57 protein-coding genes (2 of these 57 cut by a window edge) are annotated in these 55,845 nt (G+C 68.3%); 30 read left to right on the forward strand and 27 right to left on the reverse strand.

Translation table 11 applies throughout. From position 1 onward, the window contains the following. From ACQPYH_RS31710 to ACQPYH_RS31735, 6 genes are all read right to left on the reverse strand, one after another. Positions 1-726: the 5' portion of an extracellular solute-binding protein gene (locus ACQPYH_RS31710; protein WP_432878801.1), read on the reverse strand. The gene continues 588 nt to the left of window position 1, outside the view; the window shows 726 of its 1,314 coding nt (coding positions 1-726); it begins with the start codon at positions 724-726; the stop codon falls past the left edge of the window. A 9-nt stretch (positions 727-735) separates the two neighbouring features. After that, entirely contained in the window at positions 736-1,728 is a 993-nt protein-coding gene (locus ACQPYH_RS31715; RefSeq protein ID WP_432878804.1) for a GNAT family N-acetyltransferase, read from the reverse strand. Then, positions 1,725-2,831, reverse strand: a complete 1,107-nt coding sequence (locus ACQPYH_RS31720; RefSeq protein WP_432878807.1) for an exo-beta-N-acetylmuramidase NamZ family protein — start codon at positions 2,829-2,831, stop codon at positions 1,725-1,727. The genes ACQPYH_RS31715 and ACQPYH_RS31720 overlap by 4 nt, the downstream gene beginning before the upstream one ends. Positions 2,832-2,937: 106 nt before the next feature. After that, positions 2,938-3,705 (reverse strand): alpha/beta fold hydrolase, encoded by a 768-nt coding sequence (locus ACQPYH_RS31725; RefSeq protein ID WP_432878810.1) that lies wholly within the window; start codon positions 3,703-3,705, stop codon positions 2,938-2,940. A gap of 12 nt (positions 3,706-3,717) precedes the next feature. After that, positions 3,718-4,011 carry a hypothetical protein gene (locus tag ACQPYH_RS31730; protein WP_432878812.1) on the reverse strand — a complete coding sequence of 98 codons (294 nt, stop codon included), beginning with the start codon at positions 4,009-4,011 and terminating at the stop codon, positions 3,718-3,720. Between the two features lie 49 nt (positions 4,012-4,060). Further along, positions 4,061-5,080 (reverse strand): fatty acid desaturase family protein, encoded by a 1,020-nt coding sequence (locus tag ACQPYH_RS31735; protein WP_432878814.1) that lies wholly within the window; start codon positions 5,078-5,080, stop codon positions 4,061-4,063. A 131-nt stretch (positions 5,081-5,211) separates the two neighbouring features. Between ACQPYH_RS31735 and ACQPYH_RS31740 the strand changes: the two genes are divergently transcribed. After that, positions 5,212-6,510: a sensor histidine kinase gene (locus ACQPYH_RS31740; protein ID WP_432878817.1), complete on the forward strand. Its 1,299-nt coding sequence runs from the start codon at positions 5,212-5,214 to the stop codon at positions 6,508-6,510. Further along, positions 6,462-7,109, forward strand: a complete 648-nt coding sequence (locus ACQPYH_RS31745) for a response regulator (protein ID WP_432878818.1) — start codon at positions 6,462-6,464, stop codon at positions 7,107-7,109. The genes ACQPYH_RS31740 and ACQPYH_RS31745 overlap by 49 nt, the downstream gene beginning before the upstream one ends. Before the next feature lie 4 nt (positions 7,110-7,113). Here the strand turns inward: ACQPYH_RS31745 and ACQPYH_RS31750 are convergent, their stop codons facing one another. From ACQPYH_RS31750 to ACQPYH_RS31765, 4 genes are read right to left on the reverse strand one after another with little or no spacing between them, the layout of a single operon-like run. Further along, complete coding sequence (locus ACQPYH_RS31750) at positions 7,114-7,845, reverse strand: amino acid ABC transporter ATP-binding protein (RefSeq protein ID WP_432878821.1); 732 nt, start codon at positions 7,843-7,845, stop codon at positions 7,114-7,116. Next, on the reverse strand, positions 7,842-8,693 hold the full coding sequence (locus ACQPYH_RS31755; protein ID WP_432878823.1) for an amino acid ABC transporter permease: 852 nt from the start codon (positions 8,691-8,693) through the stop codon (positions 7,842-7,844). The genes ACQPYH_RS31750 and ACQPYH_RS31755 overlap by 4 nt, the downstream gene beginning before the upstream one ends. Continuing rightward, positions 8,690-9,547, reverse strand: coding sequence for an ABC transporter substrate-binding protein (locus tag ACQPYH_RS31760; protein ID WP_432878825.1), 858 nt, complete (start codon positions 9,545-9,547; stop codon positions 8,690-8,692). The genes ACQPYH_RS31755 and ACQPYH_RS31760 overlap by 4 nt, the downstream gene beginning before the upstream one ends. Positions 9,548-9,557: 10 nt before the next feature. Then, entirely contained in the window at positions 9,558-10,355 is a 798-nt protein-coding gene (locus ACQPYH_RS31765) for a helix-turn-helix domain-containing protein (protein WP_432878828.1), read from the reverse strand. A 50-nt stretch (positions 10,356-10,405) separates the two neighbouring features. Here ACQPYH_RS31765 and ACQPYH_RS31770 point away from each other — a divergent pair, with 50 nt between their 5' ends. Next, positions 10,406-11,188, forward strand: coding sequence for a phytanoyl-CoA dioxygenase family protein (locus tag ACQPYH_RS31770; protein WP_432878831.1), 783 nt, complete (start codon positions 10,406-10,408; stop codon positions 11,186-11,188). A 5-nt stretch (positions 11,189-11,193) separates the two neighbouring features. Here ACQPYH_RS31770 and ACQPYH_RS31775 read toward each other — a convergent pair whose 3' ends face one another. The 4 genes from ACQPYH_RS31775 to ACQPYH_RS31790 form a co-directional block, all read right to left on the reverse strand. Further along, positions 11,194-12,972 (reverse strand): 3-hydroxyacyl-CoA dehydrogenase family protein, encoded by a 1,779-nt coding sequence (locus ACQPYH_RS31775; protein WP_432878834.1) that lies wholly within the window; start codon positions 12,970-12,972, stop codon positions 11,194-11,196. Positions 12,973-13,036: 64 nt separating this feature from the next. Then, on the reverse strand, positions 13,037-13,519 hold the full coding sequence (locus tag ACQPYH_RS31780) for an NUDIX hydrolase (RefSeq protein WP_432878836.1): 483 nt from the start codon (positions 13,517-13,519) through the stop codon (positions 13,037-13,039). Beyond that, complete coding sequence (locus ACQPYH_RS31785) at positions 13,489-14,370, reverse strand: class I SAM-dependent methyltransferase (RefSeq protein WP_432878839.1); 882 nt, start codon at positions 14,368-14,370, stop codon at positions 13,489-13,491. Before ACQPYH_RS31785 ends, ACQPYH_RS31780 begins: the two co-directional genes overlap by 31 nt. Further along, complete coding sequence (locus ACQPYH_RS31790; protein WP_432878841.1) at positions 14,367-14,678, reverse strand: hypothetical protein; 312 nt, start codon at positions 14,676-14,678, stop codon at positions 14,367-14,369. The genes ACQPYH_RS31785 and ACQPYH_RS31790 overlap by 4 nt, the downstream gene beginning before the upstream one ends. Before the next feature lie 61 nt (positions 14,679-14,739). On the opposite strand from ACQPYH_RS31790, the gene nucS reads away from it, so the two are divergent. The 3 genes from nucS to glmS all read left to right on the forward strand — a co-directional run bounded on the left by nucS (position 14,740) and on the right by glmS (position 17,615). Continuing rightward, entirely contained in the window at positions 14,740-15,399 is a 660-nt protein-coding gene (nucS, locus tag ACQPYH_RS31795) for an endonuclease NucS (RefSeq protein WP_130448766.1), read from the forward strand. Between the two features lie 78 nt (positions 15,400-15,477). Then, a complete protein-coding gene (locus ACQPYH_RS31800; RefSeq protein ID WP_242000878.1) occupies positions 15,478-15,762 on the forward strand; it encodes a hypothetical protein in 285 nt (94 codons plus the stop codon). A 32-nt stretch (positions 15,763-15,794) separates the two neighbouring features. Next, complete coding sequence (glmS, locus tag ACQPYH_RS31805) at positions 15,795-17,615, forward strand: glutamine--fructose-6-phosphate transaminase (isomerizing) (protein WP_432878844.1); 1,821 nt, start codon at positions 15,795-15,797, stop codon at positions 17,613-17,615. A 109-nt stretch (positions 17,616-17,724) separates the two neighbouring features. Here the strand turns inward: glmS and glsA are convergent, their stop codons facing one another. Next, positions 17,725-19,158 carry a glutaminase A gene (gene glsA / locus ACQPYH_RS31810; protein WP_432878846.1) on the reverse strand — a complete coding sequence of 478 codons (1,434 nt, stop codon included), beginning with the start codon at positions 19,156-19,158 and terminating at the stop codon, positions 17,725-17,727. A 157-nt stretch (positions 19,159-19,315) separates the two neighbouring features. Here glsA and ACQPYH_RS31815 point away from each other — a divergent pair, with 157 nt between their 5' ends. Together ACQPYH_RS31815 and ACQPYH_RS31820 are read left to right on the forward strand one after the other, a co-directional pair. Next, positions 19,316-20,434, forward strand: coding sequence for an L-talarate/galactarate dehydratase (locus ACQPYH_RS31815; protein WP_432878849.1), 1,119 nt, complete (start codon positions 19,316-19,318; stop codon positions 20,432-20,434). Then, positions 20,431-21,114: a FadR/GntR family transcriptional regulator gene (locus ACQPYH_RS31820; protein ID WP_432878852.1), complete on the forward strand. Its 684-nt coding sequence runs from the start codon at positions 20,431-20,433 to the stop codon at positions 21,112-21,114. The genes ACQPYH_RS31815 and ACQPYH_RS31820 overlap by 4 nt, the downstream gene beginning before the upstream one ends. Before the next feature lie 707 nt (positions 21,115-21,821). Here the strand turns inward: ACQPYH_RS31820 and ACQPYH_RS31825 are convergent. After that, complete coding sequence (locus ACQPYH_RS31825; protein ID WP_432878854.1) at positions 21,822-23,171, reverse strand: glucarate dehydratase family protein; 1,350 nt, start codon at positions 23,169-23,171, stop codon at positions 21,822-21,824. Positions 23,172-23,243: 72 nt separating this feature from the next. Between ACQPYH_RS31825 and ACQPYH_RS31830 the strand changes: the two genes are divergently transcribed. The 7 genes from ACQPYH_RS31830 to mmuM all read left to right on the forward strand — a co-directional run bounded on the left by ACQPYH_RS31830 (position 23,244) and on the right by mmuM (position 30,483). Further along, positions 23,244-24,134, forward strand: a complete 891-nt coding sequence (locus tag ACQPYH_RS31830; RefSeq protein WP_432878857.1) for a LysR substrate-binding domain-containing protein — start codon at positions 23,244-23,246, stop codon at positions 24,132-24,134. Between the two features lie 52 nt (positions 24,135-24,186). Then, positions 24,187-25,113, forward strand: coding sequence for a 5-dehydro-4-deoxyglucarate dehydratase (gene kdgD / locus ACQPYH_RS31835; protein ID WP_432878860.1), 927 nt, complete (start codon positions 24,187-24,189; stop codon positions 25,111-25,113). Next, entirely contained in the window at positions 25,110-26,429 is a 1,320-nt protein-coding gene (locus ACQPYH_RS31840) for an enolase C-terminal domain-like protein (RefSeq protein WP_432878863.1), read from the forward strand. Before kdgD ends, ACQPYH_RS31840 begins: the two co-directional genes overlap by 4 nt. 10 nt (positions 26,430-26,439) lie before the next feature. Next, positions 26,440-27,264 carry a M55 family metallopeptidase gene (locus tag ACQPYH_RS31845; RefSeq protein ID WP_432878866.1) on the forward strand — a complete coding sequence of 275 codons (825 nt, stop codon included), beginning with the start codon at positions 26,440-26,442 and terminating at the stop codon, positions 27,262-27,264. Between the two features lie 70 nt (positions 27,265-27,334). Continuing rightward, entirely contained in the window at positions 27,335-28,429 is a 1,095-nt protein-coding gene (locus tag ACQPYH_RS31850) for an esterase-like activity of phytase family protein (protein ID WP_432878869.1), read from the forward strand. 259 nt (positions 28,430-28,688) lie between these two features. Beyond that, on the forward strand, positions 28,689-29,615 hold the full coding sequence (locus ACQPYH_RS31855; RefSeq protein ID WP_432878872.1) for an FAD-dependent oxidoreductase: 927 nt from the start codon (positions 28,689-28,691) through the stop codon (positions 29,613-29,615). Further along, the gene (gene mmuM / locus ACQPYH_RS31860; protein WP_432878874.1) at positions 29,599-30,483 is read left to right on the forward strand and encodes a homocysteine S-methyltransferase; all 885 of its coding nucleotides are present in this window, start codon (positions 29,599-29,601) and stop codon (positions 30,481-30,483) included. The genes ACQPYH_RS31855 and mmuM overlap by 17 nt, the downstream gene beginning before the upstream one ends. On the opposite strand, the gene ACQPYH_RS31865 is transcribed toward mmuM, so the two are convergent. Both ACQPYH_RS31865 and ACQPYH_RS31870 read right to left on the reverse strand, forming a co-directional pair. Next, positions 30,451-31,848 carry a PLP-dependent aminotransferase family protein gene (locus ACQPYH_RS31865; protein WP_432878876.1) on the reverse strand — a complete coding sequence of 466 codons (1,398 nt, stop codon included), beginning with the start codon at positions 31,846-31,848 and terminating at the stop codon, positions 30,451-30,453. The genes mmuM and ACQPYH_RS31865 overlap by 33 nt on opposite strands. Positions 31,849-31,877: 29 nt before the next feature. After that, positions 31,878-32,846, reverse strand: coding sequence for an NAD(P)-dependent alcohol dehydrogenase (locus ACQPYH_RS31870; protein WP_432878879.1), 969 nt, complete (start codon positions 32,844-32,846; stop codon positions 31,878-31,880). A 75-nt stretch (positions 32,847-32,921) separates the two neighbouring features. On the opposite strand from ACQPYH_RS31870, the gene ACQPYH_RS31875 reads away from it, so the two are divergent. The 3 genes from ACQPYH_RS31875 (at position 32,922) to ACQPYH_RS31885 (ending at position 34,855) form a co-directional block, all read left to right on the forward strand. Then, on the forward strand, positions 32,922-33,596 hold the full coding sequence (locus tag ACQPYH_RS31875; RefSeq protein ID WP_432878882.1) for a TetR/AcrR family transcriptional regulator C-terminal domain-containing protein: 675 nt from the start codon (positions 32,922-32,924) through the stop codon (positions 33,594-33,596). 67 nt (positions 33,597-33,663) lie between these two features. Next, a complete protein-coding gene (locus ACQPYH_RS31880; RefSeq protein ID WP_432878885.1) occupies positions 33,664-34,128 on the forward strand; it encodes a carboxymuconolactone decarboxylase family protein in 465 nt (154 codons plus the stop codon). 13 nt (positions 34,129-34,141) lie between these two features. Further along, positions 34,142-34,855 carry an isocitrate lyase/PEP mutase family protein gene (locus tag ACQPYH_RS31885; RefSeq protein WP_432878887.1) on the forward strand — a complete coding sequence of 238 codons (714 nt, stop codon included), beginning with the start codon at positions 34,142-34,144 and terminating at the stop codon, positions 34,853-34,855. On the opposite strand, the gene ACQPYH_RS31890 is transcribed toward ACQPYH_RS31885, so the two are convergent. Next, positions 34,852-35,838: a sigma-70 family RNA polymerase sigma factor gene (locus tag ACQPYH_RS31890; RefSeq protein WP_432878889.1), complete on the reverse strand. Its 987-nt coding sequence runs from the start codon at positions 35,836-35,838 to the stop codon at positions 34,852-34,854. The two genes, ACQPYH_RS31885 and ACQPYH_RS31890, sit on opposite strands and share 4 nt — an antisense overlap. Before the next feature lie 159 nt (positions 35,839-35,997). Between ACQPYH_RS31890 and ACQPYH_RS31895 the strand changes: the two genes are divergently transcribed. Then, positions 35,998-36,723 (forward strand): SDR family NAD(P)-dependent oxidoreductase, encoded by a 726-nt coding sequence (locus tag ACQPYH_RS31895; RefSeq protein ID WP_432878892.1) that lies wholly within the window; start codon positions 35,998-36,000, stop codon positions 36,721-36,723. 82 nt (positions 36,724-36,805) lie between these two features. Here ACQPYH_RS31895 and ACQPYH_RS31900 read toward each other — a convergent pair whose 3' ends face one another. After that, complete coding sequence (locus ACQPYH_RS31900) at positions 36,806-38,698, reverse strand: hypothetical protein (RefSeq protein WP_432878895.1); 1,893 nt, start codon at positions 38,696-38,698, stop codon at positions 36,806-36,808. A gap of 84 nt (positions 38,699-38,782) precedes the next feature. Between ACQPYH_RS31900 and ACQPYH_RS31905 the strand changes: the two genes are divergently transcribed. The 5 genes from ACQPYH_RS31905 (at position 38,783) to ACQPYH_RS31925 (ending at position 42,919) form a co-directional block, all read left to right on the forward strand. Then, positions 38,783-39,271, forward strand: a complete 489-nt coding sequence (locus ACQPYH_RS31905; protein ID WP_432878897.1) for a pyridoxamine 5'-phosphate oxidase family protein — start codon at positions 38,783-38,785, stop codon at positions 39,269-39,271. A 95-nt stretch (positions 39,272-39,366) separates the two neighbouring features. After that, positions 39,367-40,005 carry a GntR family transcriptional regulator gene (locus tag ACQPYH_RS31910; protein WP_130448716.1) on the forward strand — a complete coding sequence of 213 codons (639 nt, stop codon included), beginning with the start codon at positions 39,367-39,369 and terminating at the stop codon, positions 40,003-40,005. 62 nt (positions 40,006-40,067) lie between these two features. After that, complete coding sequence (locus ACQPYH_RS31915; protein ID WP_432878913.1) at positions 40,068-41,264, forward strand: amidohydrolase; 1,197 nt, start codon at positions 40,068-40,070, stop codon at positions 41,262-41,264. After that, on the forward strand, positions 41,261-42,547 hold the full coding sequence (locus tag ACQPYH_RS31920) for an MFS transporter (protein WP_432878917.1): 1,287 nt from the start codon (positions 41,261-41,263) through the stop codon (positions 42,545-42,547). Before ACQPYH_RS31915 ends, ACQPYH_RS31920 begins: the two co-directional genes overlap by 4 nt. Positions 42,548-42,568: 21 nt before the next feature. Further along, a complete protein-coding gene (locus tag ACQPYH_RS31925; protein ID WP_432878919.1) occupies positions 42,569-42,919 on the forward strand; it encodes a DUF488 domain-containing protein in 351 nt (116 codons plus the stop codon). 10 nt (positions 42,920-42,929) lie between these two features. On the opposite strand, the gene ACQPYH_RS31930 is transcribed toward ACQPYH_RS31925, so the two are convergent. The 5 genes from ACQPYH_RS31930 to ACQPYH_RS31950 form a co-directional block, all read right to left on the reverse strand. Further along, positions 42,930-43,733 carry a family 1 encapsulin nanocompartment shell protein gene (locus ACQPYH_RS31930; protein WP_432878922.1) on the reverse strand — a complete coding sequence of 268 codons (804 nt, stop codon included), beginning with the start codon at positions 43,731-43,733 and terminating at the stop codon, positions 42,930-42,932. Further along, positions 43,730-44,749, reverse strand: coding sequence for a Dyp-type peroxidase (locus tag ACQPYH_RS31935; protein WP_432878923.1), 1,020 nt, complete (start codon positions 44,747-44,749; stop codon positions 43,730-43,732). Before ACQPYH_RS31935 ends, ACQPYH_RS31930 begins: the two co-directional genes overlap by 4 nt. Then, complete coding sequence (locus tag ACQPYH_RS31940) at positions 44,737-45,510, reverse strand: aldo/keto reductase (protein ID WP_432878924.1); 774 nt, start codon at positions 45,508-45,510, stop codon at positions 44,737-44,739. Before ACQPYH_RS31940 ends, ACQPYH_RS31935 begins: the two co-directional genes overlap by 13 nt. A 68-nt stretch (positions 45,511-45,578) precedes the next feature. Then, positions 45,579-47,555, reverse strand: coding sequence for a protein meaA (locus ACQPYH_RS31945; protein ID WP_432878925.1), 1,977 nt, complete (start codon positions 47,553-47,555; stop codon positions 45,579-45,581). 239 nt (positions 47,556-47,794) lie between these two features. Further along, positions 47,795-48,127, reverse strand: a complete 333-nt coding sequence (locus ACQPYH_RS31950) for an STAS domain-containing protein (RefSeq protein WP_130448702.1) — start codon at positions 48,125-48,127, stop codon at positions 47,795-47,797. 135 nt (positions 48,128-48,262) lie between these two features. On the opposite strand from ACQPYH_RS31950, the gene ACQPYH_RS31955 reads away from it, so the two are divergent. The 4 genes from ACQPYH_RS31955 (at position 48,263) to sppA (ending at position 52,145) form a co-directional block, all read left to right on the forward strand. Continuing rightward, positions 48,263-48,595 (forward strand): hypothetical protein, encoded by a 333-nt coding sequence (locus ACQPYH_RS31955; RefSeq protein ID WP_130449444.1) that lies wholly within the window; start codon positions 48,263-48,265, stop codon positions 48,593-48,595. 128 nt (positions 48,596-48,723) lie between these two features. Beyond that, positions 48,724-49,344, forward strand: a complete 621-nt coding sequence (locus ACQPYH_RS31960) for an RNA polymerase sigma factor (RefSeq protein WP_432878929.1) — start codon at positions 48,724-48,726, stop codon at positions 49,342-49,344. Next, entirely contained in the window at positions 49,341-50,462 is a 1,122-nt protein-coding gene (locus tag ACQPYH_RS31965; RefSeq protein ID WP_432878932.1) for a CU044_5270 family protein, read from the forward strand. Before ACQPYH_RS31960 ends, ACQPYH_RS31965 begins: the two co-directional genes overlap by 4 nt. A gap of 30 nt (positions 50,463-50,492) precedes the next feature. After that, on the forward strand, positions 50,493-52,145 hold the full coding sequence (gene sppA / locus ACQPYH_RS31970) for a signal peptide peptidase SppA (protein WP_432878934.1): 1,653 nt from the start codon (positions 50,493-50,495) through the stop codon (positions 52,143-52,145). On the opposite strand, the gene ACQPYH_RS31975 is transcribed toward sppA, so the two are convergent. Continuing rightward, the gene (locus ACQPYH_RS31975; protein WP_432878937.1) at positions 52,142-52,720 is read right to left on the reverse strand and encodes a cob(I)yrinic acid a,c-diamide adenosyltransferase; all 579 of its coding nucleotides are present in this window, start codon (positions 52,718-52,720) and stop codon (positions 52,142-52,144) included. The genes sppA and ACQPYH_RS31975 overlap by 4 nt on opposite strands. Before the next feature lie 49 nt (positions 52,721-52,769). On the opposite strand from ACQPYH_RS31975, the gene murA reads away from it, so the two are divergent. Continuing rightward, a complete protein-coding gene (gene murA, locus ACQPYH_RS31980; RefSeq protein ID WP_432878939.1) occupies positions 52,770-54,056 on the forward strand; it encodes a UDP-N-acetylglucosamine 1-carboxyvinyltransferase in 1,287 nt (428 codons plus the stop codon). A gap of 71 nt (positions 54,057-54,127) precedes the next feature. Continuing rightward, entirely contained in the window at positions 54,128-55,300 is a 1,173-nt protein-coding gene (gene fabV, locus ACQPYH_RS31985; protein WP_432878942.1) for an enoyl-[acyl-carrier-protein] reductase FabV, read from the forward strand. Here fabV and ACQPYH_RS31990 read toward each other — a convergent pair. After that, positions 55,287-55,845 carry the end of a DEAD/DEAH box helicase gene (locus tag ACQPYH_RS31990; RefSeq protein WP_432878945.1) on the reverse strand. The gene runs 1,943 nt beyond the window's last position, so the window shows 559 of its 2,502 coding nt (coding positions 1,944-2,502); its start codon lies beyond the right edge, outside the window; it ends in the stop codon at positions 55,287-55,289. The genes fabV and ACQPYH_RS31990 overlap by 14 nt on opposite strands.

Genomic DNA, 55,845 nt, shown 5'->3' on the forward strand with positions numbered 1-55,845 from the left:
CGCCGCCTTGCCCTGGTCGTTGTCGAACTGCGGTGTGCCGTCCGCGCCGAGGAACTTGCCGCCGGCCGAGTCGAGCAGCGACAGGAACGGGTGCACCGACTTGTTGTCGCCGTCCTGGATCAGACTCAGGCCCTCGACCTGGATGTTGCCCTTGGCATCCCGCTTCACGGTCTTCTTCGCGTCGTCGGCGAGCTCGGCCCAGGTCGTCGGCGGCTTGGTGATGCCGGCCGCGGCGAGGATCTTCTTGTTGTAGAAGAGCACGTAGGTGTTCAGCTCGGTCGGATAGCCGAGCAGCGTGTCGCCGGTGGTCACGGCGCCGAGCGCGGCCGGGCTGTATTCCGCCTTGATCTTGGTCGCGATGTCGTCCGGCACCTTCGCCACGACGTTCGCCTTCATCAGCTGACCGCCCCACAAGCCGTAGGCGCTGACGATGTCCGCGCCGCGGCCGCCGGTCTGCCGGACCGTCATCGTGGTGAGCAGATCGTCGAACTTGACCACCTGCGCCTTGACCTGGATCTTCGGGTTGTCCTTGTTCCACTGGGCGATCATCTTATCGAGCCCGTCCTTCGACGGGCCGTCGCTGTAGTGGCTGAGCAGCGTCAGCTCGACCTTGCCGCCGCCACCGCCCGAGTCGCCGCTGCCGCCACAGGCGGCGGCCGAGGCCAGCAGCCCGGCAACGACCGCGAGTCGCAGTCCCTTCGAACTGAGCCTACTGAAAATGGGCATGTGTGTTCCTTAAGCGTCGGACCGGGCAAGAGGCGCCCGGAGGATGGTGAACGTGCGGGTGATGTCGAACCCCGTCTTCAGGTACAGCTGCCCGGCCGCGGACTTCTCGCCGGTCCACAGGAACCAGGCCGAGTGGGCGCCGGCGGCAACCATCCGTTCGAGCGTCAGGTGCAGCAGCACCTTCCCTAGCCCGGTGCCGCGCGAGGCCGGCAGTACGCCGAACGGCCCGAAGCGGTCGATCACCCCTTCGTACGTGCCGTGCATCGCCCAGCCGAGGATCGCCCGGCTCGACGGTGTTGGACCAGGACGGCGAGCCACGACGATGCGATCCAGTGGCAGACCGGACACGACGCCCTCGCGGATCGCGCGGGCCCAGTCCGGGTTGAACTCCGCGCCGGCGATCGTGATCAGCGCGGTCAGCTCGTCGTCGGTTGGTATACCAAAGCTGTAGCCCTCGGCCGTCAGCGCATCGATCCGCTTGCGGACCTCGTCCGGAATGGCATACCCGATCAATCCGCGATCCATCGCGACGGCGTCGTACTGCCGCTCGAAGCCGAGGTCGGCCAGCAACCGAGCGGCGGACGGGTAGCGAGCGCTGTCGAGGCCGGGGAGGAAGTAGTTCGGCGTGTACGACGAGAAGAAGACCTCGGACCGCCCGTGCGACCGCAGCCAATCCATGGCCGCCGACAACAACGAGCGGCCGATCCCGCGACCCCGGTACTCCGGATGCACGAAGAAGAACGGGATCCACCCGGCCGCCGGCTCGAGATCGTCCGCGTCGACCGCGATCAACCGCCGGACCGCGTACGCCGCGCCGACGATCTGATCATTGATCACGGCCACCTGCAGACCGGCCGCGTCGAAGTTGCGGTCGAGCAGGAACAGGTCACGGAACCGCGGGTAGCTGATCGGATCGGCCGGCGCCGCAGCCGTCCACGCTGAAGCCAACGCCGGTCCGTCGCCGACCTGGAACGAGCGGATCGTCACGTCCGGGATCGTCATCGAGCAGCCCCTTCGTAGAGCAGTACGCCGGGCCGCACCCAACCCGCCGGTGTGGTTGCTGCAGGCAAGAGATCGACCGGGTCGTCGCCGGCCTCGAGCGCCTTCCGCAGCGAGTCCGAACCCCACAGCCGGTCGAGTGACGGCAGCATCCCGAAGTCGTCCGGATACAGCTCGTTCAGCACCCGAAGCATCACCAGCGCGGTCCGCACCGGCTCGAACGCGTCCCGATCGACAACATGAAGCTGTACGCCGGACACCGCCTGACCGGCGTACTTGCTGAACACCGGCTCGAACCAGGTCCGCCGGAAGATCACGCCGGGCAACCCACACGCGGACAACGCCGGCACGAGCCGATCGTCGACGTACGGCGCCCCGATCGTCTCGAACGGTCGCGTCGTACCGCGGCCTTCGCTGAGGTTCGTCCCCTCGAACAAGCCCGTCCCGGGGTATACCAAAGCTGTGTCCGGCGTCGGCATGTTCGGCGACGGCGGCACCCATGGCATACCGGTCCCGGACGACGAGCGCGTCCAGCCCTCCACCGGGATGACCGTTGCCGTACCCAACTGTCGGGCCAGCTCGCCGACGGTCAGCCCGTGTCGCAAGGGAATCGGCGCCCGTCCGACGAAACTCTCGAACCCCGGCTGCAGCAGCGGACCTTCGACCCGGACACCGCCGAGCGGGTTCGGCCGGTCGAGGACGACAAATGGCATACCAAGCCGCGCCGCCGCCTGCTGGCAGTCGTACATCGTCCAGACGTAGGTGTAGAACCTCGTCCCGATGTCCTGGATGTCGAACAGCAGGACGTCGACACCCGAGAACAGGTCGTCGAGCTCCCGCCCCTGCCGCAGGTAGGTGTCGAAGACAGGGAGCCCGGTATCGGGATCGACTCCCTCGCCTTCACTCGCACCCGCTTGCGCGGTACCGCGGAGGCCGTGCTCGGGACCGAACAACGCCGTCAACGGCAGACCGGCCGCACGCAACGCGACCGAGGTCGGCGTGAGGTCCGGCAGTACGCCGGTGAAGTTCGTGATCAGTCCCAGGCGCCCGTCGGGCACCAGCCCCCGGTCCTCGGCCAGACGCTGCGCGCCGGTCCGGACCACCATCGCCGCCACCACCAACCCAGATCTTGGATCCTGCAGGAACTGGGTTGAAAACTTACCGATGTTGTCAGGCGGAGGTCAATGGATTACCGACAAACGTTTACCAGAGTCATCCAAGGAACGGCGTGAGCGCGGCGAGGAAGTCGTCGAGCCGCTCGGCGTGCACCCAGTGCCCGGCCTCGGGAACCTCGGCGTACTGCACGTGCGGGAAGTAGGCGGCGATCGTCGCGCGATGGTCCTGCTGCACGTAGTCGGACTTCCCGCCGAAGATGAACAGCGTCGGCCCGTCGTACCGCAGGCCGGCAGCCTCCGCGGGCCAGCCGGAGATAGCCGGCAGCGCGGCCTCGATCACCGGAAGGTTCGGCCGCCACCGAGCGCCGTCAGCATCGAGGATCAAGTTCTGCAGCAGAAACGCACGGGTCCCCGCAGTGGATACGGTGTCCACCAGCTGCGCGTCCACGTCAGCGCGCCGCGTCACCGACGACAGATCGGCGTTCCGCATCGCCTGCGCATACTCGACGAACGCCGGCGGATACACCACCGGAGCCGCGTCAACCACAACTAGGCGCTCGACGACCTCTGGATACGAAAGAGCGGTCAGCATCGCGGTCTTGCCACCCATCGAGTGCCCGACCAGCGCGACCGGCCCGACCCCGAGCGACTCGATCGTCTCGCGGACGTCGGCGGCCATCTCCGGGTAGCTCATCGTGTCGACGTGCGGCGAGGTCCCGTGGTTGCGCAGGTCGAAGGCGAACACCCGGTGCTTGTCGGCGAGCCGGCGCGCGGCGGTCATCCAGTTCCGCCCCGAGCCGAACAGCCCGTGCATCACCACGACCGGCGTACCGCTGTCGCCGTACGACGTGACCGGAAGCTTCATGCAGACACCCTTTCAGCGGCTCCGTTGCCAGCACGCGGTGTGCCAGTGGCGCCGCTCGTCGAGCGATTGGGCGCCGCCGATCGCGCCGAGCAGGCTCGGGTTGTCCGGCCACACCACGACATGCGGGGTGACGGGCGGGATCAGCTGGTCGCAGCCCGGGCAACGGTACGACTTGGCGGACGCGGACCCCGAGACCCGCCGGACGTTCCACTCACCGCCGGCCTTCTCCTCACGCGACTGGGTACCACCGAGCAGCGGCCGGTCACTGACCGGCCGCTGCCACTTGGAAGGCCTTCTGCGCGACATAGCCCCTCAAGGCTAGCCGTATGACCTAGGTCACCCCAGCAGCAACAGCTCAGGCGGCGCGAAGTTCCTCGCCGACCTCGTGCATGTGGCGCAACCCCATTCGGTACGAGTCGATCAAACCCGTTGAAAGATAGGGCATTCCGATGCGTTCGCAGTACGCGCGAACGATCGGCTGGGCGAAGCGGAGGTTGGCTCGCGGCATGCTCGGGAAGAGGTGGTGCTCGATCTGGTAGTTGAGTCCGCCCATCATCCAGTCGGTGACCAGACTGCCGTTGACGTTGCGGGACGTGAGGACCTGCTTCTCGAGGTGACCCCAGTTGCTGTCGTCGTCGGGCATCTCCATGCCCTTGTGGTTCGGCGCGAACACGCTGCCGAGATGCAGCCCGAACACCATGTGATGCACCAGCGCGAACACCAGCGCCTGGGCCGGCGACATGATCAGGAACAGCGCGGTCAGGTACAGCACCACGTGCGCGGCCATCAGGCCGAGCTCGAGCTGATGCGTACGACGACGCGCGAGCAGGAAGCGGATGCTCGACACCTTGAGGTTGAAGCCCTCCAGCGTGAGCAGCGGGAAGAAGACCCGCGCCTGGTTGCGGGTGAGCCAGCCCTCCAGACCCTTGCGGCCCTCGGCCTGCTGGAGCGTCCAGACGAACACGCCCTCGCCGACATCCGGGTCCTTGTCGGTGTGGTTCGGGTTGGCGTGGTGACGGTTGTGCTTGTCGTTCCACCAGGCGTAGCTCATCCCGAGTACGACGTTGCCGTGCAGCATCCCGATCCAGTCGTGCAGCTTGCGCGAGCTGGCGATCTGCTGATGTCCGGCGTCATGCCCGAAGAACGCGGCCCGGGTGGTCAGGATCCCCAGCGGGAGGGCGAGCAGCACCACCCACCACGAGGCGCCGATCGCGGCGATCGCGGCCCAGGTCAACGCCATCAGCGCCACGTTGATCCCGATCGCCATCGCGTACGACGCCGTACGGCGCTCCAGCAGGCCGGCCGCCTTGATCTCCCGGAGCAGAGGTGAGAAATCACTACCCTTGGTCCCTGGTGGGGTCACTGTCGCTGTCATGCATCCAGCCTCATCCTCGGCACCGCGGAAAACATGAGCGCTACTACCCAGATGCCGGGGGGTGGCAGCCCTCCGGCCAGAGGGGAGTTAAGTCCACCGCGCCTGAGCACACGCTGAGTCATGATGGAGGCATGAGCACCGTCGTGACCACCGAAGCGCCGCCGATGCGGTATCCCAAGCTCGCCCAGCCCTGGATCGCGCTGTTCCTGGCGATCCTGGCCGAGCTGGGGATCGCTCTGTTCGTGCTGAGCGTCGTGTCGGTGCCGCTGATCGCGGTCTGGGTCGGCATCCCGCTGCTGCTCGTGGTGGTGCCGGCCGCGCGCTGGTTCGCCAACTGCCACCGGACGATCCTCGCGGGCTTCCTCGGCGAGCGGATCCCCCGCCCGTACAAGAAGCCCCCGATGCCCGGCATGCTGATGCGGCTGCGGACCATCCTCACCGACCCGCAGACCTGGCGGGACATCATCTGGCTGCTCGTGAACGCCGTGCTCGGGTTCACGCTGTGCCTGCTGAGCGCAGTCCTCTTCCTGGCCATGCTCTTCTACCTGGTCTACCCGCTGCTCGTCGGCGTGACGCCGGAGGGCGTGTTCACCGAGCCGTTCGGCGGACTGCTGACCGTGAACTTCTGGACCAGCTTCCTGCTGATGCCGGTCGCGCTGATCGCGTTCCTGATCTGGCAGGCCGCCGGCGAGCGGCTGCTGAAGGCGAACGCGTTCCTGGCCCGCTCGCTGCTCGGCCCGACCGAGAGCGCCAGGCTGGCGATGCGGGTCCGCGAGCTGGCCGAGTCACGCGCCGAGACCGTCGACACCCAGGCGGCCGAGCTGCGCCGGATCGAGCGCGACCTGCACGACGGCGCCCAGGCCCGCCTGGCCGCCCTGAGCATGAACCTCGGCATGGCCGAGGAGATGGTCGCCCGCGACCCGGCCCAGGCAGCGGCCCTCTTGACCGAGGCCCGCGAGTCCGCGAGTACGGCGCTGTCCGAGCTGCGCGACCTGGTCCGCGGGATCCACCCGCCGGTGCTGGCCGACCGCGGTCTCGACGGCGCGGTCAGGGCGCTGGCGATGTCCTGCCCGTTCAAGGTCGACGTCATGTACGACGTCCCGGGCCGTCCGCCCGCGCCGGTCGAGTCCGCGGCGTACTTCGCGGTGGCCGAATGCCTCGCGAACACGGTCAAGTACTCCGCCGCGACCACCGCGTGGATCCAGATCACCCACGAGGACGAGAAGCTGCACATGATCGTCGGCGACGACGGCGTCGGCGGTGCCGTGATCAGGCCCGGCGGCGGTCTGTACGGTATCGAAAGGCGGCTGGCCGCCTTCGACGGTACGTTGACCGTGGTGAGCCCGAGCGCCGGGCCGACCACCGTGATCATGGAGCTGCCTTGCGAGTCCTCATCGCTGAAGACCACGCCCTCCTCCGGGACGGCCTGATCCGCCTGCTGGAGGCGCACGACTTCGAGGTCGTGGAGGCGGTCGACAACGGACCCCGGCTGGTGCCCGCCCTCGTGGAGCACCGGCCGGACGTTGCCGTGGTCGACGTCCGGCTGCCGCCGACGTTCACCGACGAGGGCCTGAAGGCGGCGATCGAGGCCCGCAGCCAGGTCCCCGGTCTGCCGATCCTGGTGCTCTCGCAGTACGTCGAGCAGCTGTACGCGCGCGAGCTCCTCACCGGCGGGGGCGGCGGCGTCGGGTACCTGCTGAAGGACCGGGTGTCGAACGTCGCCGAGTTCCTCGACGCGGTACGCCGGGTCGCGGCCGGCGGTACCGCGATGGACCCGGACGTGATCGGTCAACTGCTGGCCCGCAACACCCGCGACGAACCGATCGGCCGGCTCACGCCGCGCGAGTCCGAGGTCCTCGGTCTGATGGCCGAGGGACGCTCGAACGCCGCGATCGCCGGCGCGCTGTTCGTCACCGAGAAGGCGGTCAGCAAGCACACGAACAACATCTTCTCGAAGCTCGACCTGCCGCCGTCCGAGGACGACAACCGCCGCGTGATCGCCGTACTGACCTATCTGTCGTCGCGCTGAGTAGTCAGGTCCGGATCCGGCGGAGGAACTCCTGGGTGCGCGGCTCGTGCGGCGCGTCCAGGACCTGAGTGGGCGGGCCGACCTCGAGCGGACGGCCCTGGTGGAGGAAGCAGACCCGGTCCGCGACGTCGCGGGCGAAGGCCATCTCGTGCGTGCAGACGAGCATCGTCATGCCCTCGGACTTGAGCTCGCGGAGCAGGTCCAGGACCTCGCCGACGAGCTCCGGGTCGAGCGCCGACGTCACCTCGTCGAGCAGCATCAGCTGCGGTGAATTCACCATCGCGCGGGCGATCGCCGCCCGCTGCTGCTGACCGCCGGACAACTCATCCGGCTTGGCCGTGGCCTTCTCGGCCAGCCCGACCCGCTCCAGCATCTCCAGCGCGCGTGCCCGCGCGACGTCCCGCGGTACGCCGTGCACGCGGATCGGCGCCAGCGTGATGTTGTCGAGCACGCTGAGATGCGGGAAGAGGTTGTACGACTGGAACACGATGCCGATCCCCGATCGCACGTTGTCGGCGTCGACGCGCGGATCCGTGATGTCCACGCCGGCCAGCTCGACCACGCCGTCGTCGACCGTCTCGAGCAGGTTCACGCACCGCAGCAACGTCGACTTCCCGGACCCGGATGCGCCGATCAGTACGACGCACTCCCCCGCGTCGACGTCCAGATCGAACCCGTCCAGTACGACGTTCTCGCCGTACACCTTCCGTACTCCACGCAAGGACAGCAGACTCACACCGGACCACCTCCCCCGCCGTACCAACCTTGGCGGCGGGCGACGTAGTCGGTCAGACGGGTCAGCGGGATCGTCAGCGCGACGAACAGCAGGCCGGCCACGACGTACGGCGTGAAGTTGAAGTCCTCGGCCGTCTCCAGCTGCGCTGCGCGGATCGCGTCGATCACGCCGAGGACTGCGATCAGACCGGAGTCCTTCTGCAGACTGACGAAGTCGTTCAGCAACGGCGGCATCACCCGGCGTACGGCCTGTGGGAGTACGACGAAGCGCAGCGTCTGGCGATACGTCAGCCCGAGCGAGCGCGCCGCCGCCCGCTGCGACGGATGCACCGATTCGATGCCGGCGCGGAACACCTCAGCGACGTACGACGAGTAGGTCAGCACGAGCGCCGCCCCGCCCCAGATCACCGCCTGGTTCGGCAGCCCCCGCAACTGCAGCGCCGGTACGCCGAAGCCGAGGAGGAAGATCACCAGCAACAACGGGAGGCCGCGGAACACGTCCGTGTAGGTGGCCGCGAACACGCGCAACGGGAAGAAGATCGGGCCGCGCAACGTGCGCATGATCGCCAGCGTCATACCGAAGATCACGATGAGTACGGCGCAGATCAGCATCACCCGGATGTTCAACCAGAGGCCTTGGGCAACGACCGGGAGCGCCTCCCACCCGCGGTGGAAGTCGAAGAACGTCGCCCGGACCCGCGGCCAGCCCGGCGTCGAACCGATGCCGACGGCAACCAGCGCGAGCAGGACCACCGAGCTGACGACCGCGATCATCGTCGACCGCCGGGCCCGGCCGCGCCGGTACGCGATCCGCTCGCGCTGAAGCTGGGACGGTTGCCAGTCGCTCACGACAGCTCGGGAGCGCCAGACTCGGTCAGGTACTGCTTCTGCAGGTTGGCCAGCGTGCCGTCGGTCTTGAGCGCGTCGACCGCCTGGGTGATGCAGCCGGTCAGCTTCGAGCCCTTCTCGAGCACGAACCCGAACTGCTCGGTGGTCCCGGTCGACGGCAGCTGCCCGACGATCTTGCCGTTGTCGAGCTGCGCCCCGGTCATGTAGAACGCGGTCGGCAGGTCCACCACGATGCCGTCGATCTGCTTGTTCTTCAGCGCCTGCACCGCCAGATCGTTGGTGTCGAACACGGCCGGCGTCTGCTTCGGTTTCACCTGGTCGCGCAGCGCGGTGTAACTCGTCGTACCGACCTGGGCGCCGAGTTTCGCATCAACCAGCTCGGCGACCGACTTCGCGTTCGCGATCTTGCTGCCCGCGGTCGTGATCACGGTTTGCCGCACGTCGTAGTACCCGGACGAGAAGTCGACGGCCTTGCGCCGGTCCTCCGAGATCGACACCTGGTTCACATCCAGGTCGAACGCCTTCGTCCCGGGCGCGAACGCGGTGTTGAACTGCACCGTCAGCCACTTGACCCCGGCCTGCTCGAACCCGAGCTTCTTCGCCACCGCATAGGTGACGGCCGACTCGTACCCCTTGCCGTTGGTCGGGTCGTTGTTGCTGAACCACGGCTCGTACGCCGGCTTGTCGGTGCCGACCGTCAGCGTGCCGGCAGTCTTCACCGCCAGCTTGTCCTTCGCACAGGCATCCGCCCCGGACGGTGTCGAGGACCCCGACGCCGAGTTGTCCTCCGGCGCACACGCGCCGAGCCCAATGACCGCAAGCACCGCCAGCCCCACCACTGCACGCGTTCTCATGCGCAGAAGCCTAAGACCTCTTGCGGTACGCCGTGGGGCTTGATCCGGTGTGTAGACGGAAGCGTGTCGAGAAGTAGAGCGGGTCCGCGTAGCCGACCTGTGCGGCGATCGAGGCGACCGGGCGGCTGGTGAGCTCCAGGAGGCGGGCCGCGGCGTCGAGGCGGCGGCGTTCGACGAACTGTTGCGGGCCGACGCCGAGCTGGTCGCGGAACAGGTGGGCAAAGCGGGAGACCGACAGGTTGACCGCTCGAGCCAGCCGCGGGATGTCCAGGTTGGCGGTCAGGTCCTGGTCGATGAGCTCGATCGCGCGGAGCAGCCGGTCGTCGATCTGGACGGCCTTCGGGTTCTGGGTGTCGCACCACAACAGCGCAGCCTCCAGCGAGTTGGCGCTCAGCTGCTCGGCCTGCGGGAGCACGCTGCGTTGATGCCGTACGGCGTCGCGCAGGTGGTCGGCGATCCGGTCGAAGGTAGGGCCGGCCGGATGGAGCTGAACGATGCCGGGAGCAACCTCCGGCCAGTCGAGCAGCGGGAGCCAGTCGGGCTTCGGGTTCACGTGCGCGTACAGGAAATGCCAGCGATCGCCGACCGTGGCGTAGTCGTGGAGGGTGGCAGGACGGACCAGTGTGACGCTGCCGGGCTCGGCGCGAACATGACCGAATCGTCCCTGGCCGTCGAGCGTCTGCACCAGCAGCCAGTCCGTCGTCCCACGCCGCCGGTACGTCGCGTAGTCAGGGCCTTCGTCGAACTCACCGGTCGCCAGCCGACGGACCAGCGGGATCGGCGAGTCAGCAGGATCTCGAAGGTTCACAGCTCAATAGAGTATCGCTGACCGCCACCTGGCCGCCGCATCCTGGATACATGACAGTCGTGGACATCTATCAGCGGGACGGCATCGTCCAGGTCCCCCAGTTGTTCGATTCCGCTGAGGTCGAGCGGATCAAGAGCGTGTTCATGGAGCAGGTCGCCGTCGATCACTCGCTCGCGATCGACGACGGCGTACCCGAGGACGACCCGCTGGCGAAGTACCCGCGGTTCGTGCACCCGCACCGGCGTGCCGACCTGGAGGCCGGGCGGCTCTCGCTCGAGCTGATGCTGGACAGCCGGATCGTCGATGTCGTGCAGGCGCTCATCGGTCCCGCGCTCGCCGCCCAGTCGATGTTCTACTTCAAGCCGCCGGGCGCCCGCGGGCAAGCGCTGCACCAGGACAACACATTCCTGCGCGCCGATCCGGAGACCTGTCTGGCCGCGTGGATCGCGATCGATGACGTGGACGCGGACAACGGCGGGCTCGCCGTCGTACCGGGGTCACACAAGACCGAGTTGGTCTGCCCCGAACCGACCGACCTGACCGAGTCCTTCACCAGCGTCGAGGTCCCGATCCCGGACGGGCTCAGCAAGGTGCAGACGAAGATGAAGGCCGGCGACGTCCTGTTCTTCCACGGCAGCGTCGTCCACGGCTCCCGCCCGAACGGCACCGACGACCGCTTCCGCCGTTCGCTGATCTTCCACTACATCCCCGAGGACAGCGTCGAGATCGCGGCCTTCTACAACCCGCTCGTCAAGCTCGACCGCCGCGAAACAGTCCTCCCCGAGGCAATCGGCGGCGGCCCCTGCGGCGACTACGCGCAGGCCGAGCCGTAAACCCGTCAGCTGGCGTAGTCGCGGAAGCCTCGGCCGGTCTTGCGGCCGAGGTAGCCGGCGGTGACGAGGTGTTCGAGGAGCGGGGCGGGGGCGAAGCCGGGCTCGCGGAACTCGAGGTACAAGGTGCGCTGGATCGCGAGCGCAACGTCGAGGCCGACCACATCGAGGAGCGCGAACGGGCCCATCGGAAGGCGGCAGCCGAGCTTCATCGCGGCGTCGATGTCATCGACACCGGCGTAGTGGGCCTCGAGCATCCGGACCGCGTCGTTCAGGTACGGGAACAGCAGCGCGTTGACGATGAAGCCGGCGCGGTCGCCGCAGCGGACCGGGTGCTTGCCTGCGGCAACGGCTACGGCGGCCACCGTGTCGGCGACCTCGAGCGCGGTGCTGACCGTGCTGACAACCTCGACCAGCTGCATCACCGGCGCGGGGTTGAAGAAGTGCAGGCCGACCACGTCGGACGGCCGCTTGGTCGCCATCGCAAGGTCGATCACCGGCAGCGATGAGGTCGTGGTCGCCAGGATCGCGCCCGGCTTGCAGATCTCGTCGAACGTCTCGAACAGCGCCTGCTTGACGCTGAGCTCCTCGACCACGGCCTCGACCACCAGGTCGACCGTGGCCAGATCGTCGAGCTTCGCCGTACCGGTCACCCGGCGCAGCGCGGCGTCGCGCTCGTCGGAGGACAGCTTGCCGCGCTGGACGCCCTTCTCCAGCGAGCGTTCCAGCGTCGCGCGGACCCGGTCGACCTTTTCGGTGCCGCGGGCAACGTACAGGACGTCGTACCCGGCCTTGGCGCAGACCTCGACGATGCCGACCGCCATCGTGCCGGAGCCGACCACGCCGATCTGCTTGATCGGGCGGACCGCTGGGGCACCACCGGCGGTTGAAGGGGTGCTCTCGTCGTCGACCACGACCGGCGAGTCCGGACCCTCGTAGGTGTAGAAGCCGCGCCCGGTCTTCCGGCCGAGCAGCCCGGCGGTGACCATCTGCTTGAGGATCGGCGCCGGCGCATGCAGCCGGTTGCGTCCCTGCTTGTACATCGTGTCGAGGATCTCGTACGCCGTGTCGAGCCCGATCAGGTCGAGCAGCGCCAGCGGACCCATCGGATACCCGCAGCCGAGCCGCATCGCCGCGTCGACGTCCTCACGCGTGGCGTAGCGGGACTCGACCATCGAGACCGCGTGGTTCAGGTAGCCGAACAGCAGCGCGTTGGCGATGAAGCCGGCCCGGTCGGCCGCGACCACCGGCACCTTGTCGAGGCGGCGAGCCAGGGCCTGTACGTCGTCGACCACGTCCGGCTCGGTGACGACGGTCTTGATCACCTCGACGAACTCCTGCACCGGCGCCGGGTTGAAGAAGTGCATGCCGACGACGCGGCGCGGGCGCTGGGTGGCGACGGAGATCTCGGTGACCGACAACGACGACGTGTTGGTCGCGAGGATCGCGTCCTCGCCGACGATCTTGTCCAGCGCGGCGAAGATCTCGCGCTTCAGCTCGAGCCGCTCGACGACGGCCTCGATCACCAGGTCGCAGTCGGCCAGCGCCTCCATCGAGGTGGCGAACGTGACCCGGTCGAACAGCGCCTGCTGGTCCTCGACGGACAGCTTGCCGCGCTTCACGGCCCGGTCGGTCGAGTGCTGGATGTGGCCGCGGCCGCGTTCGGCGGCTTCCTCGTCACGCTCGACGCCTACCACCGTCAGGCCGTTGCGCGCGAACACCTCGGCGATCCCGGCGCCCATCGTGCCGAGACCCACCACACCCACCGTCGTCAATTCCCGAGCCATGCCTTGCACTATGCCAGTCCGGATAGTGGTCCGCCCATGAGTTGCAGCACCGGCGAGGCCAAGCTCACACGTTCTCGTCGTACACGACCGGGGTCTCCATCCAGCCGTCCAGCAACCAGAGCGGATCCGGCGCGGCCAGGAGTGCCGTCGCGATCGGCCGCGGCCGCAGGTCCCGTCCGGCGAGCTCGGGCAGCGACAGCCAGACCGCGCGGTAGCTCCCCCGCTCGGACTCGGCCGGGCTCGTCATCTCCGGGCCGTCGCCGGTGCCGAACTCGCCGCCGATGACGTCAGCGCAGAAGTAGTGCTGCGTACTGTCGCCGAAGTGCACGACCGCGACGACGCTGCGGATCTTGACCAGCAGCCCGAGCTCCTCGTAGATCTCACGCCGCGCAGTCTCGGCCGGGCTCTCACCTTCTTCGACCTGGCCGCCGGGCAGAACGTAGTACGTCATCCCGTCCCGCACGCGCTCGATCGCGGCGATCCCCTGGTCGGTGAGCAGTACGACACCCGCCCGGATCATGCGCGCGTCGCCAGCACGTAGAACCACATCCCGAATTTGCCCTCACCGCGGTCCAATCGCCGCACTTCCCAGCCGGTGCTCGTCAGCACCTCACGCAACGCGTCCTCCTGCCAGAGGACGAAATGCCTCGGTAGGTCGAGGTTGCGGTCGGACCATTCCTCGCCTTTGCCCTCGCGCGTCGCGAACGCCAGCACCGGGGCAGATCGCGCCGCCTTCCGCAGTACCTGGGCCAGGCCGGGGCGGTCGAAGTGCAAGAACACCGCGTCCGCGAAGACCGCGTCGTACGGTCCGCCGAAGTCGTCGGTGAGCGCATTCAGCCGGTCGACGGCGTGCCCGTCGGCCCGCATCATCTCGATGAACGCCTGGGTCGCGTCGGTCCGGCGTACGACGAAACCGCGGCGTTCCAGCTCGAGCGCATCGCGTCCGGTCCCGCTGCCGATCTCGAGCACCCGCGCGCCGGGGCCGACGCGCTCGCCGAGTAGATCGATCAACTGGTCATTGGCCGCGGTCGGGATCGAGTCGCGGAATTTCTCCGCGGCCTGCTCGTACGCCGACAGCGTGACCTCGTTGTCGGTCGCAACCCGCGTCCAGCCGTCGCCGGTGTGCTCGACGGTCGCTGGCAACCGCAGGCCGAGATCGACGCCGAGCACGACGACGGTCTCGCCGCGATGCAGGTCCGCGATCGACTGCAGCTCCTCGTCCGGCCGCTGGGTCAGCTCGGGTACGACGGTCAGCCGTACGCCGAGGCGCTCCGCCAGGCGGGATCCCGCTGCCGCTTCGAACGTTCCGGCGTACACCTGGGCGACCCGCTCGCCGACCGCCGCTTCCTGGACATCACCGGGCAGCAGCAGGATCCGCGCCGGACACATGAGATTCATCGGCCGACGTACTCCAATGCCTCGGCGGCGTACTCCGGCCAGGCCTCCGACTGCGCCAGCGGGATCATGACCCACTCCTTCATCGGCCGGCCCATCCCGGGGTCGAATGGCTCGGCGCCGGGCAGCGCGAGTGCCTTCTCCCGCGGTTCCGGCGGCAGTTTGAACGTCATGGCGTCGCCGAACATCCCCGCGAGCACCTTCTTGCCGACCTTGAGACAGGGCATACCGAACATGCTGCCCCGGACCACTCCGGCCGACTCCAGTTCGGCCGCCACGACGTCGTACGCCGCGACTGCCTGATCGCTCACCTTCGGCATCATGCTCACCACCCTCCCACTCCTGACGGCCAGTGCACTACGGTGCTTTCTCGTGCGCTTGGTGATTGCTACTTGTTCTGTCGACTACTCGGGGCGGCTGACGGCTCATCTGCCGATGGCGCCGCGGCTGCTGATGGTGAAGGCGGACGGATCCGTGCTGATCCACGCCGACGGCGGGTCGTACAAACCGCTGAACTGGATGTCGCCGCCGTGCAAGCTGACCGAGGAAGAGGGGGTCTGGAGCGTCACCAACAAAGCTGGTGAGGAGCTCCGGATCACGCTCGAGGAGGTGCACAGCGACACCTCGTACGAGCTCGGTACCGACCCCGGCCTGATCAAGGACGGCGTCGAGGCGCACCTGCAGGAGCTGCTCGCCGAGCACGTCCAGACCTTCGGCGAGGGCTGGACGCTGGTACGCCGCGAGTACCCGACCGCGATCGGCCCGGTCGACCTGCTGTGCCGCGACGCCGACGGCAAGCACGTCGCCGTCGAGATCAAACGCCGCGGCGAGATCGACGGCGTCGAGCAGCTGACCCGGTACGTCGAACTCCTCAACCGCGACCCGTTGCTGGCTCCGGTCCGCGGCATCTTCGCCGCCCAACTCATCAAACCCCAGGCCCAGTTCCTGGCCACCGACCGAGGCCTCGAATGCGTCACCGTCGACTACGACGCCCTCCGCGGCATGGAATCCGACGTACTCCGGCTCTTCTAGATCCTGACAAATCAGAGAATTTGCCCGATTTCGGGCAGAAGCTTTGCAGTGACCTCGAAAACACTGCATGGTGGTCGGGTGATCAGTGAGGCGGCGGCTGTGGAGCCGGTGGACGAGCTGGCCGATCAGGTCAGCCGGACGACCGGCCTGTCGGCGGATGTCGCGCGGCGCGTGGTCGCCGACGTACTGGCCTATTTCACCGAGACGACCGAGGACTACGTCCGGCGCCGGCACCGTGAGTTGCAGACCTACGGCGCCCGCAACGACGAGATCTTCGCCCGCCTCGGCGCCGAGCTCCGGCACTGGCCGGTCCGCTCACCCGAACTCTCCGCCCGGCAGCTCCGACGGATCGTCTACGGCTGACGGGACCAACCCTTTCGAAAGGCACCCACTACATGTGCGGAATCGTCGGGTACGTCGGCACCAAGCCGGCCGCGCCCATCCTGGTGGACGGACTGGCCCGGCTCGAGTACCGGGGCTACGACTCGGCGGGTGTCGCCGTACTGGGCTCCAGCGAGCTGAAGGTGCACAAGGACGCCGGCCGCGTCCGTGAGCTGGAGGCGTCGCTGCCGAAGCGGTTCGGCGGCAAGCTCGGCATCGGCCACACCCGGTGGGCGACCCACGGCGGTCCGAGCAAGGACAACGCGCACCCGCACGCCAGCGGCAACGAGCGGATCGCCGTCGTCCACAACGGCATCTTCGACAACGCCGGCGCGCTGCGCACCCAGCTCGAGGACGCGGGCGTCAAGCTGCGCTCCGAGACCGACACCGAGGTGCTCGCGCACCTGATCGAGCAGTCCGAGGGCGCCACGCTCGAGGAGAAGGTGATGGCCGCGCTGCGCCGGATCGAGGGCACGTACGGCATCGCCGTCATCGACCTCGACTTCCCGGACCGGATCGTGGTCGCCCGCAACGGCAGCCCGCTGATCCTCGGCATCGGCGACGGCGAGATGCACGTCGCCTCCGACGCGGCCGCGCTGATCCGCTACACCCGCCAGGTCGTGTACTTGGACGACGGCGAGATGGCGACCGTCCGCGCCGACGGGTACCGCACGTTCACGCAGGACGCCGCGCCGACCACCAAGACCGCGAAGACGGTCGAGTGGGAGGCCGACGAGTACGAGCGCGGTCTGCACGAGCACTTCATGATGAAGGAGATCCACGAGCAGCCGGACGCGGTCGGCCGCGCCATCCGCGGTCGCCTGGACGAGCGTTTCCACACCGTGCACCTCGGCGGCCTGAACATGGACGCCCGCGAGGCGCGCGAGATCAAGCGGGTCAAGATCCTCGGCTGCGGTTCGGCGTACTACGCGGGTCAGATGGGCGCGCAGTTCATCGAGGAGGTCGCGCGGATCCCCGCCGACGCGGAGCCCGCGTCGGAGTTCCGCTACCGCAACCCGGTCGTCGAGCGAGACACGCTGTACGTCGCCGTATCGCAGTCCGGTGAAACCCTGGACACGCTGGTCGCGGTGCAGGAGCTGAAGCGTAAGGGCGGTCGCGTGATCGGCCTGGTGAACGCGGTCGGCTCGAGCATCGCCCGTGAGGTCGACGGCGGTGTGTACCTGCACGCCGGCCCGGAGGTCTCGGTCGCGTCGACCAAGGCGCTGACGAACATGGCGGTCGGGTTCGCGATGCTCGGCATCCACCTCGGCCGGATCCGCGACGTCTCCCCCGCCGACGGCCGCCGGCTGATCGACGGCCTGAAGAAGCTGCCCGAGGACATCGCCGCGATCGTCGCGCAGGAAGAGGAACTGGCCAAGATCGCCGGCCGGCTCGCCAAGCACGAATCGCTGTTCTTCGTCGGTCGGACCCGCGGGTACCCGGTCGCGCGGGAAGGCGCGCAGAAGCTGAAGGAGATCTCGTACCGGCACGCCGAGGCGTACCAGACCTCCGAGCTCAAGCACGGTCCGCTCGCGCTGATCTCCCCGGACGTCCCGAGCGTCGCGATCGTCCCCGACGACGAGCTGCTCGACCGCAACATCGGCGCCCTGCACGAGATCGGCGCGCGGTCGGGTCCGCTGTACGTCGTCACGCACCCGGGCGTCGACGTACCGGACGGCGTCGCGGCCAAGATCGTCGTACCGAAGAACGAGGCCGAACTCGACCCGATCCTGCTGACGATCCCCCTCCAGATCATCGCGTACTACGCAGCCGTAGCCCTAGGCCACGACGTCGACAAGCCCCGCAACCTGGCCAAGTCCGTCACCGTCGAGTAGCACCCGGATCTGCAAGCCACCACAACTGCACCACCGCGGCCCCCGCCACGCTCAGCGCGACGGGGGCCGCTGCATTGTGATGGCCTGCAGATCCGCCTGTCCGCAGTTGTCAGACTTGGCGGACCTGCTGGGTGGCGTGGCGGGTCGGGACCGCTCCGGCGCGCTCGGCCGCGACGGTCTGCGACGTGCCTGCACCCGGACCGGTGGTTCCCGGCCTGGCCAGGCCGGTTAGCGCGCGGTCTGCTGCGCTTGCGGCCTCGGCTCGTCGGTCTGCTTCGTTGAGCTGGTGGCCGGGTCGGCTGCGGTCGGCGCCGAGGTCGCGGTACGGGTGGAGGCCGAACTCGTTGACGAAGCGTTTGCAGACCTCGACGCCACGGACCGAATTGCCTGTCGGGTCCAGGCGGGGCGAATACGTCACCACCGCCAGCCCTTTCGACGGCACCACCATCATGACGTTGCCGGACACACCGCTCTTGGCCGGCAGCCCGACCCGGTCGGAGAACTCCCCGGAGCCGTCGTACATCCCGCTGTGCCCCATCACGGCCAGCACGCGCCCAGCGGTCTCCGGAGAGAACACGCGCACGCCGCTCGGCGCGACTCCGCCGTTCGCGAGCGTCGCACCGGCTTTGGCCAGCTGCTCGGCGTCCATCGTGAGCGAGCAGACCATCGTGTAGAACTCGACAGCGTCTTCCGGAGCGCGCCGATCGTTCGGCCGGGCCCCTCTGAGCTTGTTGGCCTGCATGAGCCCGTTCGCGAACCTGACGTTCCCGAACCCGGTATCACGCTCGGCCAGGAACGTCGCACCATGCAACTGCGGTCGTTTGCCCGTCATCGCCGCCCAGGTATCCCGGACAGTGGTGAACCGGTCCGACTGCTCTTTGCCGGTGTCAACCAGCGCGAGGGTACCGATCGCTCCGGCGTTGATCATCGGGTTGCGCGGCCTGCCGTCTCGGCCCAGCGACAGAGCGGGATCGTTGAAGGGGCCGCCGCTCTGCTCCTGGCCGACCCAGCGATGCACTTCCTCCGGCCCGAGCTGTTCCAGCGCGATCGCATAGTTGAACGGCTTCGACGTCGACTGGACGCTGAACTCGTCCGCCGTGTCGCCGATCGAGAACACCTGCCCGTCCGCCGTACAGATCGCGATCCCGAACCGCTCCGGATCGGCGTCCCGCAGCGTCGGGATGTAGTCGGCGACCTCGCCGTCTCGGTTCGGCAGCAGGTCGGCGTACATCGCCTCGATGCCGCGCACGTACTCGCGGAACTCGTCCGGCGGGACGGCCAATTCGCCGCCCAGGGCTCGATACACCACGCCGTCGCCGTGCTGCGCGATCTCGGCGTACTGCCGGAAGTCGATCTCCACCGGCTGGATGTCGATCCCCACCGGGCGGCCGACGTCAGCGAGTGCCGCGCGGACGCGCGCATCGTCGGGCTGGACCCCCACCTGTCCCAGCTTCGCGAGCAGTTCCCAGGCCCAGATCCGGCCGTTGTCGTCCTTGTCCACCGACGTGAACGTACGCAGGAGCTCGGACTCCGACACATCCATCGCGACTTCCTTCCCCAGGCAGATGTGGTCACGCGACGACGCTGTCGGCGAGTGAGCAGCCTGTCCGACTCGTGTTTCCGCATGAGTCACCTGGTGTTACGGAGACGTCAATCGGCGCTCTTGTTGGACAAGTTGATGACTTGTACGATCACTGGCCATGGATCGCATCCGCCAGGTGAAGCTTTCGTCCGTGGTTCTTCCGCTCGACCAGCCGATCAGCGACGCCAAGGTGCTGACCGGGCGGCAGCGGCCGATGACCGAGATCGTGTTCCTGTTCGCGGAGATCGCGACCGAGCAGGAACAGCACGGGATCGGGTTCAGCTACTCCAAGCGCGCCGGCGGACCGGCGCAGTACGCACATGCGAAGGAGATCGCGGCGGGGCTGATCGGCGAGGACCCGTCGGATATCGGCAAGGTGTACGACAAGCTGCTCTGGGCCGGCGCGTCGGTTGGCCGGTCCGGGGTCGCGACGCAGGCGATCGCGGCGATCGACATCGCTCTCTGGGACCTCAAGGCGAAGCGGGCCGACCTCCCGCTGGCCAAACTGCTCGGTGCGCATCGGGACTCAGTCCGCGCGTACAACACCTCCGGCGGCTTCCTGCATGCGCCGATCGAGGAGGTCAAGGAACGCGCCTCGAAATCGCTGGCCGACGGCATCGGCGGGATCAAGATCAAGGTCGGTCAGCCCGAGACCCGGATCGACCTCGAACGGGTCCGCGCCGCTCGCGAGCACCTCGGCGACGACGTACCGCTGATGGTCGACGCGAACCAGCAGTGGGACCGCCCGACAGCGCTGCGTTTCGGCCGCGTGCTCGAGCAGTTCAACCTGGTGTGGATCGAGGAGCCGCTCGATGCGTACGACGCGGTCGGTCATGCGGAGCTTGCCGCGGCGTTGGACACTCCGATCGCGACCGGCGAGATGCTGTCCAGCGTCGGCGAACACGTCCGGCTGATCGAGGCGCGGGCCGCCGACATCATCCAGCCGGACGCACCGCGGATCGGTGGCATCACGCCGTTCCTCAAATTGGCGATGCTTGCCGATCACAACGGTCTTCAGCTGGCTCCGCACTTCGCGATGGAGATCCACCTGCACCTCGCGGCCGCTTATCCGCGCGAACCCTGGGTCGAGCATTTCGAGTGGCTGAACCCCTTGTTCAACGAGCGTCTGGAGACGGTCGACGGCCGCATGCTCGTGCCGGACCGGCCTGGCCTCGGCTTCACGACCAGCGAGCAGTGTGCGCGGTGGACGGTCGACAGTTGCGAGTTCGGCCGATGAACGGTTTGGCATACCAAATCGTCGAGGAGCTGAAGCAACGAATTCTGAGCGGGGAGATCGCGCCCGGCGAGAAGCTGCCGGGTGAGAACAGCCTGGTCGAAGAGTTCGGCGTCAGCCGGACCGTCGTACGTGAAGCTGTCTCCCGGTTGCAGGCGGCCGGGCTCGTGGAGACGTTCCAGGGCCGCGGCTCGTTCGTGCTGGAGGTCCCGGAGCGTACGTCGGGACTGCGCGAGGTGCGATCGCACCGGGACGTGCTGGAGCTGATGGACTTCCGGATCGGCGTGGAGAGCGAGGCGGCTGGGCTGGCGGCGGGCCGACGGACGGTATACCAACTGAAGGGGATCGAGCGGGCGCTGGACGAATACCGGCGGATCGGGGACGACCCGGCGCGGTCGGTGGAGGCGGACTTCGCGTTCCACCTGAAGGTAGCAGTTGCTTCAGGCAACCGCTTCTACTCCGACCTGATCGCGGAGCTCGGCCCGATGATGATCATGCTGCCGCGGACCCGACTCGACCCGGCCTACGAGATGTCCGACCCGGACCACCTGACCCGAGTGATCCACGAACACGAAAACATCCACGCAGCGATCAAGCACGCCGACCCCGAATCGGCACGCGCGGCAATGCGCGTCCACCTGTCAAGCACCCGCCACCGCCTCCAAACCCACCAACCCAACTAGCGCCGTCAGCTGCAGACCCACCAACCCGCCCAGCACCCTCGGCCCCAAACCCACCAACCCGCCCAGCACCCTCGGCCCCAAACCCACCAACCCGCCCAGCACCCTCGGCCCCAAACCCACCAACCCGCCCAGCACCCTCGGCCCCAAACCCACCAACCCGCCCAGCACCCTCGGCCCCAAACCCACCAACCCGCCCAGCACCCTCGGCCCCAAACCCACCAACCCGCCCAGCACCCTCGGCCCCAAACCCACCAACCCGCCCAGCACCCTCGGCCCCAAACCCACCAACCCGCCCAGCACCCTCGGCCCCAAACCCACCAACCCGCCCAGCACCCTCGGCCCCAAACCCACCAACCCGCCCAGCACCCTCGGCCCCAAACCCACCAACCCGCCCAGCACCCTCGGCCCCAAACCCACCAACCCGCCCAGCACCCTCGGCCCCAAACCCACCAACCCGCCCAGCACCCTCGGCCCCAAACCCACCAACCCGCCCAGCACCCTCGGCCCCAAACCCACCAACCCACCCAGCACTCCGGCCGCAGACCCACCAACCCGCGCTGCACCGTCGGCTCCAGACCCACCAACCCGCGCAGCGCCGTCGGCTCCAGACCCACCAGCCCGCGCAGCGCCGTCGGCTGCTGACCCACCAGCCCGGGGAGGGCTCCGGCTGCTGGGCCGCCGGCGTGGATGGGGCTCGTCGCCCGGGGCTACCAGCGGGCGGTGTTCGGGCTGAACGTCGGGTCGAAGGTCCGCATGTACGTCGTGTCGTCGCGCTTGCGGATCCCGCAGCGGAGGTACTGCTCGTGCAACTCCCCTAGCGCGTTCTCGTCCAACTCGACGCCGAGCCCGGGTGCGGTGGGGACCCGCACGCTCCCGGACTCGAAGGACAGTACGCCGGGCTTGATGACGTCCTCGGTCTTCCACGGGTAGTGGGTGTCGCACGCGTACGTGAGGTTGGGCGTTGCCGCGGCCAGATGCGTCATCGCGGCCAGGCTGATGCCGAGGTGCGAGTTGGAGTGCATGGACAGTCCCAGGCCGAACGTGTCGCAGATCCCGCCTAGGAGCTGCGACCGCGTCAATCCACCCCAGTAGTGATGGTCCGACAACACGACCTGCACAGCATCCGCGAGGACGGCCGGCTTCAGATGGGCGAACGCGACGACGCACATGTTCGTCGCCAGCGGGATCTCGGTCTGCCGCGCGACCTCCGCCATCCCGTCGATCCCCGGCGTCGGATCCTCGAGGTATTCCAGAATCCCGGACAGCTCACGCGCAAGCCGGATCGAGGTGTCCACGGTCCACGCGCAGTTCGGATCGATCCGCAGCTTGTGATCCGGGAACGCCGCGGCCAGCGCCCGGACCGCCTCGGCTTCCTCTTCGGGAGGAAACACGCCGCCCTTCACCTTGATCGCCGTGAAGCCGTACTGCTCGATCATCGTTCGCGCCTGCCGCACGATCCCGTCCGGATCAAGCGCCTCGCCCCACGAGTCCGACTCTTGCCCAGGCTGCCCGGGTTGCCCTGGCTGCCCCGGCTGCCCCGGATACCCGGGCTGCCCGGGATACCCCGGCTGCCCCGGATGCCCGGGCTGACCTGGATGCGCGGAACGCCCTGGATGCCCTGGATGGCCGGCCCACTTGTAGAACAGGTACGCGCTGAACGGCACCTCGTCTCGTACTGCGCCGCCGAGTAGGTCCACCACCGGCCGGCCCAACTGCTTGCCCTGGGCATCGAGTAGCGCGACCTCGAATGGCGACATCACCACATCGACGGGGTCCTGGTGGTTTGGTATACCAGCGGTCGCGAGCACGGTGCCGACCCGCCGGTGGAGCCCGTTCAGGTCGGACACGTCCAGCCCGGGCAGTACGTCGGCGACAGCCCGCAGCCGTGCCAGGTGGTCGTCGGAGGCGTATGTCTCCCCCAGTCCGACCAGCCCGTCGTCCGTCCACACCTGCACGATCGTCCGCAGCGCGAACGGTTCGTGCACCCCCGATACGTTGAGCAGCGGCGGATCCGCGAACGCGACCGGCGTGAGTTCGATCCGCGCAACCTTGCTCATCGGACGAGCCTAGGAACGCTGATCATGCGTGTCCAAGGCCGATAGGGCATCGAGTGATACCTTTCGGGAATCATGTTCTCGCTCGATCAACTGAGCGCCTTCGTCGCCGTCGCCGAGGAACTGCACTTCGGCCGGGCCGCGGAACGGCTGAACATGACTCAGCCGCCGCTGAGTCGGCAGGTGCAGAAGCTCGAACGCGCCGTCGGGGCGCGACTGCTCGAGCGCGACAACCGCAAGGTCGAGCTCACCGAGGCCGGCCAGGCGTTCCTGGTCGAAGCTCGCCGGCTCCTTGCGCTGGTCGAGACCGCGGGTGATCTCGCGCGACGGGTCGACCAAGGCGCGGCGGGGACGCTGCGGCTCGGCTTCACCGCGACTTCGGCGATCCGTACGCTCGGTCCGCTCCTGCGCCGCATGTCCGAGGAACTGCCGGACGTCGACGTGATCCTGCACGAGCGGGTGACGCCCGCTCAGCTCGACGGCCTGCTGCGTGGCGAGCTCGATCTCGGTCTGGGGCGACCGCCGTTCGACACCGACCTACTGGACTCGCGAGTGGTATACCGCGAGCCGCTGTGTGCTGTTGTCCCCGGCAACCATCGGCTGGCGGCGCTTGGGCGACCGTTGGCTGCGGGCGACTTCGCCGGCGAGCAGGTGATCAGCTATTCGCCGACGCAGGCCCGATACTTCCACGAGCTGACGGTCCGGTTCCTCGCCGAGTCGCATCCGCGGATCGAACAGCGGGTGCAGCAGATCCTCACGGTGATCCTGCTGGTCGCGGCCGGCCGTGGCGTCGCGCTCGTACCCGCATCAGCCCGCAGCCTCGGCGTGGAGGGCGTTGCGTACCTCGACCTCGACCTCGATGGCACCGGCGCCGTCGACCCGGTCGAGCTGCACGCGATCTGGCGGCGGGACGCGACCAGTCCGGTCCTGCGACGGGTGCTCACGATGCTCCCAGAGCATCACTAGATCCAAAATCGATCTTGGACAGGTATCCACGACTCTTCATACGCTGAAGAGCGTGACCGACAATTCCCCCCGCTACTCCCCCAGCGAACTCGCCGCGCAGCTGAAGACCGGGCTGCTCTCGTTCCCCGTGACGCATTTCCACCCGGATCTGAGCTTCAACGAGGCCGCGTACCGCGAGCACCTGTCCTGGCTGAGCCAGTACGACGTCGCGGGTCTGTTCGCCGCGGGCGGCACCGGCGAGGGCTTCTCGCTGACGACAGCCGAGATCGACACCGTCATACGAGCGGCTGTATCCGAGGTGAACGGGCGGGTCCCGGTGATCGCGCCGGCGACCGGCGGTACGGCGACTGCGATCGCGGGAGCGCAGGCCGCCGAGGCCGCGGGGGCAGACGGGATCCTGCTGCTGCCGCCGTACCTGACCGAGGCGGGGCAGGGCGGTCTGATCGAGCACGTGTCGGCGGTATGCCAAAGCACGAGCCTCGGCGTGACCGTGTACAGCCGGGCGAACGCGATCCTCAACGACGTGTCGGTCGCTCAGCTCGCCGAGCGGAATCCGAACCTGGTCTGCCTCAAGGACGGCGTCGGCAACATCGAGATGATGACGCGGACGTACGCGCGGGTGGGTGAGCGTCTCACGTACATCGGCGGTCTGCCGACGGCCGAGACGTTCGCGCTGCCGCTGCTGCAGCTCGGGTACAGCACGTACTCGTCGGCGATCTTCAACTTCGTTCCCGAGTTCGCGCTCGGCTTCTACGCGGACGTGGTCGCGCAGGACCGTACTTCGGTATACCAAAAGCTCAACGAGTTCGTGCTGCCGTACTTGGACATCCGCGACCGGACGAAGGGGTACGCCGTTTCGATCGTGAAGGCCGGCGTGAACGCGATTGGTCGGTCGGCGGGGCCGGTGCGACCGCCGTTGCAGGATCTGACCGATGACGAGCTCGCACAGCTGACCGAGTTGATCGGGAAGGTCAAATGACTCCGACCGTTGTGTCCGTCGAGGTCGTGCCGGTCGCCGGCCACGACAGCATGCTGCTCAACCTGAGCGGCGCGCACGGGCCGTTCTTCACGCGCAACGTGGTGATCGTGACCGACAGCTCAGGCAACACGGGCCTGGGCGAGGTACCGGGCGGGGAGAAGATCGCGTCCACCATCCGCGACGCGGCGCCCCGCCTGGTCGGTCACCAGCTCAGCCAGCATCGGAGCTTGCTCCGCTCCATCTCCACCACCTTCGCGGGCCGGGACAGCGGGGGCCGCGGGCTCCAGACATTCGACCTGCGCACGACGGTTCATGCGGTGACAGGGCTCGAGTCGGCTCTGCTCGATCTCCTCGGCCAGCATCTTGGTATACCAATCGCCGAGCTGCTGGGTGACGGTCAGCAACGCAGCGCGGTACCAGTGCTGGGGTACTTGTTCTACGTCGGGGATGCAGCACAAACAGATCTGCCATATGTGACCGAGGGCGGCGACGACACGTGGTCGCAGCTGAGGCGTCGGCCGGCGGTCACCCAAGAGGATGTCGTTGCCCTGGCAGAGGCTGCTCAGGAGCGGTACGGGTTTGCGGACTTCAAGTTGAAGGGCGGCGCGTTCGAGGCGCAGGTCGAGATCGACGCGGTGCGCGCGTTGCACGAACGGTTCCCGGCGGCACGGATCACGGTTGACCCGAACGGCGCGTGGTCGGTGCGCGAAGCTATCGCAGTCTGCGCGGGACTGAACGACGTACTCGCGTATGTCGAAGACCCGTGCGGTGCTGAGCCCGGGTTCTCCGGGCGGGAGACGATGGCCGAGTTCAAGCGGTATACCGGACTGCGGACGGCGACCAACATGATCGCGACCGACTGGCGCGAACTGGCGCACGCGATCCGGATGGACGCGGTCGACATCCCGCTGGCCGACCCGCACTTCTGGACGATGGCCGGATCGGTGCGGGTCGCGCAGCTCTGCGACGACTTCGGGTTGACCTGGGGTTCGCACTCGAACAACCACTTCGACATCTCGCTCGCGATGTTCACGCAGGTCGGCGCCGCGGCACCCGGCGACATCACCGCGCTCGACACGCACTGGATCTGGCAGGACGGTCAGGCCCTCACCAAGGAGCCGTTGCAGATCGTCGGCGGCGAGATCGCCGTACCCACGCGCCCCGGTCTCGGCGTCGAGCTCGACCGCGACGCGTTGGACGCCGCGCACGAGCTCTACCTCCAGCACGGGCTCGGCGCACGCAACGACGCGATCGCTATGCAGTACCTGATCAACGACTGGACCTTCGACCCGAAACGGCCCTGCATGGTGCGCTAGTGTCGCCAGGATGAGGGTCTTCTTGTCAACGGACATGGAGGGTACGGCGGGCGTCGTCGACTGGAGTCAGTGTCGCGGGCCGGGCCAGGAGTACGAGTACTACCGGGGTCAGCTCCAGGCGGAGGTCAACGCCGCGATCGACGGCGCGATGGCCGCGGGCGGTACGGAGTTCCTGGTCAACGACTCGCACTCGACCATGCAGAACCTGCGTCCCGACGAGCTGCACGGTCGCGCGAGCTACCTGTCCGGGAAGCACAAGCCGCTCTACATGATGGAGGGGCTCGACGATTCGTACGACGCGGCGTTCTTCGTCTCGTACCACGGGTCGGCCGGGTCGACGGGTTCCGTACTGCACCACACGTACAACCCGCGCGCGATCGCCGAAGTACGCTTGAACGGCTCGATCACCGGCGAGGCCGGCATCAACGCGCTGGTGGCGCTCGCGCACGGCGTTCCCGTCGTACTGATCTCGGGCGACCGGGTGACGATCGACGAGGCGCAGCCGTTCTGCCCGGATATCGAGTCGGTCGTCGTCAAGGACTCGATCTCGCACAACGCCGCCAAATCGGTGCATCCGGAGCTCGCCCGCGAGCTGATCCACGACGGCGCCCGGCGCGCGCTGGCGCGGCTGAGCGACATCAGGCCGCCGAGCATCACGCTGCCGGCCGAGCTGACCGTCCGGTTCCACAGCCGGGCGTTCGCCGAGCTGGCCTGCGCACTGCGGAACGTCGAACGCCGCGAGGACAAGGTTGTTGCTCTGCGCAACGATGATCCGCTGCAGCTGTACAAGACCTTCATCGCCACGGTGCTGCTGAGCCGCGGAGTGAGTGAGTAACCGGGCGTTCAACTGCCGTTGCGCAGGATAGGTTTTGATCGCAGCTGTCGTCTCGACCGAGGAGCCCGCAATGCGTTGGCAGAAGTCGCTTGCCGCAGCAGTTGTCCTGACCGCTCTCACCACGACGCTGACCGCGTCGGCGATGCCGGCCGAACACGATGGTAGCGGCGGCGCGTGCTCGCCGGACGCGAACTTCCTCGGGTTCAGCGACGCGCTGGACAAGACGACGTTCGACGGACAGCCGGTCGCAGGCCTGTCCGCACTCAACGTCACCGGGCTGCACAGCGCGCTCGCGCTGGTCGACAACGTCGGGACCACGCCGGCGCGGGTGTTCAACCTCAAGGTCAACAGCAAGCCGACCTCGGTCCGCGTCGACGGAATGACGATCCTCAAGCGCCCGGACGGTACGCCGTACAACGGTGGCGACTTCGACGGTGAGGGCCTCGTCGTCGAGCGCGGCGACCGCACCATCCTCGCGACCTCGGAGCGTGAGCCGTCGATCCGCCGCTTCCGGCTGTCGGACGGCAAGGAGATCGCGTCACTCCCGGTCCCGAGCCGGTTCCAGGTCGCGCCGGCCGGCGAGGCGACCAGCAACGCGACGTTCGAGTCGCTCGCGGTCAGCCGCGACGGGCTGTCGCTGTTCGCCGGCATGGAGGGCCCACTCGCGCCGGACGGCACCGACGCGAACAACCGCACCCGGAACCGCATCATCCGGTACGCCGGTCTGCCCGGACACGCCTACCGGCCGATCGCGCAGTACGCCTACAAGCCGGACCCGGGCCTCGCGCTGGTCGAGCTTGCGTGGGTGAGCCCGACGGAGCTGGTCTCGATGGAGCGGACGTTCACCGCGGGCGTCGGGAACACGATCCGCGTGTTCACCGTGTCGCTGCGCCGCGCGACCGACGTGACCAAGGTGGCGTCGCTGGCGGATGCGCCGGAGAAGGTCTTCCTGCAGAAGAAGCAGCTGTTCGACCTGGTGAACTGCCCGCCGTCCGGCGCGGTCGCCAAGCAGCCGCAGCCGAACCCGCTGCTGGACAACGTCGAGGCGCTCGCGCTGGGCGGATACCTGCCGGGCGGGCGGCGCCAGCTGTACCTGATGTCCGACGACAACAACGGCGCCACCCAGATCACCCGCTTCTACTCGCTGGCGGTCAACCTCCACTGACCGAGGCGGATCCCCAGGCCATCACAATGCGCTGAAACACGCGTGCCACCGAAGAGCAAGCGCACGATTCGGTGATTGTGATGGCCTGGGCATCCGGCCCGCGTACCTGCGCCACTCACCAACCGCCGCGACGCAGCTCACGCCACGCTCGACAGCACGGCTGAGCGGCGGTTCACCGCAGGTTGGTGAGTGGTGGAGGTCCGCCTCCCCTCCGCACAGGGTGGTGGCGTGATCGCGCTTGGCGGGTGACAATCTGTGAATGCGCGTGATCGTGGTCGGGGCGGGCGTGATCGGGCTGAGCTGTGCCATCCGGCTCGCCGAGGGCGGGTACGACGTGGCGGTGTTCGCCCGGGACCTGCCGTTGGAGACGACGTCGTCCGTGGCGGCCGCGATCTGGTACCCGTACCTGTCGGCGCCCGAGGACCGGGTGGCCGGCTGGTCGCGGGCGTCGTACGAGGAGTTCGCGAAGCTGGCGGAGATCGAGCCGTCGGTGCAGCTGCGGCACGGGCGCGAGTTCCTGACCGACCGTACGCCGGATCCGCGGTGGGCCGACGTACTGCCCGATCTCACCCGGGTGGGGTCGCCGCCGGAGGGGTTCGTGGACGGATGGTCGTTCACGGCGCCGGTGATCGACATGCCGGCGTACCTGCCGGCGTTGGTGAAGCGACTCGAGCAGGCCGGCGGGACACTGACGCGGGCGGCGCTGTCCGCGTTGCCGACCGGGGCCGATCTGGTCGTCAACTGCACCGGTCTCGGTGCGCGGCTGACTGCGGGCGATCCGACGGTGACGCCGGTCCGCGGTCAGGTGATGACGGTCGAGCCGTGCGGGCTGACCGAGTGGCTGCTCGCGGATCGGTCGCCGACCGAGCTGACGTACGTCGTACCGCGTGAGCACGATGTGGTCGTTGGCGGGACCAGTCAGCCGGGCGACTGGACTCTGGCCGTGGATCCTGCGACCAGCTCGGCGATTCTGGAGCGCGCCGCGGAGCTCGTTCCTCAGCTGCGCAAGGCGAAGATCATCCGGCAGCGGGTTGGCCTGCGTCCTGCTCGGCCGACGATCCGGTGCGAGCTCGTGCGTACTCGGCCCGGCGAGCCGGTGATCCACTGCTACGGGCACGGTGGGTCTGGCGTGACGCTGTCGTGGGGTTGCGCGGACGAGGTCTTCGAACTTGTCCAAGGGCTCTGACGGTTTGGTCATCCTTGACGGTGGTCTGTCGAACGCTCTCGAGGACCGCGGGCACGACCTGTCCGACGCGCTGTGGTCCGCGCGGCTGCTGAGGGACGATCCGGCGGAGATCGCGGCGGTTCATCGCGCGTACTACGAAGCCGGGGCGATGGTCGCGACGACGGCGAGCTACCAGGCGAGCGTGGTCGGGTTCGAACGGGCCGGCGTCGGGCGAGCCGAGGCGGAGCGGCTGATCGCGAGCAGCGTGCGGATCGCGCGGGAGGTACGCGATGAGTTCCCGGGGCGGCTGGTCGCCGCGTCCGTCGGTCCTTACGGCGCCATGCTCGCGGACGGCTCGGAGTACCGCGGGAGGTACGGCGTGACCTCGTCTGCGCTGCGGGACTTCCACGCCCCGCGGTTGGAGCTGCTGATGAACGCAGGCCCCGACCTGCTAGCCATCGAAACAATCCCCGACACCCAGGAAGCCGAGGTCCTGGTCGGGTTGCTGTCCGAGCTGAACTTTCCCGCCTGGTTCTCGTACTCGATCCACAGCGGAGCGACGAGAGCGGGCCAACCGCTCGACGAAGCGTTCGCCATCCCAGCCATCGACCAAGTGGTTGCCATAGGCATCAACTGCTGCACGCCGACCGATGTGCTGCCCGCCGTCCGTACCGCGGTAGCCGTTACCGGCAAGCCCGCCATCGCCTACCCCAACCGAGGCGAGTCGTGGGACCCGGTCGCACGAGGCTGGGTCGGCGACAGCACAGCCCCAGCGACCTTCGCCCGCGACTGGGCCGCAGCCGGAGCAACCTACATCGGCGGCTGCTGCCGCGTCGGCCCAGACGACATCCGCGAACTACACGCCAAGTACTTGGCAGAGGAGGTCTAGGGATCCGGGGTAGGCGTGGTCAGGTGGGGTGCCGTAGCCGACGATGACTGCTTGGCGGGTGGCGGGGGTTGGGTTGAAGTGGTACGTGGAGAGGCTGGCTAGGCCGAGGCCTTGGCGGGCGGCTCGGGTGACCATGTCTTCGGCGTCGCCGGGTACGTCGAGGAGGACGTGGAGACCGGCGGAGATGCCCGCAACCTGGACGTTGGGGGCGCGGACGGCGAGAAGCTCCACCAGACGGTCGCGGCGGCGGCGGTAGTGCAGGCGGGAGCGGCGTACATGGCGGTCATAGTGGCCGGAGGCAATGAATTCGGCGAGGGTCAACTGCTCGAGCGTCGCGGTCTGGTAGTCCGCGGTGCGCTTCGCGGCGACGACCGGCTCGAGCAGGCGTTGCGGCAGGACCATCCACGCCAGTCGCAGGCCCGGCGCGAGGCTCTTGCTCGCCGTACCCGTGTAGACAACCCGCTCCGGATCGAGCGCCTGCAGCGCCCCCACCGACTGCCTGTCGTACCGGAACTCGCCGTCATAATCGTCCTCGATCAGCACCGCCCCGGTCTCCCGCGCCCACTCGACAGCAGCGGTACGACGCTCCGGCGCAAGCGGCACGCCCGTCGGCATCTGGTGCGCCGGCGTCAGCAACACGCCCTGCCCGGCGAGCTGAGACGTCTGCGCGCCCAGCTCGTCCACCGGCACGGCCACCGCGGAGAGCCCACGCGCCCGAATCACATCCCGATGCAGCCCGTACCCGAACTCCTCGACCGCGATCGTCGTACCGCCCATGTTCTTGATCGCCTCGCCCAGCAGACTCACCGCCTGCACGTACCCCGAGCAGATCAGCATCCGGTCCGGATCCGCCCGTACGCCGCGAGCCCGCGCGAGATAGTCCGCGAGCACCCGCCGCAGCTCGATCCGGCCGCGCGGATCGCCCATCCCGAACGCCTCGTTCGGCGCCGAGGTCAACGCCTTCCGAGCCGCCGCCAGCCACTCCGTTCGCGGGAACGTCGCCACATCCGGCGACCCGGGCCTCAGGTCATACCGAAATGACCGCTCTTCCGGCAGCACAACAGTCGGCATCGACGGTACGGCGGCACGGCTCGCGACCACGGTCCCGGACCCCTGACGGGCAGTCAGCCAGCCTTCGGCAACAAGCTGCCCATACGCGTCCGCGACCGTGTTCCGCGCGATCCCGAGATCCTTCGCCAGCGACCGCGACGACGGCAACCGCGTCCCGGCCGGCAACCGCCCCGTCCGGATCGACTCGTTCAAGGCATGCACGAGCTCATTGCGCCCCCGCGCCGCAGCCAGATCCAGATGCAGATCCGCCCCGGCGGCGCCGGCATCACTCCCCCGCTCCCCCGAGGTCTCCATGAGACCGGACCTTACCGAATCACTAGAAGTCAGCTGATGGTGATCGCGACCTTCCCGCGGACCTCGCCCGCGATGAGGTGCCGCATGGCGTCCGGCGCCTGGTCCAGCAGGTACGTCCGGTCCAGGGTCGGTACGACGGTTCCTGCCTCGATGAGGTTGGTGAGCTGCTCGAGGTCCGTGCCACTCTCGTTGCTGATGAAGAACGGGAAGCGCTGTCGGATGAACAACGACAGGATCAGGCCGCGGAACTGCCGATTCATCCCACCGGTCGGGCCGTGCCCGTCCTCGCCGCCGGTGATGACAACCGTCCCGGTGGGTGTCAGCACCCGGCGCAGCCGGGACAACGTGGGATTGCCCGCGATGTCGATGATGACGTCGTAGCGATCCGGACCGTCGGCGAAGTCCTCGTTGGTGTAGTCGATGACGTGGTCGGCGCCGAGCGAACGCACCAGGTCGAGCTTGGGCTTGCTCGCCACGCCGGTGACCTCTGCCCCCAAGGTTTTGGCCAGCTGTACGGCGTAGCTGCCGACGCCGCCGGACGCCCCGGTAATCAGCACGTGCTGGCCCGTCTTGACCCTTGCTGCGGTCAACGCCTGCAGAGCAGTGCGCCCGGAGATCGGGACCACGGCCGCCTGCTCGAACGACAGCCCCTTCGGCTTGCGGGACAGCTTGTCCGCGCGGCCCACGGCGTACTCCGCGAACGAGCCGGGCGCAACGCCGTACACCTCGTCTCCGACTGCGAACGTCGTCACCGCCGAGCCGACGGCTGCCACGATCCCCGCGACATCTCGTCCGAGAACGGGATTCCGCGGACGACGGAGCCCGATGGCAGCGCGCACGGCGAACGGCGTACCCGTCATCAGGTGCCACGTGCCGCGATCGAGGCCGGCTGCCCGGACCTCGACCAGAACCTTGTCGGCGCCCGGCTCGGGCCTGTCGATCTCCGCCTGGCGGAGTACGTCTACCGAGCCGTAGCCGTCTTGAACGATCGCTCGCATCTCATCATCCCCCTGGTTTCGTACTAAGTACGAATGACCATAACGTACTAAGTACGAAACTGCTAGAGTCCGAGCATGGAATCCGCCGAGGCACAGCCGAGCGAACGCCGACGACTCAGCCGAGAGCGGGTACTGCGGGCCGCGGTCGAGGTGGCCGACGCGGGCGGGCTCAACGGCCTCACGATCCGCTCGCTCGCCCGCGCGCTGGACGCGAAGCCGATGTCGGTCTACTACCACGTGGCCAACAAGGACGAGATCCTCGACAGCATCGTCGACTTCGTCTTCAGCGAGATCGAGCTGCCGTCGGCCGACGGCGACTGGCGGGTCGAGCTGCGCCGGCGGGCGACCTCGGCGCGGAACGTCCTGCGACGGCACCGCTGGGCGATCGGGTTGATGGAATCGCGAACGACCCCCGGCCCGGCGACGTTGCAGCATCATGACGCGGTCATCGCGACCCTTCGCGCGGCCGGCTTCTCGCAGGCGCTGACCGCTCACGCGTACGCGCTGATCGACAGCTACACGTACGGCTTCGCGCTCCAGGAGGCCGGGCTGCCCTTCGAAGGTCCCGAGACGGTGGGGGATGTCGCCGTACCGATCATGGAGCAGTTTGCCGCTGGCAACTATCCCCATCTGGTCGCGATGGCCACCGACTACTACCTCAAGCCCGGCTACGACTTCGGTGACGAGTTCGACTTCGGACTCGAGCTGATCCTCGACGGACTCGCCCGATTGCTCACCTCGACCGGCTGAAGTGGCCCCCGGATTCTCCACGGAAGTGGACCACGCGTCTGGGCCGATTCGGACCTAGGTTGAAGACATGAGCACATCGACGACGCGGCGAGTGAAGCTCGCCAACCTGGCACCCGACTTCTACAAGGCCCTGATCGAGCTGGACAAGGTGTCCGACACCGGGCTGGACCCGAAGCTGGCGCACCTGGTCCGGATCCGGGCCTCGCAGATCAACGGCTGCGCATACTGCACCGACATGCACTCGCTCGACCTGATGGAGTTCGGCGCGGAGCAGCAGCAGCGGATCACGCTGCTCCCGGTCTGGCGGGAGGCGCAGAAGTACTACACCGAGCAGGAGAAGGCCGCGCTGCAGCTGACCGAGGCGATCACGCTGATCAGCGTCGACCACGTGCCCGACGACGTGTACGAGATCGCGGCCGCGGCCTTCGACGAGAAGGACCTGGCGCAGCTGATCGCACTGATCATCACGATCAACATGTGGACCCGGGTCGGAGTGACCGGGAAAATGGAGCCCGGCCACTACAAGCCGTGAGGTCGTACCCCCTATGACACAGACTGCAGAGTTGTTCAGAGCACTGCACCACGGCGGCACTCCCCTCATCCTCCCGAACGCCTGGGATCCGGTGAGCGCCCGACTGATCGCCGAGGCCGGCTTCCCCGCTGTTGCGACCAGCAGCGGGGCGGTCGCCCGCGTCCTCGGGTACGACGACGGGCAGCTGACCCCACCGGCGACGATGTTCAGCGCGGTCGCCAAGATCGTCCGCGCGGTCGACGTACCTGTCACGGCGGACATGGAGGCCGGGTACGGGCTGCCGGCGAAGGAGTTCGCGGAGAGGTTGCTCGAGACCGGCGCGGTCGGTTGCAACCTGGAGGACTCGCTCGACGGCGGGCTTGTCGAGGCGGCGAAGCAGGCCGACTACCTGGCCGAAGTCCGCGCCGCCGCGGGGGCTGAGCTGGTGATCAACGCGCGGGTGGACACGTTCGTCCGGCCGGTTGACGATCCGGTCGCCGAAGCGGTACGCCGCGGTCGTGAGTACCGTCGCGCCGGTGTCGACTGCGTCTATCCGATCCTCGCGCCGGTATACCAATTGGCTGAGGTGGTCGAGGGCGTTGGCGGACCGATCAACGCGCACGCTTCGCCGGGTGGGCCTACTCCTTCCGAGCTTGCGGCGGTGGGTGCGACGCGGATCTCCTACGGGACGAGCGTGCATGCGTACCTGATGACCAAGCTGCAGGAGCTACTGCCGACTTTGGGCTAGCCCTCGAGCGTGCGTGGTAGACCGAAGTACGACGCGACCGTGGTTTCGAAGTGGACGATCTCGTGGATCCGGTCGCCGGCGATGCCGATCACGACCACCCCGATCAGGTGGAGGCCGCCGGTGACCGGATCACGGATGTACTCGCCCCAGGCCGGCTGACCGTTCGCGCCGACCGGCACCATCGCCGCGATCAGCCGCCGGTGCGCAACGAGTGCGGTGAAGAATCGGTGCGCGGCCTCGGTGCCGTGGTACTCGAACGGCAGCGGCGGCATCCGCACCCACGCGTCGCTGGTCATCAGCGCGACCAGCGCATCGACGTCCTGCGCGGTGAACGCCTCGACGAACCGGTCGGCCAACTCCCGCTCCTCTGCCCCGCCCGCAGTTGATGGTCGATCGGCCGAGTCCATCGTCGACCGAGCGCGAGCAAGCGCGCTGTTGACCGCGGCCTCAGTCAGACCGAGCAGCTCCGCGGTCTCGCTGGCTCGATAGCCCAGTACGTCGCGCAGCAACAACACCGCGCGCTGATTCGGCGGGAGCAGCTGTACTGCGGTGACGAAGGCGAGCGAGATCGCCTCGCGCGACTCGTATCGCGCCTCCGGGCCGGGCAGCTGGTCTGGTATGCCATCCAGGAGGACATCGGGATAGGGCTGCAGCCACAGCACTTCGCCCGAGCGGTACGGCTCCGGCGCCGGGACCGGGAGCGGTGCCGTCGGCAACGGTCGGCGCGACGACGACCGGAGTACGTTCAGGCATCGGTTGGTTGCGATGCGGTAGAGCCAGGTGCGGACGGACGACCGGCCCTCGAATCCGCTCAGGCCGATCCATGCCGAGAGCAACGTTTCCTGCAGTGCGTCCTCGGCGTCCTGCAACGATCCGAGCATGCGGTAGCAGTGCAGTTGGAGCTCCCGGCGATGCGGCTCGACCAGCGCCGCGAATGCCTCCCGGTCACCTTCCCGCGCACGCTGGAGCAGGTCGTCCGGCATGAGTTACCTCCGTCGCCAATCTTTCTAGCACTGAAATCCTCGCGCTGGTTGTGACACCGGCGCCGGCCTGAACTGATCGGTCGCGGAGCGAGCAGTTCCGGTCGTCGGTGCTGTCTGTCTCCTGTGCAAGCACTGTGACGACCGAACGGAGACAACATCATGTCGATCGAGAACCGCACTGTCCTGATCACCGGCGCCAATCGAGGCATCGGACGTGCCCTGGTCGAGGAAGCCCTGCGCCGCGGCGCCAAGCGCGTGTACGCCGGAACGCGGGTCGCGCTCACCCATCCGGATGAACGGGTGACGTACCTGAGCCTGGACGTGACCGACCAGGCCCAGATCGAGGCGGCGGCGAAGAGCGTCGAATCGCTCGATGTCCTGGTCAACAACGCCGGTCTGGCGGCGTACGACAACCTCTCGGACCGCGCCCTGCTGGAGCAGCACCTGGCCGTCAATCTCTTCGGGCCGCATGCCATGACGTCGGCGTTCCTGCCGCAGCTCGTCGAGTCGAAGGGCGCGATCGTCAACGTGTTGTCGGTGGCGGCGCTCGCGTCGCTGCCGATGATCCCGGCGTACTCGATCTCGAAGGCGGCGGCGTTCTCGCTCACGCAGTCGCAGCGTGCGTTGCTCGCGCCGCACGGTGTGCGGGTGCATGCCGTGCTGACCGGGCCGACGGATACCGAGATGTCGCGGGATCTCGACGTACCGAAGGCGTCACCGGAGTCGGTCGCTCGGGCGATCTTCGACGGGGTCGCGGCCGGGGACGAGGAGATCTTCCCGGATCCGTTGTCGGCGATGCTGGCTCCGAGCTGGGCGGGCGGCTCGGTGAAGGCTCTTGAGCGTCAGAATGCGGCGCTCATCGGCCGAGCAGCACTGCTGGGCTGAGCAGCACTGATTGGCTGAGCAGCACTGATTGGCTGAGCGGCACTCATCGGCTGAGCGGCGCTCATTGGCTGAGCGGTGCTCCTCAGTTGAGTAGGCGCAGGGCGTAGACGAGGGCCCAGTCCTGGTCGTTCGCGAGGGGGTCGGCGATGTGCGCGGGCTGGCCGTTGACGCAGCTCGGGTAGACGAATGCGCAGGTCGCCGATCCGTCCGCGTTGAAGCTGACCAGGTTCGCGCGGAGGATCGCGTCTTCGGCCCGGTCGAGCCAATCGGCCTGTTCGGGCGTGACGAGTTCGCGCGGCCAGGCGGCGTACACGACCGCGCTCAGCGCCGACCAGTAGTGCGGGAAGACGTCGCCCCACAGCCGCAGCCGGCCGAACCAGTAGCCGTCCCAGTGCCGGATCGGAACATGCCGCAGCCGTACGTCGGGTTGGTCTGCGGCGAACGCGGTCAGCCAGGGTAGGCGGCGGGTCAGCTCGGCGCCGTCGATCTCGTCCGGCGCGATTTGGTATGCCGAAACGAGCAGCTCGAGGAGCGGGGCAACCATCGACTGCTCGTAGTTGACCTCGTGCGGCGGCAGCTCGTCGCCGTACCCGATGAAGGTTTTGGTATGCCGGATCAGGTGCTCGTGGAGGCCGAGCTCGCTGAGGAGCGGGCCGAGGTCGAACGCGAGGAAGTGGTCGCCGCCGAGTTCGTAGTACCGGTTGAGGATGCAGGTGGCGCCGGCGCGGTCGCCCTGGCCGAGCAGGAAGCGCGCGAACCACGGGAAGTTGTAGAGACGTACGGCGCTCTGGTGGACGCTGTCGTCCTGGATCGTGCCGGCGTCATCGAGTAGGTACTCGCGGACGAACTGCTCGTACCCGTTGAGCGCCTCGTCCAACTCGGCGAGGTCGCCCCAACCGCGGTCGCGAACCTCCTGCAGGAGCAGGGCCATCCCGACTCGTTCGCGCGCGTCCGACCAGTCCCGCCAGGCGCTCGAGAGCACGGTAAGGCCGCTGTCGTTGTCGTACGGCACGAAGGCGTACTTGCGGCTGCCTTCCAGCTCGGGGCGGCGTTGGTGGTCGAGGATGAAGCGGACGCGCCGCTCGGCCAGCTGCTGGAGTGGTTCGTGGAAGAGGACGGCGATCCGGGACCTGCCGTCGGGTGATTCGACGTACTGCAGGCCGGGCTCGGTGGCGGTGAGCTCGCGGCCGTCGTGGAGCTGGATCGGCTCGGAGATCTCGGCTGCCAGGCGGTCTGCTCCGATGAGTGGTCGACGATCCGCGTGGAAGGCGGGCAGATCGGTATACCAACCGAGCTGCCAGGTCCACCGGTACGAGGCGCCGGGCTCGAGCGTGATGGCCGGCTGGCCTCCCATCGCGTGGGGTGCGCGGGCGTGGTCGGTGACGTGAAGGTAGATGTGCCCGCGGATGTTGCTGCTCGTGCCGGGCTCGCGGGACTCGACGGAGTACGCCCAGAGCTCGCCTTCCTTCAGCTGCAGGCCGAGACCCGGTCCGTTGCCGTCCATCGGCACCGCCCAGACCCACGCGTCCGCGCCGCCGGTCCAGACGTGCGCGTGGACGGCGCCCGTGAGGCTCTCGCGGCTGGAGGTGTAGACGTCGCGGTACGGCGTACTGATCGCGAGGGAGCCGATCTCGATGGACTCAGTGCTCGTGTTGCGGAGCTCGTACGTCTCGGTCCAGTGCTCGCCGAACCGGCGGCCGACGCGGAGCTCCAGCTCGCCGAACTGGTACATCAGGTCGATGCCGCTGCTCCGCCACCGGGTGAACGCGGGGTTGTCGAAACGGTATGCCGCACGATTCGTGATCACGAATCCCTTGCCCCAGGCATGCAGACTGTCGTGCACGACCCCGTCGTCCAGCAGCACTCGCCGACCGTCCGGGTGCAGCACCTGCACGACCGCCCCGTCGTCGCCGACCCGGACCTCGCCCTGGCCGTGACTCAGACTCTCGCTCTGACCGAATCCGAAACTTTCCACGATTCGCCAACCTATCGATGTCGAGAACCGTTCTGCGGCTCCGTCCCCCTGATGAGAACACGCTCACGCGAAAGGTTGACTCCAGTGAACAAGCAGCAGATCGCCGAGATCCTCGCCAGGCCGTACGCCCAGCAGCTCCTCAACGGCCCCGAGCCGGCGCGTTTCGCGTACGACGGCCTGGACGGCGACCCGCGCGTCATCCCGATCGGCTTCTGGGTCGAGGGCGAGCAACTCCTGATCGCCACGGTGCCCAAGTCCGCCAAGGTCGCGGCGCTCCGCAAGAACCCGAAGGTCGCGCTGACGATCGACACCGGCGCGTTCCCGCCCAAGGCCCTGCTGATCCGCGGCACCGCCTCGCTGGAGCTGGTCCCGGGCGTCCCGGAGGGCTACCTGACAGCCGGCCACAAGGTGATGACCGACGAGCAGTACCCGGACTGGGCCGCCGGCGTCCAGAGCCTGTACGACGAGATGGTCGTCATCACGATCACGCCGACCTGGGCCAAGCTGCTCGACTTCGAGACCACGATCCCGAAGGCCGTCGAGGACCTGATCAAGGAGAAGAGCGCCGGCTGATCACGGCCCGAGCCGGGCCCGGTCGGACCCTGTCAGACATTGTCGGTGGAGTACGGCATGCTTGGGCAATGGTATACCAAACCCAGGAGACGTCGATGAGCGACAGTCGGGAGTCCGAGACCGAGCGGGTCACGCGGCAGCTGCGGGACGAGATCCTCGACGGCGTCCGACCACCCGGTGAGCGGTTGGTCGAGCGAGAACTGGCGACCGCACTCGATGTTAGCCGAGTGCCTGTCCGCGAGGCGCTGAAGGTGCTGGTGAGCGAAGGACTGGTGACGCCGCGACCGCGGTCCTGGTCGGTCGTGCGCACGTTCACCGATTCCGACATCGCCGATCTGACCGAGGTGCGGACCGCATTCGAGCCGCTGACGTTCCGGCTGGCGGCCGAGCGGCGCACCCGCGAAGGGCTCGATCGGCTCAGAAAGACTTTGGACGAACAGCTTGTGGCTGCACGCGCGAAGGACGCCGTGGTCGCCCGGCGGAAGGCAGCCGACTTCCACGAGATCGTCACCGAACTGGCCTCGAACGAGCTCCTGATCGAGATCGAGCGCCCGCTGCGCAGCCGGATGCGCTGGCTGCTGACTCAGCACGACGACCTGATCGCGGTCGCCGGTCAGCACCTGGAGCTGTACAGGGCGATCGCGAACCGCGATGTCGACCAAGCCGAGCGGCTGGCGAGCGACCACCTGGCCCAGTCGCAGGTCCTGTTCCGGTTCAGCCGCGGCATGGATTGACGGTCGGCCGGGCGCTGGCACGGCCGTCGGCCGTGGGGTCAATTTGGTATACCATTCTTGTCATGACCCCCTTTCTGCTTGCTGACGTGCGCCCGTGGGGCGGTGACCCGGTCGACCTCGTGATCGCCGATGGTGTGATCACGGACATCACTCCGAGCGGACACCGGGCGGCGGCAGAGCAGCAGCAGCAGATCGTCGACGGTCGCGGTCTTCTCGCGCTCCCGGGCTTCGTCAACGCGCACGCTCACGTGGACAAGAGCTGGTGGGGCCAGCCATGGGTCTCGTACGGCGGCGAGCCGACGACCCAGGGGCGGATCGCCCACGAGCGTGCCGAGCGCGGCAAGTACGGGATCCCGAGCGTCGCGGGCGCCACCGCAGTACTGCGTGAGTTCTTGCGGCACGGGACGACGGCCACCCGCACGCACGTCGACGTCGACCTCGGCGTCGGGCTGCAGGGGATCGCGAACGTGCTCGAGGCGGCCGACGCGCTCGGCGGCGCGGTCGAGGTGGAGATCGTCGCGTTCCCCCAGGACGGCGTACTGCGGCGTCCCGGCGTACTCGAGCTGCTGGACAAGGCCGCGGCCGAGGGCGCCACCAGCATCGGCGGACTAGACCCGGCGTCGATCGACCGCGACCCGGTCGGCCAACTCGACGCGTTGTTCGAGATCGCGGCGCGGCGTGAGGTCGGGATCGACATCCATCTGCACGACCGCGGCGACCTCGGCGCGTTCCAGTACGAGCTGATCATCGAGCGCACCCGGCAGGCCGGGCTCAGCGGCAAGGTCAACGTGTCCCACGGCTTCGCCCTCGGCGAGCTGGCCCCGGCGCGACGGGCCGAAATGGTAGACCAACTCGGCGAGGCCGGGATCTCGTGGACGACGGTCGCGCCGATCAACTCGGCGCCGCTGCCCTGGCGCGAGATGCGTACGGCGGGCGTCGCGATCGGCCTCGGCACCGACGGCATCCGCGATCTGTGGTCGCCGTACGGCGATGGCGACCTGTTGCAGGTTGCTCGCCAGTTCGCGCGGCTGCACGGGCTGCGCGCCGACGAGGACCTCACGTACGCGATCGAGCTCGCGACGACGTACGGCGCCTCGTTCGTCCATCGCGAGAACTACGGGCTCACGCCGGGAGCTCGCGCTGACGTCGTCCTGCTCGATGCCGAGAACGTGCCGGATGTGCTCGTTCGTGCGCCGCGTCGTGAGCTGGTCGTCGCCGGCGGGCAGGTCGTCGTACGCGACGGCGAACTCCAGGTGTGAGTACCAACTCTGTCGTCGAGCGGACGCTTGGCTCGCTGCGGGACAACCGCGCGTTTCGCCTGTTCTGGTTCTCGAATCTGTTCTTCTTCGGTGGCGTGTGGACGCAAACGCTCGTGCTCGGCTGGCTCGCATATCAGACCACGCACTCCGACTTTCTCGTCGCGGTGTTCACGGCCGTGCGGCTGGCTCCCTTGCTGCTCGGGCCGTTCGCGGGGGCGTTCGCGGATCGGCACAACCGGGTCCGGCTGCTGATCATCGCGGCCTCGTGGGCGCTCGTCGCGGTCAGTGCCGTTGCCACGCTGGCGTCGCTCGGGCGGGCGACGTACTGGGTGCTGGTGCTCGGCGGGTTCGCGATCGGGCTCGCGCAGTCCCCATCGCAACCGGCGCGCGCCTCGCTCGTGCTCGACCTGGTCGGGCGTCAGAACCTCAGCAACGCGAACGCGCTCAACTCGATGGCGCTGAACATGACGCAGGTGATCGGGCCGGCGATCGGCGGGCTGATGATCACCGGGCTCGGTGCGCCGGCCGCGCTGTGGGTCTCGACATTTTGGTATGCCATTTCTCTGGTCACGCTGCTGCCGTTGCGGCGGTACGTCCAGGTGGTCGGTGGGCACACCGAATCGGCGGTCCGGATGGTGACGAGCGGCCTGCGCGAGATCGCCCGGAACCGGCTCGCCGCCACCGTTCTCCTCATCACCCTGGCCGCGAACACTCTGCTGTGGCCGGTCGCGCAGGGCTTCATACCGGTCTTCGCGCAAGAGTCACTCGGCCTCGACGCTGCCGGCCTCGGCTGGCTCCTCACCTGCGCCGGCGTCGGAGGTCTGGCCGGCTCGCTGGTGATCGCTTGGCTGGGCGACTTCCGCTTCAAGGGCGGCCTGTTCGTTGTCGGCACGGCGGTGTGGGGCACGCTCTGGGGCATGTTCGGTCTGTCCCACAGCGTGATCGCCTCGTTCGTCCTGATGGCCGCGATCGGTGTGATGAGCGCGGCGTTCGGCGTACTGCAAACCACTCTGCTCCTGATGACGACGCCCGAATCCCTTCACGGCCGCGCGCTGGGCGTCCAGGAGCTTGCCATCGGCATCATGCCTGCGGCGTCCCTGGTGCTCGGCGCCTTCGCCGAGCGCTACGGCGTCGACATCACCACGTTCGTCAGCGCCGTCCTGCTTGTCGTTACGGTCGCTGCCCTCGGCATCTGGACGCCGCGACTCCTCCGCTACGGCGGCGACCACAGGGGCGACCACAGCACCAAGGACAGCACCGAACGCACTACCGTGACTCCGTGAGCTTCCTCTGAAGGAGGGCTGATGGCGGTAAGGGTTCGGCGGGTCTACGACCCGGTGGAGGACGACGGCGGGCAGCGGGTGCTCGTCGATCGGCTGTGGCCGCGCGGGCTCAGCCGATCGAAGGCGCGGATCGACGACTGGTGCAAGGACGTTGCCCCGTCGACAGAACTGCGCGAGTGGTACGGACACGACCCGACCCGGTACGACGAGTTCGCGAGCCGGTATCGCACCGAGCTCGACGATCCCGTCCGCGCTGCCGCTCTCAGCCAGCTACGCGAGCTAGCTGAGAACGGCACCCTGACACTCCTCACCGCAACGAAGGACTTCGCAATCAGCCAGGCAGCCGTCCTCGCCGAACTCCTCGACTCCTGAGAAAAGCAGATCAGCCGCGCAGTACGACGCTGGACTCCGACGTCAGGGCGAGGAAGGTCAGCGACTCCTGCAGGTACAGCTCGACGGTGTCGGCGTCGTGGGACAGGTAGCCGATCGACAGGTCCTGGCCGAGATGCAGCTCGTAGTCACCACCGCGCGTCGACACCAGCAGGGCGCCTTCGAGAGCCGGCGCCCAGATGATCTCGCCGTCGCCGACGAGCCGGGCGAGGTGATCGCGGATCGGGTAGCCGTGGTCCGTCGTCTCGGCGACCGCGGTGTACAGGTCGGCGGACAGCAACAAGCTGTACGGCCCGTCCACCCCGGCCAGTCGCAGGACGCTGAGAGCTTGGGCCACCGAGTCGGGCAGATCCTTCGCGTCGGACGGCAGCGCGAGTACGGCGTTCGAGCTGCTCGGCGCGAGACCCTCGATCCCGGCGGCGCCGGAGCCGTGGAAGACCAGGTGGTCCTCGGCGTACGCGATCTGCTTCGCGGCGTCCTTGACCGGCTGCCAGTCGGAGTCCTTCGCGCCGCGCTCCACGTCGTCGACGGCCGCCCGGGTGACAGTGAACGGGACACGCAGCTCGATGACCGGCTGGGACAGCCGCCGGTGCGCGATCACGCCGTCGCCCGGCGCCTCGACCGTCTCGAGATGGCCGGTGCCGACCGAGGACAGCTCGGGTCCGGACGGGCCGACCAGGTCGACCACCCGGCGCCCGGCGATGTCGCGGGTGAAGGTACGGCGAGCCTCCTCCTCGATCTCGCCCCAGGCGGCGTCCGAGACCGGGGCCAGCTCGCGGTGCAGGTTGTTCGTCATGTGCGACTCCTTCTGAGGCTGCCGATACCCAGCGACCCGTCCGCGGTATTCGTTGCGGGCGTGGCCGGAGTGGATGCGGGAGTAGTGGGTGCAGGCGACGGGTCTTCGAGGAACTCCGCGGTCGGCACGAAGAACAGACTGCCGGTGACCGCGGTCGAGAAGTCAAGGATCCGATCGTGGTTCCCGGGCGGCTCACCGACGAACATCCGGTGCAGCATCCGCTCGATCACGTCCGGCGTGGCGGCGTACCCGATGAAATACGTGCCGAACTCGGCCGCCCCGGGCGAGCCGAAGGCCATGTTCTCGCGGACGATCTGCCGCTCGGTGCCGTCCGGGTCCACGATTGTGGTGGCCGCGACGTGCGAGTTGGCCGGCTTGTCGGCGTCGGACAGCTCGAAGTCGCTGATCTTCTCCCGGCCGATCACGCGCTCCTGCTCGGCGACCGGCAGCGCCTGCCAGGCGTCGAGGTCGTGCAGATACTTCTGTACGACGACATAGCTGCCGCCGGCGTACGCCGGGTCCTCGTCGCCGACCGTGATCGCGGCGACCGCCTTGGATCCGGTCGGGTTCTCGGTGCCGTCGACGAAGCCGAGCAGGTCGCGCTCATCGAAGTACTTGAAGCCCTGTACCTCGTCGAGCACCTTCACGTGCCCGGCCAGCCGGGCCATCACCTGGCGGGCGAGCTCGAAACACAGGTCGAGGCGGCGAGCGCGGAAGTGGAACAGCAGGTCGCCGTGCGTCGCCGGCGCGCTGTGCTTCGCGCCGGACAACGCCCGGAAGGGATGCAGCTCGCGCGGAGCCGGCGCACGGTACAGCCGGCTCCACGCGGATGCGCCGATCCCGACGATGCAGCTCAACTGGTCGTCCGGCGCGCGGAACCCGACGGCACGCGTGAGCCCGGCGACGTCCTCCAGCAGGGCCCGCGCGGTGTCCTCGGATCCGGGACGTACGGCGAGCACCAGGAAGACCGCCGCCTTCGCGGGCTCACGCAGTACCTCCTGAATCAGGACCACCACTTCCCGCTGCTGGACAGCGCGTCCGCGGTCTGATGCGTGGTGTCCAGCGCGTCGAGGTCGGCCACCGCGGCGTCGTCCAGCTCGAAGTCGAAGACGTTGAAGTTCTCGACGATCCGGTCCTGGTGGACGGACTTCGGGATGACCGAGAGCCCCTTCTGGATCGCCCAGCGGATCAGGACCTGCGCCGGGGTGTGGCCGGTGGACTCCGCGATCCGGGCGAGGGCCGGGCCGTCGAGGTGGCGGCCGGTGCCGAGCGGGCTGTAGGCCTGCGAGACAACACCGGCCCCTTCACCGGCGGCGACCAGCGCGGCGCGGTACTCGAACGGGCTGAACTGGATCTGGTTCACGGCGGGCTGGATGTTGGCGACCTTCGAGAGCTGCTGGATCTCGTCGGCGCCGAAGTTCGAGATGCCGATGCCCTTGGTCAGACCGGCCTCGACCGCAGCCTCCATGCCCGGCCACGCCCAGGTCGGCCCGCCCTGCGGCCAGTGGATCAAGTACAGGTCGAGGTACTCCGTGCCGAGCCGCTCGAGGCTCTTCTCCGCCTCGACCCGCGCATCCTTGCCGCCCGGGTAGAACTTCGTCGTCAGGAAGATCTCTTCCCGCGGTACGCCGCTCTCGCGGATCGCCTTCCCGACGCTGGCCTCGTTCCCGTACGCCTGAGCCGTGTCGATCAGCCGGTAACCGGCCTCGAGCGCCCAGGTGACAGCGCGCTCAGTCTGCGCACCGTCGTCAACCTGCCAGACCCCCAACCCAAACATCGGGATCTCAGTTCCATTCGAGAGCTTACGAGTCGTCACGGTCATGTACTTCTTCTACCACGCGCGACCTACAGCTTGTTGGCGTGGCGGATTACTTGGACGACGTCGGCCATCATGCCGGTGAGGTCGTAGTCCTTCGGGGTGTAGATGGCGGCGACGCCGGCGGTGCGGAGGGACTTGGCGTCGGCGTCGGGGACGATGCCGCCGACAACTACGGGGACGTCCTCCAGGCCTGCCTCGCGGAGGCCGGCTACCACCTGCGGGACCAGCTCCATGTGGGAGCCGGAGAGGATGGAGAGGCCTACGCAGTGGACGTCCTCGGATACGGCCGCGGCGACGATCTGTTCAGGGGTGAGGCGGATGCCTTGGTAGATGACCTCGAAGCCGACGTCGCGGGCGCGGACGGCGACCTGTTCGGCGCCGTTCGAGTGACCGTCCAAGCCGGGCTTGCCAACCAGGAGGCGGAGGCGGCCACCGAGTTCCTCGGACGTTTCCGTGACCTTCGCGCGGACGGCCGCGATCTGGGCTCCGCCCGCAGAGACTCCGACCGACCCGGACACGCCGGTCGGCGCGCGGTACTCGCCGTACATCTCCCGGAGGACCCCGGCCCACTCCCCCGTCGTCACACCGGCGCGAGCGCACTCGAGCGTGACCGGCATGAGGTTGTCGGTCGTCTTGGCGGCCGCCCGCAGCTTGCCTAAAGCGACCTCAACGGCAGACGCGTCGCGGGAGGCACGCCAGCTCTGCAATGACGACAGCGCGGCGGACTCGGCCGCCGGGTCGACGGTCTGGATCGCGGTGTCGAGGTCGGCGGTCAGCGGCGACGGCTCGGTGTTCTCGAAACGGTTCACGCCGATCACGACCTGCTCGCCGGACTCGATCCGCTGACGACGTTCGGCATGTGACGCGACGAGCGCCTGCTTCAGGTACCCGCTCTCGACCGCCGCGACCGCACCGCCCATCGCCTGCACGCGGTCGATCTCCTCGCGCGCGCCCTCGACCAGCGACGCCACCTTCGCCTCGATCACGTGCGATCCGTCGAAGATGTCGTCGTACTCGAGCAAGTCGCTCTCATAAGCCAGCACCTGCTGCATCCGCAGCGACCACTGCTGGTCCCACGGCCGCGGCAGCCCGAGCGCCTCGTTCCACGCCGGCAGCTGCACCGCCCGCGCCCGCGCGTTCTTCGACAGCGTGACGCCGAGCATCTCGAGCACGATCCGCTGGACGTTGTTCTCCGGCTGTGCCTCGGTCAACCCGAGCGAGTTCACCTGTACGCCGTACCGCAGCCGCCGCGCCTTCGGATCCGTCACGCCGTACCGCTCCAGCGTCAATGCGTCCCACAGCTGTACGAACGCGCGCATCTTGCACGTCTCCTCGATGAACCGCACGCCGGCGTTCACGAAGAACGAGATCCGCTGGACGACGTCCCCGAACCGCTCCGGCGGCACCTGCCCGCCGTCGCGGACCCGATCGAGTACGGCGGTGGCCGTTGACAGCGCGAACGCCAACTCCTGCACCGGCGTCGCACCCGCCTCCTGCAGGTGGTAGCTGCAGATGTTGATCGGGTTCCACTTCGGCATCTGCGCGACCGTGTACGCGATCACGTCGGTCGTCAGCCGCAGCGACGCATCCGGCGGGAACGCGTACGTCCCACGCGACAGGTACTCCTTGACGATGTCGTTCTGGGTGGTCCCGGTCAGCTCGGACGGCAGCGCGCCCTGCTCCTGCGCCGCGACCTGGTACAGCGCGAGCAACCACATCGCGGTCGCGTTGATCGTCATCGAGGTGTTCATCTGCGCGAGCGGGATCTGGTCGAACAGCGCCCGGACGTCGCCGAGATGAGCAACCGGTACGCCGACCTTCCCGACCTCACCCTTCGCCAGCGGATGATCGGCGTCGTACCCGGTCTGCGTCGGCAGGTCGAACGCGACCGACAGCCCGGTCTGCCCCTTCGCGAGGTTCCGGCGGAACAACGCGTTGGACTCAGCCGCGGACGAGTGGCCCGCGTACGTGCGCATCACCCAGGGTCGATCCGAGGTCGCCATGTACCCGAGAGTAGGACTGTGTGCCCTTGTGAGTCTGCCCCTCGTGACTGGTGTCACGAGGGGCGTGGATCACACGGGTCGTGTCTGGTGGTCCCGCGCCGTAGCGAGCAGGTGCTCGGTGCGGTAGCTCGGCGTGCTGGAGGGGAGGCCTCGATGTGGTTTCATCGTGGCCTTTCCTCCAGTGCGGCGAGGTGCCGTGCCGAGTGCCGCGCAGTAGGCGCGGGACCACCAGACACGACCTAGGCGCTCAGCGGCAGCGGGGTTCGCTCGACCTTGAGGACTCGGTGGAGGCGGGTTACCGCGAGGATGCGGATGACCGAGGGTAGGGGGTGCCAGAGGACCAGTTGGCGGCCCAGGGACTGGGTGCGGCGGTGGGTGGCGACCAGGAGGCCGAGGCCGGTGGCGTCGACTGCGTCGACCTCCTCGAGGTCGACGATCACGTCACCGTCGGAGGTGTCGATGAGGTGGTTGAGAGTTTGGCGGACGTCGCCGACGGACCGGACATCGAGGATGCCGGTCAGGTGTATGACGTTGTCAGGCTCAGCTGGTGTTCTGTGGGTCGGTGCGAGCATGTCCGTGCCCTCCGCTCTTACGGCGGCCCCCGAGTGATCGGCCGCGTGGCAGCGTCGTGCCAGGTCTTGATGGTAAAGACTCCCCGGAGACACGGAAGGTTGCCAAGACCTCGGGATCTTTTGTTTCGCGAGACAATGGTGTCCGTGTTCGCCGAGCATTACTTCCTGTTCCCGGTGGTGGCCATCGCCCTGGCCGGCGTGATGGTGCTGCTGTGCCGCTGGGCCTTCTCCAAGGCCAAGGGCGGCTCGCTGGTCCGGCGCGTCGACCACCGCCCGGCCGAGCGGGACGCGTTCGGCCTGCTCACCGACATCCGGACGGTGCCGAACTACAACGAGGCCCGCGTGCTCGTGTCGCGGCTCAAGGACTTCGGCATCAAGGCGACCGCGGCCCACACCAAGGACGGCTGGACCATCTACGTCTGGCCGCGCGACGAGGCCGCCGCCCGCGGGCTGCTCGACCACTCCTGATCCAGTCCCCTGATCTCCTCCGGCTGTCATCCGGAGAGCGCTCTCGTGCGTCCTCTAGCGACGGCGGGGGTCGCGAGAAGGGGTCTGGGGACATCGGACAAGAACAGAGTGAGCCCACGAGGAGGACCATGACGCCCGAGGTGGCCCTCGCGGCTGTCACGCTGCCCGGCCGGGTACGCCGTGACGCCGTACCCGCGGACGACGACGGGTGGGAGCTCGAGGCGTCGGTCCAGGACCCGGAGCGGTTCGCGGCGATCTTCGACCGGTACTTCGGCCAGGTGCACTCGTACGTCGCCCGGCGGCTCGGGAGCGATGTCGCTGACGATCTGGCCGCGGAGACGTTCTTGATCGCGTTCCGGCAGCGTGCGCGGTTCGACCGGCGCAGCGGGGTGGTGCGGGCGTGGCTGTACGGCATCGCGACCAATCTGATCCGCCGGCACCGTCGCGACGAGGTACGGGCGTGGCGTGCAGCGGCGAAGCTTCCTCTGCCGGTCCCGGCCGCGACACATGAGGACCGGGTCGCGGCACAGGTGACTGCCGAGGGAGCCTCGCCTGAGCTGGCGGCCGCGTTGGCAAAGCTGAACGCGAAGGACCGGGAGGTCCTGCTGCTCGTGGCGCTCGGACAGTTGACGTACGACGAGGTGGCGGCGGCGCTCGGGATCGCGTACGGGACGGTGTGCTCGCGGCTGTCGCGTGCGCGCCGGGTAGTACGGGCGGCCGTGACCAACCCCGCGGAGGATCCGGCATGAACGAGTTCGACGTACTGCGGAAGGCGTTCCCGGAGGCTGACGGCCCCACACCGGAGGCGACCGAGGCGGCCAGGCGCCAGGTGGAGGAGCTGATCCACCAGGCCAAGCCGGCCAGGTCCTTCACGAGCTTTGTCCGGGCGGGGTGGCTCGGGACTGCTGTTACTGCGGCCACTGCCCTGGTGGCGGTAGTCGGGCTAGGTGGCGCGCTGGTGGTGAGGCGAGGCAACGGTAGTGGCTCACTGCCGAGTGGCCCGACGACTACTACTGCGCCTCGGCTGACCGCAGCTGCGGAGGTGCTGATCGCAGCAGCAGTCCGCCAGGAGAAGGACGAGAAGGTGTCCGGGAAGTACTACCGGGTGCGCAGTCTGCAGCTGAACCCGACGACGCGGGTCGGCAACCCGAAGTACACGCTGGAGCGGCGGTCGATCACCGAGAGCTGGATGCCGATGAAGCCGGGTGTGGAGTCCTGGTTCGGCTGGGTGAACCTCGGCTATCAGCTCGTCAGCCCGGCCGATGTGGCGAAGTGGCGCGCGCAGGGGTCGCCGACGTCCTGGCAACTGCCGTACGAGCGCACTCCGATCAGCACGTCGGACGGCGTACCTGTGGTGAACAAGATGTCGTTCCGCGACGTCCCGCCCGGGTACTACCTGACCGGCGACAAGCCGCTCAGCGCCGAGCAGATCGCGTCCCTGCCCACCAGCCCGGTCCAGCTCTACCAGTACCTCGCCAACACCGCCGGCCGGTACGAGCCGGCAACCGACCGCGAATACGCCGTTTTCGCCGCGGCCGGCAGGCTCCTGTTCGAGATGCCTGCTCCCCCGAAGCTCCGTGGCGCAGCACTCCGGGTGCTTGCCGGACTGCCGGGCACATGGGTCCGCACCGGCGTCAAGGATCCACTCGGCCGCGTGGGCACCGAGGTCAGCATCACCGCTGCCCTGAGCAAGCCCAGCAGCAACCGGACCAGCCTGTTCTGGAGCGGAGCGACGTACATCATCGACCCAACCACCGGTCGGCTCCTGAGCTCCACGATCGGCGGGCCGAAGCCCGGCTCGACCGTCGTCCTGGAGTCCGGCTGGACCGACGACAGGCCGACTCCTCCCTCCGCCGCCGTCCGTTGACCGGTTGGGCGGAGGATCTAAGGTCGGTACATGGGGACTCTCCTGGAACTGGATCTGACCCGTGGTGTTCTCGAGACGCCGCCTGCCTCTCCGCTGGCGGCCTTTCGGGCCCGTCATCTGCCGACGCTGCGCGAGCTGGTGTCTGCCTTGAGGAAGGGTGCGCGGGACGACTCGGTCGTCGGCGTCGTTGCCCACCTGGGCGGTTCCCGGCTGTCGCTGGCGCAGGTGCAGGAGCTGCGGGAGGCGGTGGCCGACTTCCGTACGTCGGGGAAGCCTGCGGTCGCCTGGACCGAGTCGTTCGGGGAGTCCGGTCAGGGAACGGTGCCCTACTACCTGGCGACCGCGTTCGACGAGATCTGGCTGCAGCCGTCCGGTGACCTGGCGATCACCGGTGTGACGGTGCAGGCCGTGTTCATCCGAGGTGCGCTGGACAAGGCGGGTGTGATCCCGCAGTTCGGCAAGCGGCGTGAGTACAAGACGGCGGCGGACACGTTCACCGAGAAGGAGATGACCGAGCCGGGACGCGAGATGGCGTCGCGGCTCGCGGAGTCGGCGTACGAGCAGATCGTCGAGGGCATCGCCGTACGGCGGCGTCTGGACACCACGCGGGTCCGGGAGCTCGTCGACACCGCGCCGCTGCCCGCACAGGACGGCCTGGACGCCGGACTGGTCGATCGACTCGGCTACCGGTCCGACGTGTACGACGAGCTCGAGAAGCAGCTCCAGTACGACGACCGGCTGCTGGCTGAGCGCTACATCCGGCGTGGTCCGCGCAGTCTCGAGGACCTGCGCAAAACAGTCCCCTGGCCGCAGAAGCCACTAGTGGCCGTAGTCCGCGTGATAGGTGGCATCTCGGTCGGCCGCAACTCCAACAGCCCGATGGGCGGTCCAGGGTCCGGCTCCGACACCGTCGGCGCCGCACTCCGTGCTGTAGCGGACAACGAGCATGTGAAAGCCGTCGTACTGCGAGTGGACAGCCCGGGCGGCTCGTACGTCGCGTCCGACGCGATCCGCAACGAGGTACTGCGGCTCCGCTCGACTGGACGACCTGTCATCGCGTCGATGGGCAGCGTGGCCGCATCAGGCGGGTACTTCGTGGCGATGCCGGCCGACGTGATCGTTGCGCAGCCCGGCACGATCACCGGGTCGATCGGCGTACTGACCGGGAAGGGCGTCGTACGCGACGCACTCGGCCGGATCGGGATCTCACGGGACGCTGTGTCCGAGGGTGCGAACGCGCAGATGTACTCGGCGCAGGAGGAGTTCACCGACGACCAGTGGGCGCGGCTGGAGGAGACACTCGACCGCATCTACAAGGACTTCGTCGCCAAGGCCGCTCAGGATCGCGGACTGCCCGAAGAGCGGCTGGAGTCGCTTGCGCGCGGACGTGTCTGGACCGGCGCAGACGCGCACGGTCACAAGCTCGTTGACGAGCTGGGCGGGTTCCAGCACGCACTGACGCTCGCCTGCAACCGCGCTGGTCTGGACCGCGACGAGATCGGCGTCACGGCAGTCCCACACCGCAATCTGCTCAGCCAACTGCGTGCGCCTGTCACGACCGATGATCTAGCGGTCAGCGCGGCGCCGTTGACGCTCGACGGCCTGACCAGCGGCCTCTACAGCGCCCTGGGTCTCCCGCCGGCCGGCGTACTCCGGATGCCCTTCAACTGGGAGATCAGCTAGCGCTCACCGCCTGGGACCCAGAGGACGTCGCCGCCGGAGGACAGGTTGGCGACGCGGCCCAGGATGAAGAGCAGGTCGGACAGGCGGTTCAGGTACGTGATCGCCAGCAGGTTGACCGACGGGCCGTGCGCCTCGACAGCGGCCCAGCCGGCCCGCTCGGCCCGGCGTACGACCGCACGCGCGACATTCAGGTAGGCGGCACCCTCGGTCCCACCGGGCAGGATGAACGAGCGGAGCTTGGTCAAACGACTGTTGTAGTCGTCACACCAGCCTTCCAGCCGGTCGATGTAGTCCTGCGTGATGCGCAGCGGCGGGTACTCCGGATCGGGCGCGATCGGGGTGCACAGGTCGGCCCCGACGTCGAACAGGTCGTTCTGGATCCGGGTGAGCAGCACCACGATCGCGCTGTTCATGTGCCCTGCCGCGATGGCTACACCGATCGCGGAGTTCGCTTCGTCCACCTCGCCGTACGCCGCCAGCCGCGGATCCGTCTTCGAGATCGAGGAATTGTCGCCCAGGCGGGTCTCGCCGGCGTCACCGGTGCGCGTGTAGATCCGCGTCAAGTTCACAGCCATGCCAGGACTCTACGCAAAGCCGGATCCGGTCAAACGCTACAGTCGACCGGTGGAACGGTTTCGGATCGCAGGTGAGGCACGGCTCGACGGCGCTGTCGAGGTAGCCGGGGCGAAGAACAGCGTGCTCAAGCTGATGGCGGCTGCGCTGCTGGCGGAGGGTACGACGACGCTGCGGCAGGTGCCGGGGATCCTGGACGTCACGTTCATGGCCCAACTGCTGGACACCCTCGGGTGCTCGGTGAAGGTCGATCCGGACGGGCAGCTCGCGACGATCGCCGTACCGGCGACGGTCAAGCACCAGTGCGACTACGACCTGGTGCGCAAGCTGCGCGCGTCGATCTCGGTGCTCGGCCCGCTCCTGGCCCGCTGCGGTCAGGCGGAAGTCGCACTGCCGGGCGGCGACAACATCGGCTCCCGCGGGCTGAACATGCACGTCGCCGGCCTGGAGTCGATGGGCGCGAAGGTGCATATCGAGCACGGTTTCGTCATCGCCGAGGCGCCGCAGGGGCTGCACGGCGCCGAGGTGTGGCTGGATTTCCCGAGCGTCGGCGCGACCGAGACGATCATGATGGCGGCGGTGCTCGCGAAGGGTACGACGATCATCGAGAACGCCGCCCGCGAGCCGGAGATCCAGGACATCGCCAAGATGCTCGTCGAGATGGGCGCCCAGATCGACGGCGCCGGCTCGCCGCGGATCGAGATCACCGGGGTGGACGGGCTGCTCAACCCGGTCGACCACACCGTCGTACCGGACCGGATCGTGTCCGGGAGCTGGGCGTTCGCGGCCGCTATCACCAAGGGTGACATCACGATCGCGAACGGTCATGCGGAGCACCTGGAGCTGCCGCTCGACAAGCTGCACCGGGCCGGCGCAGAGATCACCGTGCTGAACCCGGGCTTCCGGGTCCGGATGCACGACCGGCCGAAGCCTGTGGACGTGGTGACGCTGCCGTACCCCGGGTTCGCGACGGACCTGCAGGCGTTCGTGATCGCGCTGAACGCGGTCAGTGACGGCGCTGCGATGGTGACCGAGAACCTGTTCGAGGGTCGGTTCACGTTCGCGCAGGAGCTGACCCGGCTCGGCGCGCAGATCCAGACGGATGGGCATCACGCGGTGGTTCGCGGCGTACCGCGGCTGTCTGGTGCGCCTGTCGTCGCGTCCGACATCCGTGCGGGCGCTGCACTGGTGCTCGCCGGTCTTGCGGCCGAGGGCGAGACGCTGGTGTCCGCCGCGCATCACGTACACCGCGGCTACACCGACTTCGCCGGCAACCTCCGCCGCCTTGGCGCCGACGTCGTGGTCGAGCCAGACGACGCGGAACTGTACTGGAACTGAACCAGCACTCTTCCGGCACTCTTCCGGAACTTTCGCCTGTTGGGTCGATCCCGCGGGTTAGGGTCGTCGGCATGAGTGAGCGTGTGATCAAGCCCGTGGGCCGTGGTTTCCTCTTCCTGGACTCGCATCCGGCCGGATGCGCCCGGATCGTCCGCGACATGGCTGCGGCCGTGGAGCAACGGACGCCGGGGCGCCGGACGGCGCTCGTGATCGGCTCCAGCTCCGGGTACGGGCTGGCGACGACGATCGCCGGTCTCGCGCGGTACGGCGTCGACGGGATCGGGGTGTCGTTCGAGAAGGCGCCGACTGCTCGACGTACGGCGACCGCGGGCTGGTACCGCACTGCGGAGACCGCGGCGCTGGCCGAGGAGCTCGGGCGGTCGTGGAGCTTCGTGAATGCGGATGCGTTTTCGGACGACACGAAGAACGACGTACTGGATCGGGTCGCCGCCGAGCTGGGCGGAATCGATCATCTGATCTACAGCGTGGCCGCTCCGCGGCGGGTCGACCCGCGCAACGGGGAGACCTACCAGTCCGCGCTCAAGACGATCGGTGCGCCGTACTCGACCAAGAGCCTGGCGTACGAGGACGGCGAGCCGGTGTTGCAGGAGGTCGGGATCGACGTCGCGACCGACGACGAGCTCGCCCAGACCGTGAAGGTGATGGGCGGCGAGGACTGGGCCCGATGGATCACCGCGCTCCAGGAGCGCGACCTGCTGAAGTCCGGGTTCAACACCGTTGCGCTCACCTACATCGGCTCCGAGCTGACCGGGCCGATCTACCGCCAGGGCTCGATCGGCGCCGCGAAGGCCGACCTCGAGCAGACCGCGCTGAACCTCGCGAAGGACGGCGTGACCGCGATGACGTCGGTGAACGGCGCGGCCGTCACGCAGGCATCGTCCGCGATCCCGGGCATCGGCCTCTACGTCAGCATCCTGCACAAGGTGCACGGCCTGCAGACTCCCGTCCAGCAGTCGATCTCACTCTGGGACCAGCTCACCGGCGAGGCCCCGCTCGACCTCGACGACGAAGGCCGCATCCGCCTCGACCGCTGGGAACTCGCCGACGACGTTCAGTCCGCGATCCGCACCCAATGGGAGTCCGCGACCACAACCAACATCGCCGAGGTAGCCGACACCAAGTGGTTCCTCGCCGAAGTACGCCGCCTCTACGGCTTCGACGTCCCAGGTGTCAACTACGAAGCCGAAACCGAGGTCGACGTGGAGTGGCCTACAAAGGCTTGAACGACGCGAGTTCCAGCACGAGGTCTCCGGCTTCGTCGGAGGCGGCCAGGTCTACTGAGGCGCTGATTCGCCAGTCGTGGTTGCCTTCGGGGTCGTCGATGATTTGCTGGACTTCCCAGTAGCCGGGGTGCTCCTCGACCATGAACAGGGCGGGGCCGCGGGACGCCGGGCCGGTGTTGAGCACGTCGTGTTCGGCGTAGTACGCGGTGCCGGCTTCGGCCCAGCGGGCGGCGTCCCAGCCGGCGGCGGCGTCGAGTTGGCCTAGCTCGGCCCAGCGGTGCAGGGCCAGGAGCTCGACGCGGCGGAACATCGCATTGCGGACGAGGACGCGGAAAGCCCTTGTGTTCAAGGTGATCCGGCGCGGGCCGATCGGCGTGACCTCGGCCTCCGGCTCGTCGGTGGGGTTGGTCAGCTCCTCCCACTCGTCGAGCAGGCTGGAGTCGGTCTGACGCACGACCTCGCCGAGCCATTCGATCAGGTCGGTCAGGTCCTCGTTCACCTTGTCTGGCGGGACGGTCTGCCGGAGCGCCTTGTACGCGTCGCTC

This window comes from Kribbella sp. CA-245084, from assembly GCF_050942355.1.
GTDB lineage: Bacteria > Actinomycetota > Actinomycetes > Propionibacteriales > Kribbellaceae > Kribbella.

Excerpts from the sequence above, each read along its gene's own strand:
- ACQPYH_RS31850 (WP_432878869.1), top strand. The coding sequence starts at position 27,335 with ATGCGTTGGCAGAAGTCGCTTGCCGCAGCAGTTGTCCTGACCGCTCTC.
- ACQPYH_RS31880 (WP_432878885.1), top strand. The coding sequence starts at position 33,664 with ATGAGCACATCGACGACGCGGCGAGTGAAGCTCGCCAACCTGGCACCC.
- sppA (WP_432878934.1), top strand. The coding sequence starts at position 50,493 with ATGGGGACTCTCCTGGAACTGGATCTGACCCGTGGTGTTCTCGAGACG.
- fabV (WP_432878942.1), top strand. The coding sequence starts at position 54,128 with ATGAGTGAGCGTGTGATCAAGCCCGTGGGCCGTGGTTTCCTCTTCCTG.
- ACQPYH_RS31870 (WP_432878879.1), bottom strand. The coding sequence starts at position 32,846 with ATGCGAGCGATCGTTCAAGACGGCTACGGCTCGGTAGACGTACTCCGC.
- ACQPYH_RS31735 (WP_432878814.1), bottom strand. The coding sequence starts at position 5,080 with ATGACAGCGACAGTGACCCCACCAGGGACCAAGGGTAGTGATTTCTCA.
- glsA (WP_432878846.1), bottom strand. The coding sequence starts at position 19,158 with ATGGATGTGTCGGAGTCCGAGCTCCTGCGTACGTTCACGTCGGTGGAC.
- ACQPYH_RS31975 (WP_432878937.1), bottom strand. The coding sequence starts at position 52,720 with ATGGCTGTGAACTTGACGCGGATCTACACGCGCACCGGTGACGCCGGC.
- ACQPYH_RS31770 (WP_432878831.1), top strand. The coding sequence starts at position 10,406 with ATGACAGTCGTGGACATCTATCAGCGGGACGGCATCGTCCAGGTCCCC.
- ACQPYH_RS31820 (WP_432878852.1), top strand. The coding sequence starts at position 20,431 with ATGAACGGTTTGGCATACCAAATCGTCGAGGAGCTGAAGCAACGAATT.
- ACQPYH_RS31910 (WP_130448716.1), top strand. The coding sequence starts at position 39,367 with ATGAGCGACAGTCGGGAGTCCGAGACCGAGCGGGTCACGCGGCAGCTG.
- ACQPYH_RS31960 (WP_432878929.1), top strand. The coding sequence starts at position 48,724 with ATGACGCCCGAGGTGGCCCTCGCGGCTGTCACGCTGCCCGGCCGGGTA.
- ACQPYH_RS31965 (WP_432878932.1), top strand. The coding sequence starts at position 49,341 with ATGAACGAGTTCGACGTACTGCGGAAGGCGTTCCCGGAGGCTGACGGC.
- ACQPYH_RS31855 (WP_432878872.1), top strand. The coding sequence starts at position 28,689 with ATGCGCGTGATCGTGGTCGGGGCGGGCGTGATCGGGCTGAGCTGTGCC.
- ACQPYH_RS31775 (WP_432878834.1), bottom strand. The coding sequence starts at position 12,972 with ATGGCTCGGGAATTGACGACGGTGGGTGTGGTGGGTCTCGGCACGATG.
- ACQPYH_RS31740 (WP_432878817.1), top strand. The coding sequence starts at position 5,212 with ATGAGCACCGTCGTGACCACCGAAGCGCCGCCGATGCGGTATCCCAAG.
- ACQPYH_RS31725 (WP_432878810.1), bottom strand. The coding sequence starts at position 3,705 with ATGAAGCTTCCGGTCACGTCGTACGGCGACAGCGGTACGCCGGTCGTG.
- ACQPYH_RS31925 (WP_432878919.1), top strand. The coding sequence starts at position 42,569 with ATGGCGGTAAGGGTTCGGCGGGTCTACGACCCGGTGGAGGACGACGGC.
- ACQPYH_RS31825 (WP_432878854.1), bottom strand. The coding sequence starts at position 23,171 with ATGAGCAAGGTTGCGCGGATCGAACTCACGCCGGTCGCGTTCGCGGAT.
- ACQPYH_RS31955 (WP_130449444.1), top strand. The coding sequence starts at position 48,263 with ATGGTGTCCGTGTTCGCCGAGCATTACTTCCTGTTCCCGGTGGTGGCC.
- ACQPYH_RS31890 (WP_432878889.1), bottom strand. The coding sequence starts at position 35,838 with ATGCCGGACGACCTGCTCCAGCGTGCGCGGGAAGGTGACCGGGAGGCA.
- ACQPYH_RS31830 (WP_432878857.1), top strand. The coding sequence starts at position 23,244 with ATGTTCTCGCTCGATCAACTGAGCGCCTTCGTCGCCGTCGCCGAGGAA.
- ACQPYH_RS31915 (WP_432878913.1), top strand. The coding sequence starts at position 40,068 with ATGACCCCCTTTCTGCTTGCTGACGTGCGCCCGTGGGGCGGTGACCCG.
- ACQPYH_RS31875 (WP_432878882.1), top strand. The coding sequence starts at position 32,922 with ATGGAATCCGCCGAGGCACAGCCGAGCGAACGCCGACGACTCAGCCGA.
- ACQPYH_RS31815 (WP_432878849.1), top strand. The coding sequence starts at position 19,316 with ATGGATCGCATCCGCCAGGTGAAGCTTTCGTCCGTGGTTCTTCCGCTC.
- ACQPYH_RS31940 (WP_432878924.1), bottom strand. The coding sequence starts at position 45,510 with ATGTTTGGGTTGGGGGTCTGGCAGGTTGACGACGGTGCGCAGACTGAG.
- ACQPYH_RS31785 (WP_432878839.1), bottom strand. The coding sequence starts at position 14,370 with ATGAATCTCATGTGTCCGGCGCGGATCCTGCTGCTGCCCGGTGATGTC.
- ACQPYH_RS31895 (WP_432878892.1), top strand. The coding sequence starts at position 35,998 with ATGTCGATCGAGAACCGCACTGTCCTGATCACCGGCGCCAATCGAGGC.
- ACQPYH_RS31885 (WP_432878887.1), top strand. The coding sequence starts at position 34,142 with ATGACACAGACTGCAGAGTTGTTCAGAGCACTGCACCACGGCGGCACT.
- ACQPYH_RS31715 (WP_432878804.1), bottom strand. The coding sequence starts at position 1,728 with ATGACGATCCCGGACGTGACGATCCGCTCGTTCCAGGTCGGCGACGGA.
- ACQPYH_RS31945 (WP_432878925.1), bottom strand. The coding sequence starts at position 47,555 with ATGGCGACCTCGGATCGACCCTGGGTGATGCGCACGTACGCGGGCCAC.
- ACQPYH_RS31840 (WP_432878863.1), top strand. The coding sequence starts at position 25,110 with ATGACTCCGACCGTTGTGTCCGTCGAGGTCGTGCCGGTCGCCGGCCAC.
- ACQPYH_RS31845 (WP_432878866.1), top strand. The coding sequence starts at position 26,440 with ATGAGGGTCTTCTTGTCAACGGACATGGAGGGTACGGCGGGCGTCGTC.
- ACQPYH_RS31865 (WP_432878876.1), bottom strand. The coding sequence starts at position 31,848 with ATGGAGACCTCGGGGGAGCGGGGGAGTGATGCCGGCGCCGCCGGGGCG.
- ACQPYH_RS31730 (WP_432878812.1), bottom strand. The coding sequence starts at position 4,011 with ATGTCGCGCAGAAGGCCTTCCAAGTGGCAGCGGCCGGTCAGTGACCGG.
- ACQPYH_RS31950 (WP_130448702.1), bottom strand. The coding sequence starts at position 48,127 with ATGCTCGCACCGACCCACAGAACACCAGCTGAGCCTGACAACGTCATA.
- ACQPYH_RS31760 (WP_432878825.1), bottom strand. The coding sequence starts at position 9,547 with ATGAGAACGCGTGCAGTGGTGGGGCTGGCGGTGCTTGCGGTCATTGGG.
- glmS (WP_432878844.1), top strand. The coding sequence starts at position 15,795 with ATGTGCGGAATCGTCGGGTACGTCGGCACCAAGCCGGCCGCGCCCATC.
- ACQPYH_RS31930 (WP_432878922.1), bottom strand. The coding sequence starts at position 43,733 with ATGACGAACAACCTGCACCGCGAGCTGGCCCCGGTCTCGGACGCCGCC.
- ACQPYH_RS31720 (WP_432878807.1), bottom strand. The coding sequence starts at position 2,831 with ATGGTGGTCCGGACCGGCGCGCAGCGTCTGGCCGAGGACCGGGGGCTG.